This window comes from Curtobacterium sp. YR515 (assembly GCF_900113095.1).
In the GTDB taxonomy this organism is placed as follows: domain Bacteria; phylum Actinomycetota; class Actinomycetes; order Actinomycetales; family Microbacteriaceae; genus Curtobacterium.
This window is the reverse complement of sequence record NZ_FOOD01000003.1, coordinates 231766-288041: the sequence shown is the minus strand read 5'-3', so window position 1 is coordinate 288041 and position 56276 is coordinate 231766. Positions and strand designations below refer to the sequence as shown.

Annotated in this window: 54 protein-coding genes (2 of these 54 only partly in view); 37 read left to right on the top strand and 17 right to left on the bottom strand. The window is 71.7% G+C overall.

Annotation, left to right across the window (positions count from 1 at the left end):
- Nucleotides 1-418: the 5' portion of an MFS transporter gene (locus BM028_RS09490; protein WP_092386187.1), read on the bottom strand. It extends 1103 nt beyond the left edge of the window; the window shows 418 of its 1521 coding nt (coding positions 1-418); it begins with the start codon at nucleotides 416-418; the stop codon falls past the left edge of the window.
- A 189-nt stretch (nucleotides 419-607) separates the two neighbouring features.
- Between BM028_RS09490 and BM028_RS09485 the strand changes: the two genes are divergently transcribed.
- The gene (locus BM028_RS09485; RefSeq protein ID WP_092386185.1) at nucleotides 608-1132 is read left to right on the top strand and encodes a DinB family protein; all 525 of its coding nucleotides are present in this window, start codon (nucleotides 608-610) and stop codon (nucleotides 1130-1132) included.
- Between the two features lie 72 nt (nucleotides 1133-1204).
- On the opposite strand, the gene BM028_RS09480 is transcribed toward BM028_RS09485, so the two are convergent.
- Complete coding sequence (locus BM028_RS09480; RefSeq protein WP_070418254.1) at nucleotides 1205-2167, bottom strand: sugar-binding transcriptional regulator; 963 nt, start codon at nucleotides 2165-2167, stop codon at nucleotides 1205-1207.
- 25 nt (nucleotides 2168-2192) lie between these two features.
- Nucleotides 2193-2999: a GolD/DthD family dehydrogenase gene (locus tag BM028_RS09475; protein ID WP_071295624.1), complete on the bottom strand. Its 807-nt coding sequence runs from the start codon at nucleotides 2997-2999 to the stop codon at nucleotides 2193-2195.
- Between the two features lie 105 nt (nucleotides 3000-3104).
- Between BM028_RS09475 and BM028_RS09470 the strand changes: the two genes are divergently transcribed.
- The 4 genes from BM028_RS09470 (at nucleotide 3105) to BM028_RS09455 (ending at nucleotide 7876) form a co-directional block, all read left to right on the top strand.
- Entirely contained in the window at nucleotides 3105-4241 is a 1137-nt protein-coding gene (locus BM028_RS09470) for a zinc-binding dehydrogenase (RefSeq protein WP_071295623.1), read from the top strand.
- A 28-nt stretch (nucleotides 4242-4269) separates the two neighbouring features.
- Nucleotides 4270-5583 carry an MFS transporter gene (locus BM028_RS09465; RefSeq protein ID WP_217647243.1) on the top strand — a complete coding sequence of 438 codons (1314 nt, stop codon included), beginning with the start codon at nucleotides 4270-4272 and terminating at the stop codon, nucleotides 5581-5583.
- Nucleotides 5584-5654: 71 nt separating this feature from the next.
- A complete protein-coding gene (locus BM028_RS09460; protein WP_092386183.1) occupies nucleotides 5655-7397 on the top strand; it encodes a dihydroxyacetone kinase family protein in 1743 nt (580 codons plus the stop codon).
- The gene (locus BM028_RS09455; protein WP_092386181.1) at nucleotides 7394-7876 is read left to right on the top strand and encodes a ribose-5-phosphate isomerase; all 483 of its coding nucleotides are present in this window, start codon (nucleotides 7394-7396) and stop codon (nucleotides 7874-7876) included. The genes BM028_RS09460 and BM028_RS09455 overlap by 4 nt, the downstream gene beginning before the upstream one ends.
- Before the next feature lie 131 nt (nucleotides 7877-8007).
- On the opposite strand, the gene BM028_RS09450 is transcribed toward BM028_RS09455, so the two are convergent.
- Nucleotides 8008-9477 carry an FGGY-family carbohydrate kinase gene (locus BM028_RS09450; protein WP_092386179.1) on the bottom strand — a complete coding sequence of 490 codons (1470 nt, stop codon included), beginning with the start codon at nucleotides 9475-9477 and terminating at the stop codon, nucleotides 8008-8010.
- 122 nt (nucleotides 9478-9599) lie between these two features.
- Between BM028_RS09450 and BM028_RS09445 the strand changes: the two genes are divergently transcribed.
- Genes BM028_RS09445 through BM028_RS09435 form a run of 3 tightly spaced genes read left to right on the top strand, consistent with a single transcriptional unit; the run spans nucleotide 9600 to nucleotide 12494 of the window.
- Nucleotides 9600-10670: a LolA family protein gene (locus BM028_RS09445; protein ID WP_070418247.1), complete on the top strand. Its 1071-nt coding sequence runs from the start codon at nucleotides 9600-9602 to the stop codon at nucleotides 10668-10670.
- On the top strand, nucleotides 10667-11617 hold the full coding sequence (locus BM028_RS09440; protein WP_092386177.1) for an ABC transporter ATP-binding protein: 951 nt from the start codon (nucleotides 10667-10669) through the stop codon (nucleotides 11615-11617). Before BM028_RS09445 ends, BM028_RS09440 begins: the two co-directional genes overlap by 4 nt.
- The gene (locus BM028_RS09435) at nucleotides 11604-12494 is read left to right on the top strand and encodes an ABC transporter permease (protein ID WP_302847581.1); all 891 of its coding nucleotides are present in this window, start codon (nucleotides 11604-11606) and stop codon (nucleotides 12492-12494) included. Before BM028_RS09440 ends, BM028_RS09435 begins: the two co-directional genes overlap by 14 nt.
- Here BM028_RS09435 and BM028_RS09430 read toward each other — a convergent pair.
- The 4 genes from BM028_RS09430 to BM028_RS09415 all read right to left on the bottom strand — a co-directional run bounded on the left by BM028_RS09430 (nucleotide 12491) and on the right by BM028_RS09415 (nucleotide 16477).
- On the bottom strand, nucleotides 12491-13552 hold the full coding sequence (locus BM028_RS09430; protein ID WP_092386175.1) for an NADP-dependent oxidoreductase: 1062 nt from the start codon (nucleotides 13550-13552) through the stop codon (nucleotides 12491-12493). The two genes, BM028_RS09435 and BM028_RS09430, sit on opposite strands and share 4 nt — an antisense overlap.
- Nucleotides 13553-13699: 147 nt before the next feature.
- Nucleotides 13700-14614, bottom strand: coding sequence for a metallophosphoesterase (locus BM028_RS09425; RefSeq protein ID WP_071295615.1), 915 nt, complete (start codon nucleotides 14612-14614; stop codon nucleotides 13700-13702).
- 103 nt (nucleotides 14615-14717) lie between these two features.
- The gene (locus BM028_RS09420; protein WP_092386173.1) at nucleotides 14718-15059 is read right to left on the bottom strand and encodes an L-rhamnose mutarotase; all 342 of its coding nucleotides are present in this window, start codon (nucleotides 15057-15059) and stop codon (nucleotides 14718-14720) included.
- Between the two features lie 56 nt (nucleotides 15060-15115).
- The gene (locus BM028_RS09415) at nucleotides 15116-16477 is read right to left on the bottom strand and encodes an MFS transporter (RefSeq protein ID WP_217647242.1); all 1362 of its coding nucleotides are present in this window, start codon (nucleotides 16475-16477) and stop codon (nucleotides 15116-15118) included.
- A gap of 123 nt (nucleotides 16478-16600) precedes the next feature.
- On the opposite strand from BM028_RS09415, the gene BM028_RS09410 reads away from it, so the two are divergent.
- The 10 genes from BM028_RS09410 to BM028_RS09365 all read left to right on the top strand — a co-directional run bounded on the left by BM028_RS09410 (nucleotide 16601) and on the right by BM028_RS09365 (nucleotide 31569).
- Nucleotides 16601-17611 carry a LacI family DNA-binding transcriptional regulator gene (locus BM028_RS09410; RefSeq protein ID WP_071295613.1) on the top strand — a complete coding sequence of 337 codons (1011 nt, stop codon included), beginning with the start codon at nucleotides 16601-16603 and terminating at the stop codon, nucleotides 17609-17611.
- Between the two features lie 429 nt (nucleotides 17612-18040).
- Nucleotides 18041-19135 carry a LacI family DNA-binding transcriptional regulator gene (locus BM028_RS09405; RefSeq protein ID WP_175496039.1) on the top strand — a complete coding sequence of 365 codons (1095 nt, stop codon included), beginning with the start codon at nucleotides 18041-18043 and terminating at the stop codon, nucleotides 19133-19135.
- 518 nt (nucleotides 19136-19653) lie between these two features.
- Entirely contained in the window at nucleotides 19654-20976 is a 1323-nt protein-coding gene (locus BM028_RS09400) for an ABC transporter substrate-binding protein (protein ID WP_071295611.1), read from the top strand.
- Nucleotides 20977-21055: 79 nt separating this feature from the next.
- On the top strand, nucleotides 21056-21910 hold the full coding sequence (locus tag BM028_RS09395; RefSeq protein ID WP_083295454.1) for a carbohydrate ABC transporter permease: 855 nt from the start codon (nucleotides 21056-21058) through the stop codon (nucleotides 21908-21910).
- Nucleotides 21911-21915: 5 nt separating this feature from the next.
- Complete coding sequence (locus BM028_RS09390; RefSeq protein WP_254789534.1) at nucleotides 21916-22782, top strand: carbohydrate ABC transporter permease; 867 nt, start codon at nucleotides 21916-21918, stop codon at nucleotides 22780-22782.
- 121 nt (nucleotides 22783-22903) lie between these two features.
- On the top strand, nucleotides 22904-25219 hold the full coding sequence (locus BM028_RS09385) for a family 78 glycoside hydrolase catalytic domain (RefSeq protein ID WP_092386169.1): 2316 nt from the start codon (nucleotides 22904-22906) through the stop codon (nucleotides 25217-25219).
- 267 nt (nucleotides 25220-25486) lie between these two features.
- Nucleotides 25487-26656 carry an L-rhamnose isomerase gene (gene rhaI, locus BM028_RS09380; protein ID WP_092386167.1) on the top strand — a complete coding sequence of 390 codons (1170 nt, stop codon included), beginning with the start codon at nucleotides 25487-25489 and terminating at the stop codon, nucleotides 26654-26656.
- Nucleotides 26657-26661: 5 nt separating this feature from the next.
- Entirely contained in the window at nucleotides 26662-28749 is a 2088-nt protein-coding gene (locus BM028_RS09375; RefSeq protein WP_092386165.1) for a bifunctional aldolase/short-chain dehydrogenase, read from the top strand.
- A 22-nt stretch (nucleotides 28750-28771) separates the two neighbouring features.
- Complete coding sequence (locus BM028_RS09370; protein ID WP_092386163.1) at nucleotides 28772-30247, top strand: rhamnulokinase; 1476 nt, start codon at nucleotides 28772-28774, stop codon at nucleotides 30245-30247.
- Between the two features lie 128 nt (nucleotides 30248-30375).
- Entirely contained in the window at nucleotides 30376-31569 is a 1194-nt protein-coding gene (locus BM028_RS09365; protein WP_092386615.1) for an alpha-hydroxy acid oxidase, read from the top strand.
- 152 nt (nucleotides 31570-31721) lie between these two features.
- Here the strand turns inward: BM028_RS09365 and BM028_RS09360 are convergent, their stop codons facing one another.
- Nucleotides 31722-32255, bottom strand: a complete 534-nt coding sequence (locus BM028_RS09360) for a hypothetical protein (RefSeq protein WP_092386161.1) — start codon at nucleotides 32253-32255, stop codon at nucleotides 31722-31724.
- A gap of 51 nt (nucleotides 32256-32306) precedes the next feature.
- Here BM028_RS09360 and BM028_RS09355 point away from each other — a divergent pair, with 51 nt between their 5' ends.
- Nucleotides 32307-32510 (top strand): hypothetical protein, encoded by a 204-nt coding sequence (locus tag BM028_RS09355; protein WP_092386159.1) that lies wholly within the window; start codon nucleotides 32307-32309, stop codon nucleotides 32508-32510.
- A 56-nt stretch (nucleotides 32511-32566) separates the two neighbouring features.
- Here the strand turns inward: BM028_RS09355 and BM028_RS09350 are convergent, their stop codons facing one another.
- The 3 genes from BM028_RS09350 to BM028_RS09340 are packed head-to-tail and all read right to left on the bottom strand — an operon-like array spanning nucleotide 32567 to nucleotide 35103.
- Nucleotides 32567-33355, bottom strand: coding sequence for a hypothetical protein (locus BM028_RS09350; protein ID WP_139219794.1), 789 nt, complete (start codon nucleotides 33353-33355; stop codon nucleotides 32567-32569).
- Entirely contained in the window at nucleotides 33345-33884 is a 540-nt protein-coding gene (locus BM028_RS09345) for an RNA polymerase sigma factor (RefSeq protein WP_092386613.1), read from the bottom strand. Before BM028_RS09345 ends, BM028_RS09350 begins: the two co-directional genes overlap by 11 nt.
- A 43-nt stretch (nucleotides 33885-33927) precedes the next feature.
- Entirely contained in the window at nucleotides 33928-35103 is a 1176-nt protein-coding gene (locus BM028_RS09340) for an ROK family protein (RefSeq protein WP_070418230.1), read from the bottom strand.
- Between the two features lie 133 nt (nucleotides 35104-35236).
- Between BM028_RS09340 and BM028_RS09335 the strand changes: the two genes are divergently transcribed.
- The 6 genes from BM028_RS09335 to BM028_RS09310 all read left to right on the top strand — a co-directional run bounded on the left by BM028_RS09335 (nucleotide 35237) and on the right by BM028_RS09310 (nucleotide 42417).
- Complete coding sequence (locus BM028_RS09335) at nucleotides 35237-36535, top strand: ABC transporter substrate-binding protein (RefSeq protein ID WP_092386611.1); 1299 nt, start codon at nucleotides 35237-35239, stop codon at nucleotides 36533-36535.
- A 10-nt stretch (nucleotides 36536-36545) separates the two neighbouring features.
- Entirely contained in the window at nucleotides 36546-37514 is a 969-nt protein-coding gene (locus tag BM028_RS09330; RefSeq protein WP_071295602.1) for a carbohydrate ABC transporter permease, read from the top strand.
- Nucleotides 37514-38419, top strand: coding sequence for a carbohydrate ABC transporter permease (locus BM028_RS09325; protein ID WP_070418228.1), 906 nt, complete (start codon nucleotides 37514-37516; stop codon nucleotides 38417-38419). Before BM028_RS09330 ends, BM028_RS09325 begins: the two co-directional genes overlap by 1 nt.
- 35 nt (nucleotides 38420-38454) lie before the next feature.
- On the top strand, nucleotides 38455-40125 hold the full coding sequence (locus BM028_RS09320) for a glycoside hydrolase family 13 protein (RefSeq protein WP_092386155.1): 1671 nt from the start codon (nucleotides 38455-38457) through the stop codon (nucleotides 40123-40125).
- 127 nt (nucleotides 40126-40252) lie between these two features.
- Nucleotides 40253-41200 (top strand): ABC transporter ATP-binding protein, encoded by a 948-nt coding sequence (locus BM028_RS09315; protein WP_070418226.1) that lies wholly within the window; start codon nucleotides 40253-40255, stop codon nucleotides 41198-41200.
- Nucleotides 41197-42417 (top strand): ABC transporter permease, encoded by a 1221-nt coding sequence (locus BM028_RS09310; protein ID WP_070418225.1) that lies wholly within the window; start codon nucleotides 41197-41199, stop codon nucleotides 42415-42417. Before BM028_RS09315 ends, BM028_RS09310 begins: the two co-directional genes overlap by 4 nt.
- 13 nt (nucleotides 42418-42430) lie before the next feature.
- Here the strand turns inward: BM028_RS09310 and BM028_RS09305 are convergent, their stop codons facing one another.
- On the bottom strand, nucleotides 42431-43063 hold the full coding sequence (locus BM028_RS09305) for a TetR/AcrR family transcriptional regulator (RefSeq protein ID WP_092386153.1): 633 nt from the start codon (nucleotides 43061-43063) through the stop codon (nucleotides 42431-42433).
- 56 nt (nucleotides 43064-43119) lie between these two features.
- Nucleotides 43120-43785, bottom strand: coding sequence for a nicotinamide riboside transporter PnuC (gene pnuC / locus BM028_RS09300; RefSeq protein ID WP_070418223.1), 666 nt, complete (start codon nucleotides 43783-43785; stop codon nucleotides 43120-43122).
- A gap of 345 nt (nucleotides 43786-44130) precedes the next feature.
- On the opposite strand from pnuC, the gene BM028_RS09295 reads away from it, so the two are divergent.
- The 5 genes from BM028_RS09295 (at nucleotide 44131) to BM028_RS09275 (ending at nucleotide 47477) form a co-directional block, all read left to right on the top strand.
- On the top strand, nucleotides 44131-44685 hold the full coding sequence (locus tag BM028_RS09295) for an alternate-type signal peptide domain-containing protein (RefSeq protein ID WP_070419449.1): 555 nt from the start codon (nucleotides 44131-44133) through the stop codon (nucleotides 44683-44685).
- Between the two features lie 135 nt (nucleotides 44686-44820).
- Nucleotides 44821-45417 (top strand): TasA family protein, encoded by a 597-nt coding sequence (locus BM028_RS09290; RefSeq protein ID WP_092386151.1) that lies wholly within the window; start codon nucleotides 44821-44823, stop codon nucleotides 45415-45417.
- On the top strand, nucleotides 45414-46307 hold the full coding sequence (locus BM028_RS09285) for a hypothetical protein (RefSeq protein ID WP_092386149.1): 894 nt from the start codon (nucleotides 45414-45416) through the stop codon (nucleotides 46305-46307). Before BM028_RS09290 ends, BM028_RS09285 begins: the two co-directional genes overlap by 4 nt.
- The gene (locus tag BM028_RS09280) at nucleotides 46304-46948 is read left to right on the top strand and encodes a signal peptidase I (RefSeq protein WP_092386607.1); all 645 of its coding nucleotides are present in this window, start codon (nucleotides 46304-46306) and stop codon (nucleotides 46946-46948) included. The genes BM028_RS09285 and BM028_RS09280 overlap by 4 nt, the downstream gene beginning before the upstream one ends.
- Nucleotide 46949: 1 nt before the next feature.
- Complete coding sequence (locus BM028_RS09275; RefSeq protein ID WP_092386147.1) at nucleotides 46950-47477, top strand: hypothetical protein; 528 nt, start codon at nucleotides 46950-46952, stop codon at nucleotides 47475-47477.
- A gap of 159 nt (nucleotides 47478-47636) precedes the next feature.
- Here BM028_RS09275 and BM028_RS09270 read toward each other — a convergent pair whose 3' ends face one another.
- Nucleotides 47637-48506 (bottom strand): SDR family oxidoreductase, encoded by an 870-nt coding sequence (locus BM028_RS09270; RefSeq protein ID WP_092386145.1) that lies wholly within the window; start codon nucleotides 48504-48506, stop codon nucleotides 47637-47639.
- Nucleotides 48507-48670: 164 nt separating this feature from the next.
- Here BM028_RS09270 and BM028_RS09265 point away from each other — a divergent pair, with 164 nt between their 5' ends.
- Entirely contained in the window at nucleotides 48671-50194 is a 1524-nt protein-coding gene (locus BM028_RS09265) for a cryptochrome/photolyase family protein (RefSeq protein ID WP_092386143.1), read from the top strand.
- A 51-nt stretch (nucleotides 50195-50245) separates the two neighbouring features.
- On the opposite strand, the gene BM028_RS09260 is transcribed toward BM028_RS09265, so the two are convergent.
- On the bottom strand, nucleotides 50246-51175 hold the full coding sequence (locus tag BM028_RS09260; protein ID WP_092386141.1) for an NADP-dependent oxidoreductase: 930 nt from the start codon (nucleotides 51173-51175) through the stop codon (nucleotides 50246-50248).
- A 90-nt stretch (nucleotides 51176-51265) separates the two neighbouring features.
- Here BM028_RS09260 and BM028_RS09255 point away from each other — a divergent pair, with 90 nt between their 5' ends.
- The 6 genes from BM028_RS09255 (at nucleotide 51266) to BM028_RS09230 (ending at nucleotide 55672) form a co-directional block, all read left to right on the top strand.
- A complete protein-coding gene (locus BM028_RS09255; protein WP_092386139.1) occupies nucleotides 51266-51760 on the top strand; it encodes a MarR family winged helix-turn-helix transcriptional regulator in 495 nt (164 codons plus the stop codon).
- A gap of 119 nt (nucleotides 51761-51879) precedes the next feature.
- A complete protein-coding gene (locus tag BM028_RS09250) occupies nucleotides 51880-53199 on the top strand; it encodes a GNAT family N-acetyltransferase (RefSeq protein ID WP_071302740.1) in 1320 nt (439 codons plus the stop codon).
- The gene (locus BM028_RS09245; RefSeq protein ID WP_092386137.1) at nucleotides 53199-53654 is read left to right on the top strand and encodes a DUF2087 domain-containing protein; all 456 of its coding nucleotides are present in this window, start codon (nucleotides 53199-53201) and stop codon (nucleotides 53652-53654) included. The genes BM028_RS09250 and BM028_RS09245 overlap by 1 nt, the downstream gene beginning before the upstream one ends.
- Nucleotides 53655-53825: 171 nt before the next feature.
- Nucleotides 53826-54785, top strand: coding sequence for a prenyltransferase/squalene oxidase repeat-containing protein (locus tag BM028_RS09240; RefSeq protein WP_092386135.1), 960 nt, complete (start codon nucleotides 53826-53828; stop codon nucleotides 54783-54785).
- Between the two features lie 59 nt (nucleotides 54786-54844).
- Nucleotides 54845-55324 carry a hypothetical protein gene (locus tag BM028_RS09235; protein WP_092386133.1) on the top strand — a complete coding sequence of 160 codons (480 nt, stop codon included), beginning with the start codon at nucleotides 54845-54847 and terminating at the stop codon, nucleotides 55322-55324.
- Between the two features lie 99 nt (nucleotides 55325-55423).
- On the top strand, nucleotides 55424-55672 hold the full coding sequence (locus tag BM028_RS09230) for a hypothetical protein (RefSeq protein WP_139219793.1): 249 nt from the start codon (nucleotides 55424-55426) through the stop codon (nucleotides 55670-55672).
- Nucleotides 55673-55744: 72 nt separating this feature from the next.
- Here BM028_RS09230 and BM028_RS09225 read toward each other — a convergent pair whose 3' ends face one another.
- On the bottom strand, nucleotides 55745-56276 hold the 3' portion of the coding sequence (locus BM028_RS09225) for an ABC transporter permease (protein WP_071295586.1). The gene runs 467 nt beyond the window's last position; only the last 532 of its 999 coding nucleotides appear in the window; its start codon lies beyond the right edge, outside the window — the gene reads right to left on this strand; its stop codon occupies nucleotides 55745-55747.

Sequence of the window (56276 nt, the reverse complement as noted above, 5' to 3'; positions counted from 1 at the left end):
TGAGCACGACGAGGACGATCGGCGCGAACACGCCGATCGTGGCGTAGGCGGGCAGCGCCCCGATGAGGAACGTGGACGCCGCCATCATGATGAGCGTCGTCGCGAGGACCTTCTGCCGCCCGATGCGGTCACCGAGACGACCGAACACGATGCCGCCGAGCGGCCGGGCGATGTACGTCGCCGCGAAGACACCGAGGCTGAACAGGATCTGGACCGAGGGTTCGGCCGTGGGGAGGAAGACCTTCCCCATCGTGACGGCCAGGTAGCCGTAGACGCCGACGTCGTACCACTCCATGGTGTTGCCGACGACCATGCCGCTCACGGCACGGCGCATCATGCTCTTGTCGACCACGGTGACGTCGCTCTCGCGCAGGCGTCGGTGCGGTCGGGTGGGGGTACTGCTGGGATCGGAGCCCATGCATCTCTCCTCGAGGATCGGCGGGCCGACGGGTACCGGCCCGGGAACAGCGGACGACGTTACCGAGCAACCGAAATGTCATTGGCCGGTGATTCACAGGAACCGGCGTGTCACCCGAACGGGGGTCAGCGCCGATCGCCTCGGGCACGCGGATCGGGGCGGACGGTAACGAGGCCATAACATCCAGTCATGGCGATCGAACCCGAGACGAAGAACTGGACGTGGGTCATCGAGTCCGCGTGCCCCGAGTGCGGCTACGACGGCAGTGCGGTCACGATCCGCGACGTCCCGGGGATCATCGACGCGAACACCTCGGCGTGGCCGGCGGTCCTCGACCGTGCGGACGTGCGCGACCGCCCCGACGACCACACCTGGTCACCGCTCGAGTACGCCGCGCACGTGCGTGACGTCCACCGGAAGATGGCGGAGCGGTTGACGCTCATGCTCACCGAGGACGCCCCGACCTTCCCGAACTGGGACCAGGACGCCACGGCCGTCGAGGACCGCTACGGCGAGCAGGACCCCGCCGCCGTCGTGCGGGAGCTCGGCGAGGCGGCGCACCGTGCTGCCCGGGCCTTCGACGACGTCCGGGAGGACCAGCTGGGACGCACCGGCCTCCGGTCCGACGGCAGCGCGTTCACCGTCGCCACGCTCGCCACCTACTACGCGCACGACCCGGTGCACCACCTGTGGGACGTGCGGCGCACGCAGTAGACGCACCATCTGTGGGCCTGGAGGCGCGGTGCGGGCCCGCACCGCGCCTCCGGGCCCACAGGTGGGGACCGCTCAGGCGAGCGCGTCCAGCAGGGCGCGCGCCGTGGCCGCGTCGGTGACCAGCTCGTTGACGAGACGCCCGCGGACGGCGCCGACGATGCTCGACACCTTCGCGGCACCGACCGCGACGCCGATCGCGTGCGGGACGGCGGAGAGGACCTCGCGGGAGGTGCGCACCATCCGGTCGCTGCCCGGGAACTCGATCGCCGAGCCGTCCGCGGCGTAGAAGTTGAGGCAGACGTCACCCGCCGCCTGGTCGAAGACGGCGTCCTCGACCGGGACGCCCCGCGCGAGTGCGTCGCGGGTCGGGGTCGGCGCGCCGATGCCGAGGATGGCGCCCTTCGCCCGACCCCACAGGCCGACGACGTGCTGGAACGCGGGGTCCTCGTCGAGCGAGGACCGCATCGCCGGTGACGGCAGGGCTTGTGCGAACAGGAACGCCGGGATCGCGCCGGAGTGCTCGGCGGCGGCGCGGGTGATCTCGTTCGTCTGGAACCACGGCATCGGGTCGGCCTGCCCGCCGACCGTCGGGACGAGCTGCACGCCCGGCAGCTGCGGCATGCCCGCGTGCGCGACGTCGTACACCGTCCGACCCGACGACATGAGCACGGCGTCGCCCGGCACGAGCCCCATCCCCTCGACCGCGGCGGCGAGCGGGGCGGCGAGGTCGGCGCCGAGCGTGGCGGTGTGCGTCACGGCGGCGAGGTGCACGGCACGGAGTCCGAGCACCACCTGCAGCCGTTCGGCGAGCGCGACGGTCTCGTCCTGGAACGGGTCGACGACCTCGATCCGGACCAGGCCGGCCTTCCGTGCCTCGGCGACGAGCCGGCTGACCGTCGGACGGGACACTCCGAGGCGCGAGGCGATCTCGACCTGGGTGGCGTCCTCGAGGTAGTACATCCGCGCGGCCTGGTAGACGGTGTCGAGCGGGAAGCGGGTCCGGGCACCCTCGGCGGCGGGGTTCTCGGCGGACATGGGGCGATCGTAGCCCTGGCACACGTCAGCGGATCGTGAACCCGCCGTCCACGCGGAGGTCGGCGCCGTTCACCATGGCGCTCGACTCCCCGGCGAGGAACAGGACGGCGGCGGCGATCTCGTCGGGTGTCGCGAACCGTCCGGTGGGGATCTCGTCCTGGTGGCGCAGGCCCTTCTCGTTCGCCCACGCCCCGCGGCCGAGGTCGGTCAGCACGACCGTCGGCGACACGGTGTTGACGGTGACGCCCCGTCCGCCCCACTCGAGCGCGAGCACGCGGGTGAGCCCGATGACACCGGCCTTCGACGCGCAGTACGCCGCGTGGCCGTCGATGCCGACGTGCGCTGCCTGCGAGGCGATGTTCACGATCCGGCCGTACCCGGCGGCGAGCATGTGGCGCCCGACGGCCTGGGCGACCCGGTAGGTGCCGGTGAGGTTGACGTCGATGGTCGTGGCCCAGGCACCGGGGTCGAGGTCCTCGGCGGGGGCGAGCAGCGCGACGCCGGCGCAGTTCACGAGGACGTCGATCCGGCCGGCGGCACCGGTGACGGCGGCGACCGCGCGGGCCACCGACGTCTCGTCCGTGACGTCGCAGCCGAGGCCGAGGTGGGCCGGTTCGCCGGGGGTCGGCAGCGCTGCCGCGGCGGCTGCTGCGCCGTCCGCCCGCACGTCGACGACGGCGACCCGGGCACCGCGGGCCGCGAGGGCCACGGCGATCGCGTTGCCGATGCCGGACGCCCCACCCGTGACCACCGCCGTGCGGCCGCTGAAGTCGTTCGTCAGGTCGATCGTGTCCGGGCCCGGTCGGAGGGCTGCGGCGAAGTCGGTGGTCATGTTCGCTCCCTTGCGTTGCGCCGACCGTACCAGAAATTGTGTTCTGGACAAACGTTCCGCGAGGTGTACAGTCGTCGCCGAAGCACCCCGACGAAGGAGCAGCTCATGTCGACGACGACCGAGAACGCGACCACCACGGCCGCGACGCCCACCGAGATCCCGACCACGATGCGCGCCGTCGTGGTCCACGGTCCCGAGGACTACCGCCTCGAGACCCGCCCCGTCCCGACCCCCGGACCCGGCGAACTCCTGCTCCGCACCGACGCCGTCGGCATCTGCGCGAGTGACCTGAAGTGCTACCACGGCGCCGCGAAGTTCTGGGGCGACGAGAACCGTCCGGCCTGGGCTGAGAAGGACCGGATCCCCGGCCACGAGTTCGTCGGCACGATCGTCGCCGGTGACGACGCCGCCCTCACCAAGCGCGGGGTGTCCGTGGGCGACCGGATCGCCTGCGAGCAGATCGTGCCGTGCTGGGAGTGCCGCTACTGCCTCGAGGGCGCGTACTGGATGTGCAACGTGCACGACATGTTCGGCTTCAAGGGCTACGACGGCGCGATGGCCGAGTACGTCCTGGTGCCGGCGAAGGCCCTGACCCACCCGGTGTCGAGCGCCCTCCCCGGGCAGGTCGCCGCCTTCGCCGAGCCGCTCTCGTGCGCGTTCCACGCCGTCGAGCGGGGCGACATCAAGTTCGGCGACACCGTCGTCATCGCGGGCGCCGGGCCGATCGGGCTCTCCGCGATCGCCGGTGCCCGCCAGAAGAACCCGCTGCGGATCATCGCGCTCGACGTCGTCGAGGACAAGCTCGAACTCGCCCGCAAGGTCGGTGCCGACATCACGATCAACATCGCCCAGGACGACGCGGTCGCCCGGGTCAAGGAACTCACCGACGGGTACGGCGCCGACGTCTACATCGAGGCGACCGGGCACCCGTCCGCGGTCCCGCAGGGCCTCAACCTGCTCCGCAAGCTCGGCACGTTCGTCGAGTACTCGGTCTTCAAGGACAACGTGTCCGTCGACTGGTCGATCATCTCGGACGACAAGGAGCTCGACGTCCGCGGTGCCCACCTCGGCCCGCACACCTGGCCGGCGGCGATCAAGCTGCTCGAGGCCGAGACCCTGCCGATGTCGGAGATCTGCACGCACCAGTTCCCGCTCGAGCGCTTCCAGGAGGCCCTCGACCTCGTCGGCGACTCCGCGGGCGCGAGCGTCAAGGTCTCGATCATCCCGTCCCTGCAGGCCTGAGCCGCAGCCACAACAGGAGTCAGCAAGCATGTCAACGACGACACAGCGCGCCACCGGTGCGCCGACGATGCCCCGCACCGAGGGCCGGCTCGACAAGATGGGCATCCCCCGCCCGCTCGCCCTCGGCTTCCTCGCCGTCCTGGTCTTCATGACCGGCAACGGCGTCGAGTCGAACTTCATCACGCCGCACATGGTCGCGGTCCTCGGCTCCCCCGAGGCCACGGTCGCGACGATCGTCACGTTCTACAGCCTCGCCGCCCTGGTGGGGAGCTACGTCTCCGGCGCCCTCGCCGACCTGGTCGGTCCGCGACGGGTGATGATCCTCGGGTTCGCCGTCTGGGTCGTGTTCGAGGTCCTGTTCCTCATCGCCCTCGGGCTCGGCAGCGTGCCGTTCGCCGCCGTCGCCTACGCCATCCGCGGCTTCGGGTACCCGCTGTTCGCCTTCGCGTTCCTGGTCTGGGTGAACATCACGACGCCCGTGGAGCGCAACGGCTCGGCCGTCGGCTGGTTCTACGTCGCCTTCACCGGCGGTCTGCCCACGCTCGGCTCGCTCTTCGCGATCGGCGCCATCCCGGTGTTCGGCGGCGGCACGGTCGGTGAGACCGGCGCGATGATCGCCTCGATCGGCCTCGTCGTGATCGGGTTCCTCATCCTGCTGTTCGGGGTGCGCCTGCCGAACGGGTTCTCCCGCATCGCACCGGAGGGCGAGAGCGCCTGGCGCGTGCTGACGAGCGGCATCCGCCTGACGGCCACGCGACCGAAGATCCTGATGGGCTTCCTCGTCCGTCTGATCAACACCGCGCCGGAGTTCGGCATGTTCGTCATCCTCCCGGCCGTGATCGCGAACGAGCGCGGCTGGGGCCAGAGCCGGTGGCTGCTCATGACGGTGTGCGTCTACGCGACGAACATCCTCGTGAACGCCCTGTTCGGCTGGGTCGGCGACAAGATCGGCTGGCAGCGCACCGTCAAGTGGTTCGGCATCGTCGGGTCCGCCCTCGGGCTCATCGCCTGGTGGTACGTCCCGCAGCTCGTCCCCGCCGGGTCCGACTGGGGCTACGTGCTCTCCGTCGTCGCCGGTTGCGTGTTCGGCTGCCTGCTCGCGGGCTTCGTCCCGATGGGCGCGATCATGCCGGCGCTCGCCCCCGAGCACAAGGGCGCCGCGATGGCGATGTACACCACCGCCGCCGGCGGAGCCGCGTTCCTCGGTACGGGCGTCGTCGCCGCGGTGCTCGCCCTGGGCGGTGGCGGCCAGGCCGTGACCTGGACGTTCGTCGGCCTGTACGCCTGCGCGTTCGTGATGATCCACTTCCTCAAGGTCCCGCAGGGAGACCGAGGACACTGAACCCCGGGCGACGGCGGCCGTCCCGCCGTCGCCCGGTGCACCACCCCCACTCGATGCGAAGGACAAGCACCATGACCACGATCCACGACGACCCGGAGGAGTTCGCCGAGGACCAGCTCGCGGGCTGGCTCGCCCTCTACGCGGACCGGGTCCGCGGTGTCCACGGCGGCGTCGTCGCCCTGCCGACGGAGGGCGCCGAGCCGCAGGTCGCGGTCGTCGTCGGCGGCGGTTCCGGCCACTACCCCGCGTTCTGCGGCGTGGTCGGGCCGGGGTTCGCCACCGGGGCCGTCGTCGGCAACATCTTCACCTCGCCGTCCACGGCGCAGGTCTACTCGGTCGCCAAGGCGGCGGACCAGGGGAAGGGCGTCGTGCTGTCGTTCGGCAACTACGCCGGCGACACGATGAACTTCGGGCTCGCGGCCGAGCGGCTGAACGCCGAGGGCATCGACACCCGCATCGTGGTCGTCACCGACGACATCGCCAGCGCCGACGAGGAGTCGAAGCGCCGCGGCATCGCCGGTGACTTCTCGGTCTTCAAGGCCATGGGTGCCGCGGCGGCCGCCGGAGCCGACCTCGACGAGGTCGAGCGCATCGGCACCGCATCCAACCGGGCGACCCGCACCATCGGCGTCGCGTTCTCCGGCTGCACGATGCCCGGCGCGACCGAGCCGCTCTTCACCGTCCCCGAGGGCCACCTCGGCCTCGGGCTCGGCATCCACGGCGAGCCGGGCATCGAGGACGTCCCGCTCCTCCGTGCGACCGAACTCGCGTCGCTCCTCGTCGAGCGGCTGCTCGCGGACCGCCCGGAGGCCGCCGGCACCCGGGTCGCGCCGATCCTGAACGGTCTCGGCGACACCAAGTACGAGGAGCTCTTCCTGCTCTGGGGCCGTGTGCTCCCGCTCCTGCAGGACGCCGGGATCGAGGTCGTCGAGCCCGAGGTGGGTGAACTCGTCACGAGCCTCGACATGGGCGGCTGCTCGCTCACCCTGCAGTGGCTCGACGACGAGCTCGAGACGCTGTGGAGGGCCGACGCGTACACGCCCGCGTACCGCAAGGTGGCGGCGCCGGTCGCGGCGCTCGTGCCGGCCGACGCCGTGGACGCCGCCGAGGACGAGGCGACGGTCGTGCCGGACGCGAGTGGCGCCTCCAGGCAGGCCGCGCAGACGGCGCGCGCCGCGATCGAGGCGATCGACGCGCTCCTGCGGGAGCACGAGGAGGAGCTCGGCCGCATCGACGCGGTCGCCGGGGACGGCGACCACGGACGCGGCATGGTGAAGGGGATCGGTGCGGCCCGCAAGGCGGTCGACCGGGCGGGCCAGGAGGCAGGCGTCGCCTTCGTCCTCGGACGCGCCGGTGACGCGTGGGCCGAGTTCGCGGGCGGCACCTCCGGGGTCCTGTGGGGTGCGGCGCTCGAGGCGTTCGGCCGGTCGCTCCGCGACGACCGCTCCGCTTACGAGGCGTCCGACGTCGTCGAGGCGGCGCAGGCGTTCGCGGACTCGATCGTGCACCTCGGCGGGGCGTCCCGCGGGGACAAGACGCTGCTCGACGCGCTGCTCCCGTTCGTCGACGAGCTGCGGGGCGGCGTCGAGGCTGGCACGCCGCTCACCGAGGCGTGGCAGGCTGCCGCGCAGGTCGCGGTCACGGAAGCCGCTGCGACCGCAGACCTCAAGCCGAAGGTCGGGCGTGCCCGGCCGCTGGCGGAGAAGAGCCTGGGGACACCCGATGCGGGTGCCACCTCGATGGGGATGATCCTCACGCGGGTCGGCGAGGTCCTCGCCACCCGTGCAGCAGACAAGGAAGGGACACACGCATGACGTACCGTCTCGTGGTCGGTTCGGACGACGCAGGGTTCGACTACAAGGAGATCATCAAGGCCGACCTGCTCGCCGATCCGCGGGTGGAGTCCGTGGTGGACGTGGGGGTCGACGCGGGCGGCCACACCGCCTACCCGCACGTCGCCGTCGACGCCGCACGGCTCGTCGCGAACGGCGAGGCGGACCGGGCGATCCTGATCTGCGGCACCGGACTCGGCGTCGCGATCGCCGCGAACAAGGTCCCCGGCATCCGGGCCGTCACCGCGCACGACTCGTTCAGCGTCGAGCGCTCGATCCTGTCGAACGACGCCCAGGTCCTCTGCATGGGCCAGCGCGTCGTCGGCGTCGAGGTCGCCCGGCGCATGGCGCGCGAGTGGCTCGGCTACGAGTTCGACCGCTCGTCCGCGAGCGCTTCGAAGGTCGCGGCGATCTGCGAGTACGACGGCAGCGCGCCGGCGGGCGTGGACGCGTCCGCGTAGGGCCGCCGCGCTCCGCGTGTGCCGCCGCGCTCCGCGTGGGCCGGCGCGAGCCGCACAACCAAAGTGGGCCCGAACCGCGTCTTTCCGCGGTTCGGGCCCACTTGCGTTGTGCCGCAGCGACCGGCACCACGTCAGCCGCGCGCGGCCAACCGATGCACGACGGCCTTCGTCGCCTCGTACAGCTCGCGGTAGTCGCGGTAGCCCGGCTCGTACGCCGCCGTCGCCGCGGGATCGGGCTCGATGCGCGCGGCCGGTGGGTTCCACGCGGTGACGTCCACGTCCTCGACGAGCCCGGCCGCGAGGAACGCCGACCCGTAGCACGCACCGATCGTCACGCTCGGAACCGTCTGCGGCAACCCGGTGACGTCCGAGACGATCGTCGGCCAGAGCCGTCCGAGCAGCCCGCCGCCGGCGCCGACGAGCTCATGGACCTCGACCCCGGCCTCGCGCAGCACCTCGACGTTGTGCCGCACCGCGTAGGCCGTCGCCTCGAGCGTCGCCCGGTACAGGTCACCGCGGGTGTGCCGCACCGTGAGGCCCGCGATCACCCCGCGTGCGTCCGGGTCCGCGATCGGGGTCCGCTCCCCCGCGAAGTACGGCAGCATCAGCAGGCCGTTCGCCCCGATGCCGGCGCAGCGGGCCTCCTCGAGCATCGTCGACCACTCGCCGTCGACGAGCCGCCGGAGCCAGTCGGTGATCGCTCCGGAGGTCGCCATCCCACCGGCGACGCTCGGCTGCCCCGGACGGGTCCCGACGGTGGTCCACATCCCCGGCACCGAGACCGGCTCGTCGGTCGGCGCGATCATGAACATCGTCGTCCCGTACTGCAGGAACATCCGACCGGGTGCCGCGGCTCCGACGCTCACGCCCTCGGCCCAGGCGTCGATGGTCCCGGCCGTCACGGGGATGCCGACCGGGAGGCCCGTGGCCGCAGCCGCCGCGGCCGTCACGGTGCCGGCCCGGTCACCCGACCAGACCAGTCGCGGCATGGCGAGCCCCGGCGCGAGCCGTTCGCACCACGCGTCGATCCACGTGTCCTCGCGCACGTCGTAGAGCGGTGTGCACTGGCTCGCCGAGTGGTGGTCGAGGACGTACTCCCCCGTCAGCAGCTCCACCACGCGTGACGACGGCATCGTGAACCGCGCCGCACGCGCCCACACGTCGGGTTCGTGCCGGGCGACCCAGGCGAGCTTGACCCCGGCCGCCTGCGTGCTGAGGGCGGAGCCGCACCGGGAACGGACCGCGTCCTCGCCGCCGAGCTCGGCCGTCACGGCGGGGAGCATCTCGGCCGTCCGGGTGTCCACGCCGTACAGGATCGCGGGCCGCAGCGGTTCCCCGGCGTCGTCGGTGAGGAGCACGCACGGGCCGATGCCGCTCACGCCGACGGCCTCGACCTCGGCGTCCGGCACCCGCTCGAGCAGCTCACGGGTCAGGGCGGTGAACTCGTCCCACCACACCGCGGCGTCCATCTCGACGAGCCCCTGCTCCGGCCGGTCGACCTCGTGCCGTCGTCCGACCTCGGCGATCACCGTGCCGTCGAACCGCGTGAGCAGCGCCTTCGTGCTCGACGTCCCGATGTCCAGACCGAGCACCGCCCGCATGCCGCCTCCTTCGCCGCCACCGACCCGCGTCGGTCGCCCCCGAGTCTACGAACGCCCAGCCCACTGTCGGCGGGCCGACGTACCGTACTGCCGACTCCGAATGCTCCACCGAGGGGAAACCGATGAAGAAGTCAGCCTGGCTGCCCGCCGTCATCGCACCGGTCGTCGTCGCCGGCGCCGTCGCTGCGCCGATGATCGCGAACGCGTCGAGCGACCCGGTCGCGGGGACGAACCCGAGCGCGGCGGACGTCATCGCCAGCATCGCGGGGTCGTCCGACGCGAAGTACTCCGGCAAGCTCGTGCAGACGAGCGACCTCGGCCTGCCGGAGCTCCCGACCGGGTCCGGCGGCTCCTCGCTCGAGGGCGACGCCTCGGACGCGCTCGGCCTCCTGACCTCGTCGCACACCGCCCGCGTCTACGTCGACGGCCCCGACAAGCAGCGCGTCCAGCTGACGCAGCAGCTCGCCGAGCAGGACCTCGTCCGGAACGGGTCCGACGTCTGGACCTGGGACTCGAAGGAGCGCACGGCGACGCACGTCACCCTCCCGAAGGACGCCCGGACACCGGAGTCCGGCGCCGCGACGCCGTCCGACATCGCCAAGCAGGCGATCGACGCGATCACGCCGAGCACCACGGTGTCGAAGCCGAAGGACGTCCGGGTCGCCGGCCACGACGCCTGGCAGATCACCCTCACGCCGAAGTCGACGGGCACGCTCGTCGGGTCCGTGCGCCTGGCGGTCGACCAGCAGACCGGCCTCCCGCTGCGCGCCACGATCGAGGCGAAGGGCCAGTCCGACCCCGCCGTCGAGGTCGGCTTCACGAGCCTGCAGTACGGCGCGCCGGCCGCACGCCTGTTCGACTTCACGCCGCCCACGGGCGCCACGGTCGAGACGAAGGACCTCTCCGACGCGGCAGCCCACGGCACGGGCGACGCGCAACACCGACACGGACGCACCGGCGACGAGCCGACGGTCACGGGGACGGGCTGGAGCACCATCGCCGAACTGCCGAAGGGCTCGGTCGACCAGACGGCGCTCGGCGACGACGCCAGTGGACTGCTCGACCAGCTGACCCGTTCGGTCGACGGCGGTCGCGCGGTGCAGACCTCGCTCGTCTCGGTCTACCTCACCGACGACGGCCGGGTCCTCGCGGGCGCGGTCCCGGTGTCGGCGCTGGTCGCCGCAGCCGAGTGAGCACGCCCGACACAGCCCTCGCGATCCGCACCACCGGCTTGGCGAAGGTCTTCCGCAAGCAGCGCGCGGTCGACGGGATCGACCTGGCCGTCCCGCGCGGTGCGGTGTTCGGCTTCCTCGGTCCGAACGGCTCCGGCAAGACGACGACGATCCGCATGCTCCTCGGGCTCTCCAGCGCGACGGGCGGCACGATCGAGGTGCTCGGCGAACCGATGCCGAAGGCCCTCCACGACGTGCTGCCGCGCGTCGGTGCCCTCGTCGAGGGTCCGGCGTTCTACCCGTACCTCTCCGGCCGCGCGAACCTGTTCCGGTTCGACGCCGCCGACCCCACCTCCGACCCACGGACCCGCAAGACCCGGGTGGCGAGCGCCCTCGATCGCGTCGGGCTCTCGCACGCGGCCGACAAGAAGGCGCACGCGTACTCGCTCGGCATGAAGCAGCGGCTCGGGCTCGCGAACGCCCTGCTCGCCCCGCGGGACCTCCTCGTGCTCGACGAACCGACGAACGGCCTCGACCCCCAGGGCACGCGCGAGGTCCGCAACCTCATCCGCTCCCTCGCCGACGACGGCACGACCGTGTTCGTCTCGAGCCACCTGCTCGCCGAGATCGAGCAGGTGTGCACGCACGCCGCCGTGATGCGGACCGGCAAGCTCGTCGCGCAGGGGCCGCTCGACGAGCTCCGCGCCGCCGGTGCCCGGACGGTCACGGTCCGGACGCCCGACCTCGGGCAGGCCGGCACCGTGCTGAGCCGTCTCGGCCTGACCCCGCGGCACGAGGGCGGTGCCGACGTCCTCGTGGCCGACCTGCCACCAGAGGTCCTGCCCGAGACCATCACGACCGAGCTCGTCCGCGCCGACGTCCGGGTGCGCGGGCTCACCGTCGGCGGCGGCACCCTCGAAGACCTCTTCGTCGCCCTCACCGGAGAGGGCTTCGATGTCGCAGCCTGACGCCGCCACCGTGCCGACGGACGACCCGCAGTCGCACGACGTCCGCGCCTCCCCGCGTCCCCGCCAGCGCCCCTTCGCACTCCTCGGCTCCGAGCTCGCCCTCGTCTTCCGGCGCCGCCGCACGTGGGCGATGCTCGGGGCGCTCGCCCTCGTGCCGATCCTCATCGCCGTCGCCGTCCGGCTCACGACCGGTGACGACTCCGGCGGTCCTGCGTTCCTCGGCGACATCACGAACAACGGGTTGTTCGTGGCGTTCACGGCGCTGACCGTGTCGATCCCGCTGTTCCTGCCGCTCACCGTGGGCGTGGTCGCGGGTGACACCGTCGCGGGCGAGGCCAGCCAAGGCACCATCCGCTACCTGCTCGTCGCCCCGACCGGCCGCGTGCGGTTCATCCTCGTCAAGTACGCCGGGGCGGTGGCGTTCTGCCTCGCCGCGACGCTCCTCATCGTCCTGGTCGGGGCCGCGATCGGCGCCGTGCTGTTCCCGATCGGCCCGGTGACCCTGCTCTCGGGCACGCAGGTCGACGGCTGGTCCTACGCCGGCCGGGCCGTGCTGCTCGCGCTCTACGTGACGCTGTCGATGCTCGGGCTGTCGGCGATCGGGCTGTTCGCCTCGACCCTGACGAGCGTGCCGGTCGGTGCGATGGCCGCGACGGTGGTGCTCGCCGGGGCGTCCCAGGTGCTCGACCAGCTGCCGCAGCTCGACTGGTTGCACCCGTACCTGTTCTCGCACCAGTGGCTCGGGTTCGGCGACCTGCTCCGCGACCCGATCGCGTTCGACTCGTTCGGGTCGAACGCCGTGCTCCAGCTCGGCTACGTCGTCGTCTTCGGCGCGCTGGCGTACAGCCGGTTCACCACGAAGGACGTCCTGAGCTAGGCGCTCGGGCTCGCCGACCCGCCCGCCATCGTCTCGGAGTCGCTCCCCCGCGCGTCGGCGTACCGGTCGCGCAGGTCCCGGGCCTTCTCCGAGCGGTACCAGTCCATCCGTGCACCGGTCTCGACGGTCTGCATGCCGATCACGACCTTGCCGCGGGACTTCATCTCGGCGAGGTCCTCGTACGCCTCGACGATGTACTCGAACGGGTAGAACCCGGAGATGAGCACCTGCACGCGACGGTCCTGCACGGCCTTCGCCAGGAGGGTCAGGAGTTCCCGGGTCTCCTCGTCCTCGGCCGGCGCCCGCAGGAACCGGATCTCGATGTCGCGTCGTGCCTCGGACGACACGAACCGCCCCGGTGCGACGCCGAGGCGTTCCGCGAGTTCCTCGGCCCGGCTCTCACCGTGGTTGTCGATGAACGCGGTGACCGGGCGGCCGTCCGCGATCGCTCGGATGCGTTCCTCCTCGCCCTCGCCGTACACGACGGGCAGGGTGCCGATCTGGCGGAGGTAGTCGTGGTTGCGCGCACTGCCGAGCGCGATGACGGTCGCCCCGGCGTCGTGCGCGAGCTGGCACTCGATGTGCCCGACGCCGCCGGCCGCGGCGGTGATGACGACGGTGTCCTCCGGTCCGAGCTTGAGGCTCCGGACGACCGACACCGCGGTGCACCCGGCCAGGTAGAGGCCGCCGGCGACCTCCCAGCCGACGTGCTCCGGCTTCTTGATGACGGCAGCGCGCGGCACGACGAGCCAGGTGGCGTGCGACCCGCCGGTCGGTGCGTGCCCCATCACCTCGTCGCCGACGCGCAGGTCCCTGACCCCGTCGCCGCGCGCCCGGACGATGCCGGCGAAGTCGACGCCCTGACGAGCCGGGAACGTGAGCTCGATGTGGTCCTGGAGCTTGCCCTCCCGCAGGAACCGTTCGATGTGGTTGAGCCCCGCCGCGACGATCTCGACGACGATCTCGCCGGGACCCGCCTCCGGGCGTTCCTGCGGGACGAGCTCGACGACGTCGAAGTCGCCGTACCGGTCGTACTGCACTGCACTGCCGATCCGCATGGGGTGCTCCTTCGCTCCAGGTGTGCCACCGGCCTACTCGGAGTTCCCGACTGCAACCCGAACGCGCGGGGTACCGGCGTCCGCACACGACGGACGGGAGGGACGGTGCGGGCCCGCACCGTCCCTCCCGTCCGACGAACGGTGCGTCTACTGCCCGGTGGACGCCTCGATGACGCGCGCCACGGTGTCCGCGTCGAGCGCGAACGCGAGCGGGTCCGCGTCCGGCCGCGGCACGCGGACCGGTGTCGACCAGACCGAGCCGTCCTCGGCGACGTCGACGACGAGCGCTCCGGAGTCGACGTACGCGGACTCCTCGTCGTAGGCGCCGGTGACGTCGGTGTCGTTCGCGACACCGGGCGCGACGAGCACGGGCACGCCCGCGAGGGTCCCGGCGAAGTGGTGGTGGTAGTGGCCGGCGAGCACGACCCGGACGTCGGAGCCGCGGATCGCGTCGGCGAGCGCCTCCGGGTTGCGGAGCCGCAGGGCCTCGTGCAGCGCGGTCGGTGCCGGCAGCGGCGGGTGGTGCAGCACGACGACGGTGCCGTGCGGCGCGTGGTCGCCGGCGAGCGCGGCGCGGAGTCGTTCGAGCGACGCCTCGGCGATCTCGCCGTAGCCGACCCCGGGGACGCTCGTGTCGACCGTGACGATCCGCCGTCCCGCGACGAGGGACTGCCCCCAGACCGGCACGGTCGGCGGGTGGTACTCCATGGTGTGCATGAGCGGCCGGCCGCCCTCGCCGAGGACGTGGCCGTTCGCGAGGACCTGTCGGAACCCCTCGCGGAGGTCGTGGTTGCCCGGGACGGTGACGAGCGCCGCACCGTGGCGTTCCGCCCAGCCACCGACGCGCTCGAGCACTGCGGCGTACGACTCCGGAGTGCCGTCCTCGGAGACGTCGCCGGACACCACCACGAGCCCGATCCCCGGGACGCCGTCGACCCGGGCGAGCACACCCTCGAGTGCGGCGGTCGTGTCGACGGACCCCTGGTGCAGGGCACCGTCGCCCGTGAGGTGGGTGTCGGACAGGTGGAGGACGCGGAGGGTCCCGGCTGCGGGCTGCTGCATGGCCCCACGGTAGCGAGGGTGCCTTGCAGTCCCCGGTGCCCCGCGGGCGTCGTTCAGTGAGCAGGAATGGTCGGGTCCGGCGACGGGACCCGACCATTCCTGCTCACGATGCGCCCGACGCGAGCTGGTCCTCGAGGTTGAAGACCTCCGGCAGCACGCGCGCCGCCTGGTCCGCCCGCCCGGTCGCGCCGTCGAACAGGTCCTGCATGTGCGCCTCCCACGCGGCGGCCGCCTCGGACGCGGCGAGCGACGCGTCGGCATCCGCCACCGAGTCCGTCTCGTAGTACCCGATGAGCAGGCCGTCGTCGTCGAGGAACAGCGAGTAGTTCCGACGTCCCGCGGCCGCGATCGCCCGCAGCATCGCCGGCCATACCGCGGCGTGCCGCTCGCGGTAGGCGTCGAGGTGCTCGGTCCCCACCTGCAGGCGGAAGCAGACGCGGGTCACGTGATCCGCGCCTCCAGGGCCGTCCGGGAGGCGCGCATCACGCTGGTCCGCGTCGCTCACCGTGGCGTCCGCTCGTCTCGCGCACCCCGCAGCGCCTGCTGGCGCGCGGCGTGCTCCTCGGGCGTGCGGACCGTGCCGGTCGCGCTGGTGACGGTGCCGTAGCGTTCGGCCTCGATCTCCTCGAGGGTCTTGCCCTGCGTCCGCGGCGCCCAGATCGTCCCGACCAGGAACGACAGCGCGAGCAGGCCGAGGATGAGCCCGCCGAGTGCACGGAGCCCGATGTCGGAGAGCAGGAGCGGGAACCAGATGCTCAGCAGCCCGACCATGACCCGCGCGGCGAGGAACAGGACGCCCTGCGCGCTCGCCCGGTACCGGGTGGCGAACAGCTCGCTCGTCCAGAGCCCGTAGAACGCCTGCGCGCCGATGCCCGACGAGATGCCCCACGCGATCGCGAAGAACAGCAGCGTGCCGAGGTTCGCGGGCGCGTAGATGAGGACGGCCCAGGCGACGACCGCGAGCGCGGCGCCGATCGCGTAGAGCACCCTCCGGCTCATGCGGTCGGCGAAGCGCATGAACCCGAAGTACGTCGCGGCGACGGTGCAGCCCCACACGAGGATCTGCAGCCCGTACTGCTCGGTGACGCTCGTCACGCCGGTGGCGGAGTAGACGCGGGGCTGGAAGATGCCGGCCTGCCCGGCCACGGTGTTCCAGAGCGCGTAGACGCCGAACAGGAACAGCATCGCGGTGAGGTTCTTGCGGCGGCTGAACAGCTGGGTGAAGCCGTGGAAGAAGTTCGCGGAGCCGGTGGCCGCGCGCTCGTCCTTCCAGATCGTGGACTCGGGCAGACCGCGTCGCAGCCACCACACGATCGCGGCGACGACGAACAGGTGCGCGAAGATCAGGCGGCTGCCGAGGAGCCCGAGCGGCGCGGCGGCGATGGCCAGGGCGAAGCCGACCATGGGGCCGATCGACCAGGCGAGCTGCGCGGTGCCGACGTGGGCAGCGCGCTTGTCGGCCGGGGCCTGCTCGGCGATGTAGGTCCAGCTCGCGGGGACGCCCGCGCCGACCGCGATGCCGGTGAGGATGAACCCGACGAGGAGCATGCCGTAGCTGCCGGCGAACACCGCGAGCAGGATCCCGAGCATGTAGAGCAGCAGGTCGTAGGTGTAGATGAACTTCCGGCCGTAGCGGTCGCACAGGGGTCCGCCGATGATGGCTCCGGCCGCTGCGCCGAACGCGTTCGCGGACAGGCTGGCGAGGAGCCCGACCTGCAGGTCCCCGACGTGGAACTGCGCCTGCCAGAGGCTGAGGCTCGTGGCGATCGCGATGATCGACCCCGACTCGATGTAGTTCGACATGGCGACCGAGATCGTCGCCTTCCAGCCCGTGGTGTTGCGGGCTCCGATACGGACCGCCATTGGTCCTCCGTTCGCGTGTTCGTCAGTGAATCGTTTCAACGGTGCTGCGGAGACGGTACTCGTCGTTCGGCCGGAGGGCAAGTCGCTCCACCGGAACGCCCGCCCCGATGCCAGGATGACCCCATGGCAGTGAGCGTTCGGGACGTCGCAGCGCTCGCCGGCGTGTCACTCGGCACCGTCTCGAACGTGCTGAACCGTCCCGACAAGGTGGCACCGGGGACCGTCGAACGCGTGCAGTCCGCGATCGCCGAACTCGGGTTCGTCCGCAACGACTCCGCCCGCCAGCTCCGCGCCGGCCGCAGCTCGACCGTCGGGCTCATCGTGCTCGACGGCGGCAACCCGTTCTTCACCGACGTCGCGCGCGGCGCCGAGGACGCGGCCATGCAGAAGGGCCTGGCCGTCCTCGTCGGGAACTCCGACGAGTCGGTCGACCGCGAGCACACCTACGTCGACCTCTTCGAGGAGCGACGCGTCGCCGGACTCCTCATCTCCCCCGCCGGGGACGACCTCGGCCGCCTCGAGCGCCTGCGCGACCAGGGCACCGCCGTGGTCCTCGTGGACCGCCGTGCCGACGACGAGCACTTCGCGTCCGTCTCCGTCGACGACGTCGCCGGAGGCCGCATCGCCGTCGCACACCTCACCGCGATCGGACGCCGGCGGATCGCCTTCGTCGGCGGCCCGTTCGGCATCCGGCAGGTCACCGACCGCCACTCCGGCGCGGTCGCCGCGGCCGAGGCGGCGGGTGCGGCGCTCGAGGTGATCCCGACCACGTCGCTCTCCGTCCTCGAGGGTCGGCGCGTCGGCGAGGAGATCCAGGCCCGCCCGGCCGCCGACCGCCCGGACGCGGTGTTCGCGGCGAACGACCTGCTCGCCGTCGGCCTCGAACAGGCGTTCATCATGCGCGGGTCGATCCGGGTTCCGGAGGAGATCGCGATCGTCGGGTACGACGACATCGCGTTCGCCGAGGCCGCGGTCGTCCCGCTCACCTCGGTGCGGCAGCCGGCGCAGGACCTCGGGCGGCGGGCGATCGAACTGCTGCTCGCCCAGGTGGACCAGGGGCAGGGCACGGACCAGCTGCACGTGGAGTTCACGCCCGAGCTCGTCGTGCGGCAGTCCACCGTCGCCGAGCGCTGAGGCGCGCTGGGCGCTGCGCGCTTCGCCGCGCACCCGTGATCGTGCCGCCGGAGCGACAGGACACAGGCATGCCGTGGCGTCCGTGCCGGCAGAGCGACAGACCCCAGGCAACCGTTCGCGGCACACCGTCGCGTTCGCGGACCGGGCGGCGAGCCGCGTCGGACGGGAGGCGCGGGTCGGCGCCGCACCGCGCCTCCCGTCACGGCCGTCGCCCCGCTGGCGCGGTGCGCCGGAACCGGGTGGTGGGGCCCACCTCCCGTCCGACGGATGGCCGGGACGGTGCGTCGGTGCGCCGTCCTGTCCGGCGGATGGCCGGGAGGGCGCGCCGGTCCGCCGTTCTGTCCGGCGGATGGCCGGGTGGGCGCGTCGGTCGGCCGTCCTGTCCGGCGGATGGCCGGGAGGACGCGCCGGTCCGCCTACGATCGGAGCATGGTGCATGTCCCCCGGCGCGACGGACCGCCGAGCGTGCACCACGTCGCCGCTCGGGCGGGCGTCTCGCTCGCGACGGTCTCGAACGTGCTGAACCACCCGGAACGCGTGGCCGACGCGACGGCGGCGCGGGTCCGTGCCGCGATCACCGACCTCGGGTACACGCCGAACCGCAACGCGCGGGCACTCGCCTCGGGGAGTACGCGGGCGATCGGGCTCGTCGTGATGTCCCTCCGCAACTCCCTGTTCAGCGACATGGTGAACGGTGCGCAGCTCGCCGCGCGTGAGCGTGGGCTGACCCTGCTCATCACGAGCAGCGAGGACGACCTGCAGGCGCAGGGTGAGCACCTCGCGTTCCTCGAGAGTGCACGCGTGTCGGGGATCCTGCTCGCCCCGATGACCCAGTCCCGCGAGCAGGTCGAGACCACGCGGCGGCACGGGCGACCGGTGGTCTACGTGAACTTCGAGCCGACCGAGGTCGATGCGTGCTCGGTGGTGGTGGACAACGAGCAAGCGGCGTTCCTCGCGACGGAGCACCTCATCGAACGCGGCTGCCGACGCATCGGGTTCGTCAGCGCCCGCGCGGAGCTGCAGCCCGTCGAACGTCGGCGGGCTGGGGTGCTCCGTGCGGTCGCCGCCCACCCCGAGGTCACGCTCGTCGACATCGACGCCGGAGACATCGACCCTCCCGGCGGGACCGACGCCGGTGCACGCATCGCCGCGATGCCGGCGGACGAGCGTCCGGACGGCATCCTCGGCGTGACGGACCTGCTGGCGATGGCGGTCGTGTCCGAACTGCGCGCGGCGGGGAACCGGGTGCCGGAGGACATCCCGGTGTCGGGCTGCGACCACAACTCGGTCGCGTGGGGCGGTGCCGTGCCGCTGACGTCGGTGACGATGCACGGGTCGGAGATGGGCGCGGCGGCGGTCGAGCTCATGCTGGCCGAACTCGACGAGGACCCCGCGGAGCACGTGCACCGGACGGTCGTGCTCGGGAGCGAGCTCGTGCCGCGCGAGAGCACCCTCGGGCGGGCGGGGGCGGCCGAGGCGGCTGCCCGGACGGCGCCGAGCGACCCGAGGCGTACCGAGGCCTGAGCGGCCGCGCGCGGCGCTCGGCGCTCGGCGTTCGGCGTTCCCGAGTCTCACCTCGGCGGACACTTTCGCGGGCGCGGAGCCGCGAAAGTGTCCGCCCAGGCGAGTCTCGCGCGGTGGCCCGCGCGCGCGAAACCTCGGGACCGCCCGCCCGCCGCGCCCCGACCGCTCCGCCAAAGCGACAGTTCACAGGACGGCTCCGCGCTTGACACCGCCGAAGCGACACATTCCCACGCGGGTTCGGCGGCACGGTGTCGCTTTGCCGCCAGCGCAGCCGCACCCGCCCCGCCCGCCCAGCGCACCCCGCCCGCCGGGGCCGACCCGCGCCTCCCGGCTCCCGCGGCCGGCGGGACCGCGCACTTGCGTAACGAATCAGGATCGGTGATTGACACGCTTCAATCCGCATGGTTCCATTCCGATTGAAACGTTCTAAACAGCACCACCGGGAACCGCATCGGCGCGGTGACCGGGTCCGTTTCACCCGGGTTCCCCCAGTCCCGGGCCTTACGAGGAGGTAAGGAATGTCAGCTCGTCCCCTGACCACCAGGTTGCTCGCCATCGGCGGCGCCGCGGTCCTCATCGGCAGCCTGGCCGCGTGCTCGTCGGGCGGCTCCGCCGACACCGGCAGCGGCGGCGGCAAGGTCACGATCACGTACCTCGCCGACAACGCCGAGGCCACCGCCGCCACCGCGAAGCCGCTCATCGCCGCGTTCGAGAAGGCGAACCCCGACATCACCGTCAAGTTCGACACGAAGCCGCAGGGCACCGACGGCGACAACCTGGTGAAGACCCGGCTGTCGACCGGCGAGATGGCCGACGTCTTCAACTACAACTCCGGCTCGCTCATGCAGGCGCTCAACCCGGACAACACGCTCGTCGACCTCTCGAAGGAGAGCTGGGCGAAGGACGTCGACCCGCAGTTCACCAAGGTCGTCAGCACCGACAAGGGCATGTACGGCGCACCGTTCGGCACCAGCTTCGGCGGCGCCGTCCTCTACAACAAGAAGGTCTACGCGGACCTCGGCCTGAGCGTCCCGACCACGTGGTCGGACTTCATCAGCAACAGCGAGAAGATCAAGGACGCCGGCATCGCGCCGATCATCCAGACCTACGGCGACACCTGGACCAGCCAGCTGTTCGTCCTCGGCGACTTCGCGAACATCACCGCGCAGCAGAAGAACTGGGCGACGCAGTACACGAAGCACAAGGAGTCCTACGCGGAGCAGCCGGCACTGGCCGGGTTCCAGCACCTCCAGGAGGGCAAGGACAAGGACCTCTACAACGAGGACTACGCGTCCGCCACGCAGGCGAACGGCCTGAAGATGCTCGCCGAGGGGAAGGGCGCCCAGTACCCGATGCTGACCAACGCGATCTCGGCGATCCAGCAGGACTCGCCCGACGCGGTGAACGACATCGGTGCCTTCGCCCTCCCGGCGGAGAACGCGGACGACACGAACCTCACCATCTGGGAGCCGAACGGCCTCTACATCCCGAAGACGACCACGGGTGACAAGCTCGCGGCCGCCAAGAAGTTCGTCGCCTTCGCGAACTCGTCCGAGGGCTGCAAGGTGCAGAACGACACCGGCACCCCCGGTGGCCCGTACGTCATCTCGACCTGCACCCTGCCCGACTCCGTCCCGCCGATGATCGGCGACCTGCAGAAGTACCTCGACGACGGCAAGGCGAGCCCGGCACTCGAGTTCCTCTCCCCGATCAAGGGCCCGAACCTCGAGAAGATCTGCGTGCAGGTCGGCTCGGGCATCACGAACGCGGCGAAGGGCGCTGACCAGTACGACGACGACGTCGTCCAGCAGGCCCAGCAGCTCGGCATCAAGGGCTGGTGATCCGGTGACCGCGACCCTCACGACGGCGGTGGCCCCGCCGCAGACCACGAAGGCGGGCCCCGGGCCGGCACGGCGCCGCATGCGCTCGTTCTACCCGGCCTGGTTCTTCATCCCGGCGATCGCGCTCTACGTCGTGTTCTTCGCGGTCCCGACCTTCGCGGGGTTCTACTTCTCGCTCACCCGCTGGACGCTGTTCGACCAGACCTTCATCGGCTTCGACAACTTCGTCCGGTTCTTCCAGGACCCGCAGCTCGTCTCCGGGTTCGTGCACACGTTCGAGTACGGGTTCGTGACGAGCGCGGCGAAGGTGGTCCTCGGACTCGCCCTCGCCCTGCTCCTCACGAGCCCCGTGCTCGGGCGCGGGTACCTCCGAGCGGTGGTGTTCTTCCCCGTGCTGGTGTCGACCATCGGCATCGGCATCACGTTCAAGGCGCTGATGGACCCCTTCCACGGGATCATCAACGGCGCCCTCGGGGCGGTCGGCCTCCCCACACCGGGGTGGCTGACCGACCCGGCCCTCGCCCTCTGGAGCGTCGCCGCGGTGGACGTCTGGAAGGGCGTCGGCATCGCGACGCTCATCTTCATCGCCGGCATCGTGGCGATCCCGCAGGAGTACTTCGAGGCCGCCCGGGTCGACGGCGCCAGCGCGTGGACGATCTTCAAGAACATCACGCTGCCGCTGTCCCGCCCGGCGATGGGGACGGTCATCATCCTGTCGCTCATCGGCGGCCTGCGGTCGTTCGACCTCATCTGGGCGATGACCGGCGGCGGCCCCGGCTTCACGAGCGACGTCATCGCGAGCGTGATCTACAAGCAGTACCAGGCCGGGTTCTACGGGCTGTCGACCGCCGGCAACGTCGTGTTGTTCATCGTGGTCACGGCGATCATGGTCCCGATCTCCTGGCTCATCAACCGCAAGGAGGCGGACCTGTGACCGCGATCACCAGCCAGCGGCTGACCCCCACACGAGCCCGGAGCCGCAACACCGCACGCAAGTGGGTCATCGGCATCGTCGCGATCGTCGTCAGCTTCGTGGTCTTCCTCGTGCCGTTCGTCTTCGTCCTGCTGCAGGCCGCGAAGAGCCCGGCCGAGGCCAACCAGCTCGGCTTCAGCCTGCCGACCCAGTGGCAGCTGTGGCAGAACCTCGTGGCGGTCATGCAGACGGGCGACGGCGGGATCCTGCGCTCGTTCCTGAACAGTGCCGTGCTCACCGTGGGGAGCGTCATCATCATGGTGGTGTTCTCCGCGATGGTCGGCTACGTCCTGCAACGGCGGCCGAGCAGGTGGAACGGCCTGATCAACTTCTTCGTCCTGGCCGGCCTCATCGTCCCGCCCGCGATCGTCCCGACGATCTGGGTGCTGCAGGGGCTCAACCTGTTCAAGACCATGGGCGGGATGATCCTCATCGAGGCGACCTTCGGCCTCTCGTTCTGCATCCTGCTCTTCCGGGCGTTCGTCGCGACGATCCCCAAGGAGCTCGACGAGGCAGCCGTGCTCGACGGCGCCGGTCCGATCCGCCTGTTCTTCGGGGTCGTCCTGCCGCTGCTCAAGCCGGTCATCATCACGGTCGTGCTCGTGCAGTCCGTGACCGTGTTCAACGACTTCACGAACCCGCTGTACTTCCTGCCGGGTTCCGAGAACGCGACGGTGCAGCAGACGCTGTACACGTTCCAGAGCCAGTCGGTCAGCCAGCTGAACCTGCTGTTCACGGACGTGCTGCTCATCACGATCCCGCCGCTGATCCTCTACATCTTCTTCAACCGTCAGATCGTCGCCGGCATGACGAGCGGCGCCGTCAAGGGCTGACGCCCGATCCACGGCCTGGAGGCGCGACCTGCCTCCACCACCCCGCTCCCGCGGGCGGGTGGCCGGGCCCACGACCCCCGCACCGGTCGACGACGACCGGTCGCGCGAAAGGACACACCACATGACCGCCTGGACAGCACCGTTCATCGCGAGCGACGCCGACCTCGGGAGCGCACCGATCCTGCGCCGGGAGTTCACCCTCGACGACGGCCACGGCGCCGTGACGAGCGCGACCCTCGACGTCAGCGCCCTCGGCGTCGTCGAGGCCTGGCTCGGCGGGCAGCGCGTCTCCGACCACCTGCTCGAGCCGGGGTGGACGAGCTACGAGTGGCGCGTCCGCGTCGTCTCGCACGACGTCACGGCACACCTCACCGATGCCGAGCCGGGTGGCGCCGCCGTCCTCGCGCTCGTCCTCGGCAAGGGCTGGGCCGCCGGACGCCTCGCCTGGGGCGGCGGTGGCGGCTGGTACGCCGACGAGGTCGCCGGGTTCGCCGAACTCCGCGTCACCTTCGCCGACGGCCACGAGCAGCTCGTCGCGACCGACACCGACTGGCAGGCGCTGTCGAGTGCGATCACGGCCGACCAGCTGTACGACGGCGAGGACGTCGACGCCCGCCTGCGCGACGGCTCCTTCCTCACGCCCGGCGACGTGACGGTGCCGAGCGTGGACGGACACGAGGGCCGCACGAGCACGGTGCACACGGTGGACCTCGGGGAGCGCGAGCTCGTCGCCGACACCGTGCCGCCCGTCCGACCGCTCGCCGAGATCGCCCCGGTCGAGGTCTGGACGAGCCCCGCCGGCGCCACGCTGGTCGACTTCGGCGTGAACCTCGTCGGCTGGATCCGGGTGACCGCGTCCGGCCCGGCGGGGACGGTCCTGACCCTGCAGCACGCCGAGGTCCTCGAGCACGACGAGCTCGGCACGCGCCCCCTGCGCACCGCGAAGGCCACCGACCACTTCACCCTCAGCGGGGACGGCCAGGACGTCTTCGAGCCGCGCTTCACGTTCCACGGCTTCCGGTACGCCCAGGTCGACGGGTGGCCCGGCACGCTCGACGAGCTCCGCACCGCCCTCACCGCGGTGCAGGTCGGGTCGGACCTCCCCCGCACCGGCACGTTCGAGTCGAGCCACGAGCTGTTGAACACCTTCCACGACAACGTGGTGCGGGGCATGCAGGGGAACTTCCTCAGCGTGCCGACGGACTGCCCGCAGCGCGACGAACGACTCGGGTGGACCGGCGACATCGCGGCGTTCGCACCGACGGCGTCGTACCTCTTCGACACGCGGGCGTTCCTCGGCGACTGGCTCCGCGACGTGTGGCTCGAGCAGCAGCACGCCGACGGCATCATCCCCTTCGTCGTGCCGGACGTGCTGAAGTACTCCCCCGCCGAGGACTTCGGCAAGCCCGACGCCACCGCAGTCTGGTCGGACGCCGGGGTGTGGGTGCCCTGGACGCTCTACCAGGCGTACGGCGACACCGCGGTGCTCGAGGAGCAGTTCCCGTCCATGGCCGCGCACCTCCGGCGGGTCCGCGACCACCTCTCCCCCGAGGACCTGTGGGACACCGTGTTCCAGTTCGGCGACTGGCTGGACCCGGACGCCCCGCCGGAGGACCCCGCGGCGGCGAAGGCCGACAAGGGCGTCGTCGCGACGATCTGCGCGTACCGGTCCGCCACCATCGCGGCGGACGCGGCCGAGCTGTTGGGCGGCCACGAGGCGGAAGCCAGCGAGTTCCGGGAACTCGCGTCGCGCCTCCAGGCCGGCTTCCGGACCCACTACCTGCAGGACGACGGTCGGATCCTGTCCGACTGCACGACCGTGTACACGCTCGCGATCGTGTTCGGGATCCTGTCCGAGGCGGAGCAGGCCACGGCCGGCGACCGTCTGGCGGAGCTCGTCGAGCAGTCCGGGTACCGGATCTCGACGGGCTTCGCCGGGACGCCGTTCATCACGGATGCGCTGACGCAGACCGGACACCTCGAGGACGCGTACCGGCTGCTGCTGCAGACCGAGTGCCCGTCGTGGCTGTACCCGGTGACGATGGGCGCGACGACGGTGTGGGAGCGGTGGGACTCGATGCTGCCGGACGGCACGATCAACCCGGGCCAGATGACGTCGTTCAACCACTACGCGCTCGGTGCCGTGGCGGACTGGATGCACCGCGTGGTCGGTGGTCTCGCGCCGTTGACGCCCGGGTACGAGTCGGTGCTCGTGGCACCGCAGCCCGGAGGCGGCCTCACGTGGGCGTCGACCTCGCTCGACACCGTGCACGGGCACGTCGCCGTGCGGTGGGAGCTCGTCGACGGGGAGCTGCTCGTGCGGGTGACCGTGCCCGAGGGCGTCACCGCGGTGGTGCGGCTGCCCGGTGCTGCGGAGCAGCGCGTGTCGGGAGGCACGCACGAGCTGCGCGCGCCGGCCGCGGTCCCCGCGGGGTAGCGGCGGCCGCGGCGCGGCGGCGCGGCCCGGCCCGGCCCGCCGGCCCGCCGCGCCGCCCGGCCCCGCCGCGCCCCCGCCGCGGCGGCCGCGGGCGGCGCACAACCAAAGTCACGTTGCGCCGCGCGATCGCGCGGTTCGAACGCACTGTGGTTGTGCAGCACCGCCCCGAACCGCCACCACGGAGCGCGCGACCAGACCCCGGCTTGCGCGAACCCCGCGCAGCACGTACCGTATGAAACGATTCAATCGACACGAGGAAGTGACACGATGACATCAGCGAGCTTCAGCTCCGTCGCCGACCAGCTGGCCCGGCAGGCGATCGAGCTCCCGAGCTGGGCGTTCGGCAACTCCGGCACCCGCTTCAAGGTGTTCGGGACCCCCGGCACCCCGCGCGACCCCTACGAGAAGATCGCCGACGCCGCCCAGGTCCACCGGTACACCGGGCTCGCACCGACCGTCGCGCTCCACATCCCGTGGGACCTCGTCGACGACTTCGCCGACCTGAAGCGCCACGCGGAGGAGCACGGCGTCTCCCTCGGCACCGTCAACTCGAACACCTTCCAGGACGACGACTACAAGTTCGGCGCCCTGACCCACGTCGACGAGTCGATCCGGCAGAAGGCGATCGACCACCACCTGCGCTGCATCGACGTGATGGACGCCACGGGTTCCCGCGACCTGAAGATCTGGCTCGCCGAGGGTTCGAACTACCCCGGGCAGGAGGACATGCGCTCCCGCCAGGACCGCCTCCACGACTCGCTGACCACGATCTACGACCGCCTCGGCCCGGACCAGCGCCTCGTGCTCGAGTACAAGTTCTTCGAGCCGTCGTTCTACCACACGGACGTCCCGGACTGGGGCACGAGCTACGTGCAGACGGCGGCGCTCGGCGACAAGGCGATGGTCTGCCTCGACACCGGCCACCACGCCCCCGGCACGAACATCGAGTTCATCGTCATGCAGCTCCTCCGCCTCGGCAAGCTCGGCAGCTTCGACTTCAACTCGCGCTTCTACGCCGACGACGACCTGATCGTGGGCGCCGCTGACCCGTTCCAGCTGTTCCGCATCCTCGTCGAGGTCATCCGCGGCGGCGGCTACGACAACCCCGACGTCGCGTTCATGCTCGACCAGTGCCACAACATCGAGGACAAGATCCCCGGGCAGATCCGCTCGGTGCTCAACGTCCAGGAGATGACGGCCCGAGCACTGCTGCTCGACCGCGTCGCACTGACCGCCGCACAGGAGGCGCACGACGTCCTCGGCGCGAACGAGATCTTCATGGACGCGTACCAGACCGACGTCCGGGCCGACCTCGCCGCATGGCGCGAGTCCCGCGGGCTCCCCGCGAACCCGATGCGCGCCTACCTCGACTCCGGTTACCAGCGGCAGATCGCCGAGGACCGGGTCGGCGGCGTCCAGGCCGGCTGGGGCGCGTAGACATCATGACAAGCACAGGACTGGAGGCACGGGTGGACCCCGCAACGCACGGCACCGACGCAGACACGACGATCAGTGCGCTCGTCGCACGTTCGAACGCGCTCGGCTCGGATCCGCGGATCACGAACTACGCGGGCGGCAACACCTCCGCCAAGGGCACCGACACCGACCCGGTCACGGGCGAACCGGTGGAGCTGCTCTGGGTGAAGGGCTCCGGGGGCGACCTCGGCACCCTCACCCCGGCGGGCCTCGCAGTCCTGCGCGTCGACCGCGTCCGCGCACTGCAGGACGTCTACCCCGGCGTCGAGCGCGAGGACGAGATGGTCGCCGCGTTCGACCACACCCTGTTCGGTCGCGGTGGGGCAGCACCCTCCATCGACACCGCGATGCACGCCCTCGTCGACGCCGCGCACGTCGACCACCTGCACCCCGACGCCGGCATCGCCATCGCGACCGCCGCCGACGGCCCGGCCCTGACCGAGCAGGTCTTCGGCGACAAGGTGGTCTGGGTGCCGTGGCGCCGACCGGGGTTCCAACTCGGGCTCGACATCGCAGCGGTCAAGCGGGACCACCCCGCGGCGATCGGCACGATCCTCGGCGGCCACGGCATCACCGCCTGGGGCGACACGAGCGATGAGGCCGAGGCGAACTCCCGCTGGATCATCGACACGGCAGAGGCCTTCATCGCCGAACACGGGAAGGACCAGCCGTTCGGCCCCGTCCGCCGCGGCTTCGAGGCGCTGCCGACGGACGAACGCCGCGCGCGCGCCGCCGCCCTCGCCCCGACGATCCGGGGCATCGCCGGCCACGACAAGCCCGTCGTCGGCAGCTTCACCGACAGCCCGGTGGTGCTCGACTTCCTCGCGTCGTCACGGGCAGAGGAGCTCGCGGCCCTCGGGACGAGCTGCCCGGACCACTTCCTCCGCACCAAGGTGAAGCCGCTCATCCTCGACCTGCCCGCCACGGCGACGGTCGAGGAGCAGACCGCCCGCCTGCACGAGCTCCACGAGCAGTACCGCGTCGACTACCAGGCGTACTACGACCGGCACGCCGACGAGACGAGCCCGGCGATCCGCGGCGCCGACCCGCTCATCGTGCTCGTCCCGGGCATCGGCATGTTCTCCTACGGCAAGGACGCCCAGACCGCCCGCGTCGCCGGCGAGTTCTACGTGAACGCCATCAACGTCATGCGCGGCGCGGAGTCTCTCAGCACCTACGCCCCCATCGACGAGGCCGAGAAGTTCCGCATCGAGTACTGGGCCCTCGAGGAGGCGAAGCTCCAGCGGATGCCCGCACCGAAGAAGCTCGCCACGCGCATCGCCCTCGTCACCGGAGCCGCGAGCGGCATCGGCAAGGCCATCGCGAAGCGCCTGGCGGCCGAGGGCGCCGCGGTCGTCATCGCGGACCTCGACCTCGCCAAGGCGCAGGAGGCCGCCGCCGAGATCGGGAACACCGACACGGCGATCGGCGTCGCCGCGAACGTGACGGACGCCGGCGCGATCGACCACGCGGTCCAGCAGACGCTCCTGCACTTCGGCGGCCTCGACCTCGTCGTGAACAACGCCGGGCTCAGCCTCAGCAAGAGCCTGCTGGAGACCACCGAGCAGGACTGGGACCTGCAGCACGACGTCATGGCGAAGGGCTCCTTCCTGGTGTCGAAGGCGGCCGCGAAGGTCCTCATCGAGCAGGGCCTCGGCGGCGACATCGTGTACATCTCGTCGAAGAACTCGGTGTTCGCCGGCCCGAACAACATCGCCTACTCGGCGACCAAGGCCGACCAGGCGCACCAGGTCCGGCTGCTGGCGGCCGAACTCGGTGAGCACGGGGTGCGCGTCAACGGCATCAACCCCGACGGTGTCGTCCGTGGCTCGGGCATCTTCGCGTCCGGCTGGGGTGCGAACCGGGCGAAGACGTACGGCATCGAGGAGCAGGACCTCGGCAAGTTCTACGCCCAGCGCACGATCCTCAAGCGCGAGGTCGTGCCCGAGAACGTCGCCAACGCCGTCTACGCCATCTGCACCGACGACTTCTCGCACACGACCGGCCTGCACGTCCCCGTGGACGCCGGGGTCGCGGCAGCGTTCCTGCGCTGATGTCCGGGACAGAGGGAGCAGCATGACGAACAGCGGCAGCGTCGCCGCGGTCGACCTCGGCGCCACGAGCGGGCGGGTGATCGTCGGCCACGTCGACACCGACGGCGTCCGGATGGAGCACGTCGCCCGGTTCCCCAACGGCCCGGTCGCGCTCCACGAGGGCGATCGCGACGCCCTGCACTGGGACGTCGTCGAGCTGTACCGGCAGGTCACCGCGGGCCTCGGCGACGCCTTCGCCCGGGATCCGGACATCGCCAGCATCGGCATCGACTCGTGGGCGGTCGACTACGGGCTGCTCCGTGGCGGGCGGCTGCTCGGGCTGCCGTCCCACTACCGCGACGCACGACACGAAGGCGGCGTCGCGACCGTGCACGAGCGGCTCTCCGCCGCCGAGCTGTACGCCCGGAACGGCCTGCAGCATCTGCCGTTCAACACCCTGTTCCAGTTCGCCGCCGATCCGTCCCTGCAGCTCGCGCAACGGGCGCTCCTCGTGCCCGACCTGCTCGGCTACTGGCTGACCGGCGTCGAGGCGGCCGAGCGCACGAACGCCTCGACGACCGGGGTCCTGAACGCGACCACCCGCGGGTGGGACCCGGCGTTGCGGGCTGCTGCGCGCCTCCCGAGCGGACTCCTGCCCACCCTGCGCGACCCGGGCGACCGACTCGGTCCCCTGCTGCCCGCCGTCGCCGAGGCGGTCGGCGGCACCGCGCCGGTCACGCTCGTCGGCTCCCACGACACGGCCTCGGCCGTGGTGGCGGTACCGGCCACCGACCCGGACTTCGCGTACATCTCGTCCGGCACCTGGTCGCTCGTCGGCGTCGAGCTCGACGCACCCGTCCTGTCGGACGCGGCTCGCGAGGCCAACTGCACCAACGAGGGCGGCGTCGACGGACGCGTCCGGTTCCTGAAGAACGTGTCCGGACTGTGGCTGCTCTCCGAGAGCGTCCGCACCTGGGAGCGCGGTGGCGAGCGCGTCGACCTGGAGGCGCTGCTCGCCTCCGCAGCGGACGTCACCGCCCCGGTCCCCGTCTTCGACGTCGCGGACGACACGTTCACCGCGCCGGGTGACATGCCGGCACGGATCGCCGCCTGGTGCGGTGCACACGGACTCGCCGCCCCGGCATCGCGGGCCGAGACCGTGCGGTCGATCCTCGAGTCGCTCGCCTCGGCGTACGCCTCGACCCTCGAGACGATCGTCGCAGTCACGGGCCGAGACGTCCGACAGGTGCACGTCGTCGGCGGAGGATCGCAGAATGGGCTCCTCTGCCAGCTCACCGCCGACCGCATCGGGCTCCCCGTGCTCGCCGGGCCGGTCGAGGCGACCGCGCTCGGCAACGTCCTCGTGCAGGCGCGGGCCGTCGGGCTCGGCGGCCTCGGTGGCGCCTCACTCGAGGCCCTGCGCTCGACGATCGCCCGTTCCGTCGAACCCGTGCGCTACACCCCGCGAGCCGATCACTCCACCCACCGATCCACCCCGAGACGTAGGATGTCTGTATGACCTCGACCGACGACCAGCACCGCGTCGACCCCGCGACGGGCGCTCCGGCAGCGACCCCCGGGGCGCCGTCGGCCCGGCGGACACCGATCAAGCGGCAGCTGCCGACCGTGCGCGACCTCGCGCCGCTCATGCAGTTCAAGAAGCCGTCGCTGCCGGGTCGGCGACAGCGCCTCGAGTCGGCGCTGACGATCTGGGACCTGCGCGACATCGCCGCCCGTCGCACGCCGAAGGCCGCGTTCGACTACACCGAGGGCGCCGCCGAGGCCGAGATCTCCCTCGCCCGTGCCCGCCAGGCGTTCGAGGACATCGAGTTCACGCCCGCGATCCTGCGCGACGTCTCGAAGGTCGACACGTCGCGCGACGTGCTCGGTGCGCCCGTCGCCCGCCCGTTCGGCATCGCCCCGACCGGTTTCACGCGCATGATGCAGACCGAGGGCGAGCGCGCCGGAGCCCGGGCCGCGGGCCGCGCCGGCATCCCGTTCTCGCTCTCCACGATGGGGACCACCGCGATCGAGGACGTCCGCGACGCCAACCCGTCGGGCCGCAACTGGTTCCAGCTCTACATGTGGAAGGACCGCGAGAAGTCGATGGCGCTCGTCTCCCGCGCCGAGAAGGCCGGGTTCGACACGCTGCTCGTCACCGTGGACGTGCCCGTCGCCGGTGCCCGGCTGCGGGACAAGCGCAACGGGTTCTCCATCCCGCCGCAGCTGAGCGCCCGCACCGTGCTGAACGCGATCCCGCGGCCCTGGTGGTGGTTCGACTTCCTCACCACCGAGCCGTTGGCGTTCGCGTCGCTCGACCGCTGGTCCGGCACCGTCGGCGAGCTCCTCGACCACATGTTCGACCCGACCGTCACCTACGAGGACCTCGAGTGGATCCGGTCGCAGTGGAAGGGCAAGGTCGTCGTCAAGGGCGTGCAGTCACTGGCGGACGCGAAGCGTCTGGCGGACATGGGCGTCGACGGGATCACGCTGTCGAACCACGGCGGCCGGCAGCTCGACCGCGCCCCCGTCCCGTTCCACCTGCTCCCCTCCGTCGTCCGCGAGGTCGGCAAGGACACCGAGGTGCACCTCGACACGGGGATCATGTCCGGCGCCGACATCGTCGCCGCGGTGGCCCTCGGTGCGAAGTTCACGATGGTCGGTCGGGCGTACCTGTACGGCCTGATGGCGGGTGGCGAGGCCGGGGTCGACCGGATGATCCAGATCCTGTCCGAGCAGATCGAGCGGACGATGCGGCTGCTCGGGGTGGCCTCGCTCGACGAGCTCGAGCCGGGGCACGTGACGCAGTTGCAGCGGTTGACGCCGGTCCCGCGGGGCTGACCGGCGCGGCGGTCACGCCGGCGGTCCGACGTGGCCGACGTGGCCGACCTGGCCGACGCGGGTGTTGAACCACGAATCCGACGTCGAACCAGGCAGCGCCGCTGGTTCGACGTCGGATTCCTGGTTCGGCGCGGACGAGGCGGCGGCGGGGGTCAGCGGGGGTCGGGCGGGCGGCGGCGCACGACGAGGGTCCCGATGCCTTGGACGACGAAGTACGCGCCACCGCCGACCAGGACGATCGTCCGGATCACGGTGAGGACCGACATGCTCCCGAGCCCGAGCGTGCCGACGGCGAGCGCGATGAAGATCCCGCCCATCACGATCAGGATGACCGGGTTCGGGGCGACGAAGAAGCGTCGGCCGCCGTTCGCGTCGGCGATGGCACGGTCGCGGGCACGGGCGACCGCGCCGGGCGCGCGGCCTTCACTTCGGTCGCGGCGACGTTGTCGAGCGCGCAGCAGCAGCCACGTCGTCACACCGACGGCGATGGCCCCCGCCCACACGACCCATTCGGGCGCTTGGAAGAAGCCGAGCACCCAGGACGTGACGAGGCCGACACCCGCGCCGACCGCCGCCGCAGTCGTGACCCGGTCGGTCCGGCCGTCGATGGCGGTGACGTAGCCCGGGCGCCGGGCGTACGGGTCGTGCTCCGGCTCGGTCTGGTCAGCTGATCGTTCGTTCCCCACGCTCCGACCGTACCGAGATCGTGACCCGATGGACCGCTCGGAGGTGGGGCGGTGACCATCACGCCCGCGTCGACCGGCGACCCGGTGCTGCTCGGGCGGCCGACCCCGCAGGGCGAGCAGTTCACGGTCGCCGGGCGCTTCGACCTGCCCGACGACCTGCCGGTGGGCGACGCCGTCCTCGACGTGAGCAGCCACGACGGCGACGGGTCCGGCGCGAGCCTGCCGGTGACGATCAGCGCGGACGGCGCCAGGTGACCGAGGAGCGCCGGTGGACGTGCGTGTCGTGGTTCCAGTGCCCGGTCACCTCCGTCTCACCGCCACGTCTGCCGGACCAGCACCTCGAGCAGCCCGTCCGTGGGCGTGTTGGTCTGCGTGACCGAGATCCACGTGTCCCCCCGGACGAAGAACGTGTGGGTGGTCTCCAACGGGTCGCCGTAGTAGTCCGACGATTCGCTGTGCTGACAGGCCCGCCCACCGAGCCGATCGGTGCACGACCAACCCGCCTGCTCGTGTGCGCTGAGTCGCTCGTCGAGGGTCCCTTCCGCGGTCGACCCCATCGCGAGGAAGAGGTTGTCCGATTCTTCCGGGCTCCCGGTCTGGGACCACCGGCAGACGAGGGCCGCGTCGGCGACGAACGGCTCGTCCGGATCGACCCAGTAGTCCGATCCGACTCCGCCGGGTGCGACGGGTCGGATCTGCTCGACCTTCCGCTCGCCGAACAGCCGCGCGGAATCGGCTGACGGCACTGCCGCGGCGCACGAGTCCGGGATCGATGCCGCGACACCACCGGACGTCGGCGAGGACGGCCGGGTGGTCGGGCGGATGGGAGCCGACGAGGCCGTCCGGTCCGGCCGGGGCACGGCCGCGGGACTCGAGGCGCTCGGAGCCGGCGGCGCGGCGATCGGACTCGGGATCATCCCGAGCGCGACCGCTCCACTCGCGGTGCCGACACCGAGCAGCGCCACGATCGCGACGGCGATCCCGACACGCTTGCGGACGGAGACCCGACGGGGTTCGGCGTCGAGGTGTGCGACGAAGCGCTGGCGCATGCCGACGATCATCTGCTGCAGGTCGTCTCCGACGGGAGGTTCAGAGCTCATCGTGCGTCACCGCCTTCTTGATCCGGGCCCGCGATCGCGCGACCCGCTGTCTGACCGCTCCGACGCTCAACCCGAGCGCGGTCGCGGCTTCGGCGTACGAACGGCCGTCGATGAGGCACAGCTCGCACACCTGCCGGTCGATCGGCGAGAGCGCGTCGATCTCGGCTCTGACCCAGCGCAGCCGGTCGCGGGCGTCGTCGTCCTCGACCGGTGCCGGCAGGTCGTCCGGAAGTTCGTCGCCCCGGTGCCGCTGGTGCGTGCGCCGGAGGTTGGCCGCGTGGTTGCGGCTGACCACCAGCAGCCACGGCAGGATCGACTCGTCGGGGAGCTCGATGGAAGCCGCCCGTCGCCAGAGCGTCACGAACGTGTCCTGGACGACCTCCTCGACGTCCTGGCGCGACGGGACGAGCGCCCAGGCGTACCGGGTCACCGTCGCCACGTAGCGGTCGAAGAGCGCGACGCCCGCTGCCCGGTCGCCGTTCCCCGCCGCCCGGACCAGTGCTGTGTCCGGTTCTCGTGATCGATCCATGACCACCCCCTTCACCCCAGCAGTGTCCGGACCGGTCCGATCGTCACAGCGCGGGGACAGCCGGGCGTGTCGTGAGGGCGAAGGACAACGGCGCCGCCCGGACCGCGTCGACCGCGTGCGCGACCGCACCGAGCACCACGACGTCGGCACCCAGCGTCGACGCGACGATCTCGGGGACCGGGTCGAACCCCGCGCCGTCGAGCCAGGCCCGCGCCCGGTCGATCACGGCACCGGCGGGCTCGGCGATGGCCCCCGCGACGACCACGCGGTCGATGTCGAGCAGGCTGACGAGGAGGACGCAGACGCGGGCCAACCGGTCCCCCAGGCGGTCGACGATACCGAGGGCGACCGGGTCCCCGTCGTGCGCCGCGCGGAACAGGACGGAGGCGTCGGCGTCCGCGGCGAGGGGGCTGTCCGGCGGGACGTCGCCCGCGGCGAGCGCTTCGGCGACGAGCCGGCGGGCGGTGGCACCGATGCCGTCGGACGACCCGACGCCCTCGACGAGGTCGAGCACGCGCATCTCCCCCGCGCCGCCGTGGGCACCCCGGAGCAGGACCCCGTCGACGACGAGTCCGCTGCCGAACCGCTCGCCGGAGAGCAGTGCTGCGAACGAGGCGTCGCCCGAGGACGGCCGTTCGGCGAGCGCGGCGAGGTTGGCGTCGTTCTCGACCACGACCCGGTGCCCCGGGACGGCATCGGCGAAGCCCGGGTTCATCCGGTCCCAGAACCCGCCGTCGCCGGGTGACGCGCCGCCGGCGTCCACGGGGGCGGGGATGCCGACGACGGACACGAGCACCCGCAGCGGGTCGACCCCGGCGTCCAGCAGTGCGGCGGCGACGGTCTCGCCGACGACCCCGAGCCGGACCGGGACGTCGAGACCGGAGTCGCCGAGGGCCCCTTCGGCGCGGCCGAGCACGGTGCCGCGCAGATCGGCGACGAGCACGGTCACCCGGTGCTGCCCGGCGTCGATGCCGACGACCACGCCGCCGGCGGTGTCGAGCTCGTACCGGCGCGCCGGTCGGCCGATGCGGTACTCCCCCGCGGCCCGGGCGTCGTCGAGTTCGCGGACCCAACCGAGGCGGACGAGCTCCTCGCACGCGGCGAGGACGGTCGAACGGGTCAGGCCGGTCGTGTCGATCGCCTCGGTCGCGGTGAACGCGCGCACGGAGAAGGCGTACGCGAGCAGCGTCTCTGCGCTCGTTCCACGGGGCGGCGGCATGCCCGCACACTACCGCGGAAACAGTTCCTTGCAGAATTAGATTTTGTCGCTAGATTTAGTTCTGCGGGCGGCAGTGGAGCCGGACCGCGAACCGGAACGGCAGGGACGCCGGGTCCGGACGGACGGAGACGACGTGCAGACACACGCCACCACCAGGAACGCCGCCGCGCTCAGCCGCCGCGGGTTCCTGCTCGGGGCGGGCGGCATCGGAGCGGGCCTGGCCCTCGCCGGGTGCGCCCCGCTCGGTTCCTCGAGCAGCCGCCCCGAGACGATCACGTTCTACGTGTCGAAGCCCGAGGTCATCGGCTACTTCGACGAGGTCATCGCGAAGTTCCACGACAGCCAGTCGAGGATCCGCGTCATCCGCGACTCGACGTCCAACATGTCCGCCAACTTCGTCCGGAACCGACCGCCGGACCTCGGCTGCCTGAACTACAACTACGCGATGGTCTCGTTCGTCGAGCACGGCGCCCTCTCCGACCTGTCGGACCTGCCGGAGAGGGACACGATCAACCCCGACCTGTGGCCGCTCATGAAGCAGACCGCGGACTACCCGGGTCGGACGAGCGTGCTGCCGTACTCGGTGACCGCAGCGTCGGTGATCTACAACAAGCAGATCTTCGCCGACCAGGGCATCGACGTGCCGACCACGTGGAGCGAGTTCCGAGACGTCTGCGAACGACTCACCAAGGCCGGCATCACGCCGATGTACGGCACCTACAAGGACAACTGGACGATCGCCCAGGGCATGTTCGACTACTCGGTGGGCGGGATGCTCGACCTGCAGCAGACGTTCGCGGCACTCGACCGTGAGGGCACGAAGGTGGGCACGAGCTCGAGCGTCTCGTTCGAGAAGGACTTCGCCGCCCCCGTCGACCGCATGGTGGACCTCCTGCAGTGGCACCAGAAGGGCGCGGCGAGCCGCGGGTACGGCGACGGCAACCTCGCGTTCGCGCAGGGGAAGGCCGCGATGTACCTGCAGGGGCCGTGGGCGCTCGGTGAGATCGCGAAGTCGAACAAGGACATCGACCTCGGCACGTTCCCGTTCCCGGCGACCGACGACGCCGCCGACAACAAGGTGCGCGTGAACGTCGACCTCGGCCTCTGGATCCCGGAGGCGTCCCGCAAGAAGGAGGCGGCGCGCGAATTCCTGTCGTTCCTGATGAGCCCCGCCGTGAACGACAAGTACAACGCCGACAACAACGGTTTCGGCGTCCGGAAGGACTCGCCACCCGCATCGAACCCCGCGCTCCGCGGCATGCAGGACTCCTACGACCAGGCGAACTTCTTCCTGGGCGCCTCGCAGCTCATCCCCGCCGAGATCCCGGTGGCGAACTACCTGCAGTCCATCGCCTTCGGCGGTGCCCCCGCTCCCCAACTCCGCACCCTCGACGGCGACTGGGCGCGTCTCGCGCTCCGTACGGCCGCGTAAGGAGACGACCTTGGCCACCACGACCACAGAATCCGTCACGACGGCGGGCAGCCGCCGACGGGGCGGAGCCGCACCGCGCCTCCAGTCCGGACGACGGGGCGGAGCCGGACTGCGCACGAAGCGCAGCCGGACCGACCCGCTCTTCCTGGTCTTCCTGATCCCCACCCTCCTGCTCTTCACCCTGGCGATCACGCTCCCCGCCGTGATGGGCATCGTGCTGAGCTTCACCGACTCCGTCGGCTTCGGTGACTTCCGGTTCATCGGCCTGACGAACTACGTCGCCGTGTTCAGCGACCCGGCGATCCTGCAGGCGTACCTGTTCACGATCGGGTTCTCGCTCGTCACGGTCCTCGTCGTGAACGCGGTCGCGTTCCTGCTCGCCATCGCCCTGACCTCGAAGGTCCGCGGCAAGATCACCCTCCGCGCCGTGTTCGTGCTGCCCATGGTGATCTCGGGCATCGTCATCGCCTACGTGTTCTCGTTCCTGTTCGCGAACAGCCTGCCGGCGCTCGCGACCACGCTCGGCTTCGCGCCGCTCGAGCAGAGCATCCTCGCGAACCCGGACCTGGCGTGGATCGCGATCGTGGTCGTGACCGCGTGGCAGGCGATCCCGTCGACACTGCTCATCTACATCGCCGGCGTGCTCTCGATCCCGGCCGAGGTGTACGAGGCGTCGGCGCTCGACGGCGCGAGCGCCTGGCGGCAGCTCGTGTCGATCACGGCACCGCTCACGGCGGGCTACATCCTCATCAACCTCGTGATCGGGTTCAAGAACTTCCTGAACTCGTACGACATCATCGTCGGCCTCACCGACGGCGGCCCCGGCACCTCGACCACCAGCGTGGCGATGTCGATCTTCAAGGGCTTCAACGGCGGCGACTACGCCTACCAGATGGCGAACGCCACGATCTTCTTCGTCATCGCGGTCGTCATCGCCGTGATCCAGCTGCGGGCGACCCGCGGGAAGGCAGCGCTCTGATGACCATCCAGGCACCCCTCCAGCCGGGGACCACCGCGACCGGCACCATCCGCTCCGTCGACGCCGATCGGAACGCCGGCCGTCGTGGCGAGCGCTTCAACTGGCCGGTCACGGTCGTCCTCGTCCTCTGCACCCTGTCCGTCCTCGTCCCGCTGTACGTGACGATCACGATGGCGTTCAAGACGACGAGCCAGGCGGTCGACGGCAACGCGTTCTCCCTCCCGGCGCCGTTCAGCGTCGACGGCTTCGTGCAGGCCTGGCAGCTGACGGACTTCCCGCGCGCGTTCGGCGTCTCGGTGCTCGTCGCCGCGATCACCGTCGTCGGCACGATCCTGCTCGCCTCGTTCACGGCGTACGCGATCGCCCGGAACTGGGACCGCAGGCTCTTCCGCTGGTCGTTCTTCTACCTGCTCGCCGCGATGTTCCTGCCGTTCCCGGTGCTCGCCCTGTCGCAGGTGAAGCTCACCGGCCTGGCGCACCTCGACAACCCGTTCGGCGTCGCGATCCTGCACGTCATGTTCCAGCTGTCGTTCAGTGTGCTGCTCTTCACCGCGTTCCTGCGGTCGATCCCGGCCGAACTGGAGGAGAGTGCCCGCATCGACGGTGCGAGCACGGGGCAGGTGTTCTGGCGACTCGTGTTCCCGCTGCTGGCACCGATGAGCGCCACCGTCGGCATCTTCGCGTTCCTCGCGTCCTGGAACGACTTCGTGATGCCTTCGCTGATCACCTCGAACCCGGCGCTGCAGACCCTGCCGGTGCTGCAGCAGATGTTCCAGACGCAGTTCAGCAACAACTACAACGTGTCGTTCGCCTCGTACCTGATGGCGATGGCGCCGGCGATCATCGTCTACCTGTTCACGCAGCGCTGGGTGATGGCCGGGGTCACGCAGGGCGCGATCAAGTGACGACCACCGACTCCGCAACCGAGAGGACCCCCACCATGACCGACGTCGTCGAGACCGCCGCCGCACCCGCGACCGAGGACGGGAGCAGCACCTGGTGGCGCCAGGCCAGCGTCTACCAGATCTACCCGCGGTCCTTCGCCGACGCGAACGGCGACGGCATCGGCGACCTGCCCGGTGTCACCGCGAAGGTGCCGTACCTGGCGTCCCTCGGGATCGAGGCCGTCTGGCTCAGCCCGTTCTACCCGTCCGCCCTCGCCGACGGCGGCTACGACGTGGACGACTACCGGGACGTCGACCCGCGCCTCGGCACGCTCGAGGACTTCGACGAGATGGTCGCGGCGCTGCACGGTGCCGGGATCCGCGTGATCGTCGACGTCGTCCCGAACCACACGAGCGACCGGCACGAGTGGTTCCGCGAGGCGCTCGCAGCGGAGAAGGGCTCCCCCGCCCGCGACCGGTACGTCTTCCGTGACGGGTCCGGTCCCGACGGGGCGGAAGCGCCCGCCGACTGGGTGTCGATCTTCGGCGGCCCGGCCTGGACCGCGGTCGGCGACGGCCAGTGGTACCTACACAACTTCGCCAAGGAACAGCCCGACCTCAACTGGGCGAACCGCGAGGTCCGCGACGACTTCCTGCACACCCTCCGCTTCTGGTCCGACCGCGGTGTGGACGGGTTCCGCATCGACGTCGCGCACGGCCTGGCGAAGGACCTGCCGTCGGGCCCGCTCCCGACGTGGGCCGAGGTCCTCGCGTCGCCGAAGGACGGCTCGCACATCCTCTGGGACCGCGACGACGTCCACGAGATCTACGCCGAGTGGCGGAAGGTCTTCGACGAGTACACACCCGCACGCACGGCCGTCGCCGAGGCGTGGGTCGCCGCCGACCGCCGCGCCCGGTACGCCAGCGCCGAGGGGCTCGGGCAGGCGTTCAACTTCGACCTGCTCGAGGCCGACTTCGACGCCGGGCAGTTCCGGAGCATCATCGAGTTCAACCTCGGGCTCGCCGAGGAGTCCGGCTCGTCGACCACGTGGGTCTTCTCGAACCACGACGTCGTCCGGCACGCCACCCGCTACGCACTGCCGGCACGCAACGGCGCCGAGGAGAAGCAGGGCAGCGCGTGGCTGCTCGCCGGCGGCTCGCAGGACGCGCTCGACCGCTCGCTCGGACTGCGCCGTGCCACCGCGGCCACGCTGCTCGAACTCGCGCTGCCCGGCTCGGCCTACCTCTACCAGGGCGAGGAGCTCGGCCTGCAGGAGGTCGGCGACATCCCCGAAGCCGACCGCCAGGACCCGGCGTTCTTCCGGAACCCGGGCGTCGACGTCGGCCGTGACGGCTGCCGCGTGCCGCTCCCCTGGACCCGGAACGGCAGGAGCTTCGGGTTCGGCGACGGCGGTGCGCACCTGCCGCAGCCGGCGTGGTTCGCCGATGTGTCGGTCGAGGCCGAGGACGCCGACCCCGACTCGACGCTGAACCTGTACCGGAAGGCGCTCGGCCTGCGCGGCCAGCTGCAGTCCGAGGAACACCTCGAGTGGCTCGAGACCGGCCGCGACGACGTGCTCGCGTTCCGTCGGCCGAACGGCTGGACGAGCGTGACGGTGTTCGGCGACGAGCCGTACGACCTCCCTGCGGGCGAGCTGCTGCTCGCCTCCGCGCCGGTGGCAGACGGCGCACTGTCGGGTGTGGGGACGGCCTGGTTGCGTTCCTGACGGAAGGTGCGCGTCGTGGACGCGACCAGGTGACGGACGGGAGGCGCGGTGCGGGCAGGCACCGCGCCTCCCGTCCGTCAGGCGGTCACGCCCGAGCGCCGTCAGGCGCTGCCGGTAGGGTCGCGGCATGAGCGGGGCGACCATCAGCGTGCAGGACTTCGTGATGCGGTTCGGGGACCGGAACGTGGTCGACGGGCTGTCGTTCGACATCGCCCCCGGCGAGACCTTCGGCCTGCTCGGCAGCAACGGCTCGGGCAAGACCACGACCATCCGTGCGCTGCTCGGCATCACCACCCCGACCGCCGGCACCCTCACGATCGACGGGCAGCCCTACCGACCGGCCACCGGCGGGATCGGCTACCTGCCCGAGGAACGCGGCCTGTACCGCAAGGAGTCGGTCATCGACGTGATGACGTACTTCGGGCGGCTCCGCGGCCTGCGCGGGCCCGAGGCGACGGCGTGGAGCATGGACTACCTCGCCCGCGTCGGCCTGGCGGACCGGGCGAAGCTCCGGGTGGACAAGCTCTCCGGCGGGCAGCAGCAGAAGGTCCAGCTCGGCATCACGATCATGGACCGGCCCCGCCTGCTCATCCTCGACGAGCCGACGAAGGGCCTCGACCCGGTCAACCGTCGGTTGCTGCTGGACCTCGTCGACGAGCGGAAGGCCGACGGTGCCACGGTCGTCCTCGTCACTCACCACATGGACGAGGTCGAGCGGCTCTGCGACCGCATCCTGCTCCTGAAGGACGGCACCGCGGCCGCGTACGGCACCATCCCCGACGTGCAGGACGCCTTCGGGGGCGCGGTCGCCCGGGTCGGCCTCGACGGGCCGGTGCCGCCGTCGCCGCTCTACCGCCTCGCCCGGCACGAGGGGCACGTCGCCTACCTCGTGCCGATGCCCGCGGCCGCGGCCGACGGGTCGGACATCCTCGCGTCGCTCGTCTCGGCCGGCGTGCACGTCACCGGGTTCGAGATGCGGCGCATCCCGCTCGACGAGATCTTCGTCCAGGTGTACGGCCACGACGCCGGAGCCGACGCGGCCGCCGACACCGCTCGGGCCGGAGCCGCCGCGTGAGCCGCCTCGGGACCGTCATCCGGTTCGAGTTCGTGCGTGCGGTGAAGAAGCCCGCGTTCTGGATCGGCACGCTGGCGCTGCCGGTCGTCATCGTGGTGGTGTCGCTCCTCGTCGGGGTCGGGCAGTCCGCCGGGACCGACTCGGTGGTGTCCAGCTCGTCCGCGACGAAGACGCCCTTCCGGTACGTGGACGACTCCGGCCTGGTGTCCGAGAGCGTCGCCGCGAAGTGGGGCGGGTCGCCGTCGACCGACCCCGCGGCGGACCGGGCCGCGGTGCGCTCCGGGACCCTCGACGCGTTCATCACCTTCCCCGAGTCGCCGTCGACGTCGCCGATCCGGGTCGAGGCAGCCGACCGCGGGCTCTTCGGAAACGGCGGGTACTCCTCGCTGGCGGAGCGGGTCCTCGAGCAGAGCGTCGCCGCGACCGTCGACGACCCGGAGTCCGTCGAACTCCTCCGGAACCCGCCGGACACCGACCTGACGACCTACGCGGACGGCCGGGTGGCGCCGGGCTGGTTGTCGATCGTGCCGCCGTTCCTCTACGTCGCCGCGTTCTTCGGGCTCGTCATCCTGCTCGCCACCCGCATGGTCACGGTGGTGGTCGAGGAGAAGGAGAACCGCATCTCCGAGATGATCCTCACGACCGTCACGGCCGGCGACCTCATCCGCGGCAAGGTCATCGCGATGCTGCTCGTCGGGTTCGTCCAGGTCGGGGTGTTCGTCGTCCCGGGGCTGATCGGGCTGCTCGCCGCGCTCCCCCTCGTGGCGTCACGACTGGGCGGGCTGACCATCGACCCCTGGCGGATGGTGGTCGGTGCGCTGCTCCTCGTCGGCGGGGTCCTGCTGGCGTCGGCGCTGTTCGTCGCGGTCGGGGCTGCCGTGCCCTCGATCAAGGACGCCTCGGCGCTGCAGTCGGTGGCGATCTTCTCGCTGATCATCCCGCTCTACGCGGCGTTCTTCGTGATGACGACGCCGACCTCGCCGGTGGCGTCGTTCTTCACGTACTTCCCGACGTTCACACCGATCACCGCGATGGTCCGGAACGCGGTCGGGTCGCTCACCGTCACCGAGTCGGTGGTCTGCATCGTCGAGGTGTTCGTGGTCGCGGCCGTGCTGCTGTGGTTCGCCGAGTACCTGTTCCGGCACTCCGTCGCGCAGTACGGCTCGAAGGTGACGCTCCGGCAGATCGTGTCGTGGCGGCGTCGGTCGCGGGCCTGACCGGCCCGACCGGCTAGCTGGTGAGGACGACCTCGTCGAGGTCCCACGCCCGCACCTCGCGCTCGCGCCACCCCTGACGGAGGGTGCGGACCGCACGGTCGAACTCCACGAGGACGTCGATGTGCGGGCGCACGAGCATCTGGATCTGCATTCCCTCGTACACCGCGAGCAGCTGCGTCGCGGCCTGGTACGCGGGGATCGCCAGGCGCTCGGACCCGGACTCGACGTCGCGCTCGAGCCCGGACGAGAGCTGCTCGGCGTACTCCTCGAAGCGCTTGCGGAAGAGTTCGGCGAAGCCGGTGTCGGCCGCCGCGATCGTGATGGCACCGGCGAGCACCCGTACGAGGCCGGGGTCGGCGACGTCCTCGGCGAGGGTCATCCGGACGTGCTCGATCGTGCACGTCGGCGGGTTCCTCCGACGCGTCCCGCGCAGCTGCGTCCACCGGTCGTAGGTCACGAGCAGCAGCGCGTCCCACGTCGGGAAGAGCCGCTCCACCGTGGTCACCTCGATACCGGCGACCTCGGCGACCACCTCGGCGTCGACGCTGTCGAACGGGTGCAGTCGGTAGGCGCGGATCGCGGCGCGGACGATCCGTTCGGCCAGGGACTGTTCGTCCTCGAAGGCCGCGTCGTGGTGGTGTGCCATCCGACCATCACACACTGTTCCCGAGGGTTTGTCTCGTCCCAGAGCGGGGGCCTCGGTCAGCCGACCGTGACCGGGGCCGCCGAGGGCTTCGTCCGCTGGCGCATCCAGACGAAGAACCCGGTCAGGGTGAAGACGCCGTAGAACACGTACATGAGCCCGGAGGCGTAGTACCCGGCCGAGAACAGCAGCGGCACACCGACCAGGTCGACCGCGACCCAGATCAGCCAGAACTCCACCCAGCCCTTGGCCATGCCGTAGGTCGCGAGCAGCGAGCCGACGAAGATCCAGGCGTCGCTCCACACCGGCTCGTACGAGCCGAGGGCGCGGAACACCGGGGTCAGGACGGCGGTGCCGCCCACCATGACGAGGACCATCAGTCCACGAGCCTTCCAGGAGGCCCAGCGCGGCTCGATCACGGTCGTCGCGTCGTCGGGACGGTGCGTCCAGCGGTACCAGCCGTAGACGCTCACGATGATGAACATCACCTGGCGTCCGGCCTGACCGAGCAGGTTCACCGGGTTGGGGGTGTCGAAGAGCGCTCCCATGAAGACCGTGAAGAGCAGGGCGTTGCCGACGATGCCGACCGGCCAGGCCCACACCTTGCGGCGCATCCCACCGAGGGCGCTGAGCAGGCCGAACACGTTGCCGATCACCTCGCGCCAGAGCACGGTCTGGTCGCCGATGACGAGCTGCGCGTCGAACAGCCACCGCACGATGCCCATGGGCCCTCCTCGTTTCCGGACGGTGCAACGGTACGGGGGCGGTCGGCATTCCTTGCACGACCGAGACCGATCGGGGTACAAACCGTGTCGGCACTCTCGGGGACGAAAATGACCCCTGTACTGGGTCCATTCAGACGCATGTTCCCACTTGTCCGCACTTTGGGGGACCGGTAGCGTCGACACCAGAGCGAGTCCAGCCCGCCCGAGACGTGTCACGTCGCGGAGCCCGGCGACAGCTCTCCGGCACAGGTCAGCCGCGACCCGCACGAACCACGGGTCGATGACATCGTCCCGTCGGCACTGCCGATGGTCGCAGCGCGCCCGAACGCGCAGAACGGACCCCTCATGCACAAGATCGTGACCGGTGCCATCGCCGGCGCCGCCGGTGTCGCCCTCCTCCTCGGCGGCGCGGGCACCTTCGCCCTGTGGAACGCCAGCGCCAGCACGGCGGCCTCCTCGGTGAGCTCGGGATCGCTGACCCTCAGCGCGAACAACGACGGCGTCTGGACGGACATCACGAACGGCCGCTCCGCGACGATCAACCCGGCGAGCGCCCTCATGGTGCCGGGCAACTCGTACCAGTTCACGCAGACCCTGACGATCGGTGCGACCGGCCAGGACCTCAAGGCGAACCTCACCTACGCCAGCCAGAGCATCACCGGTGACAGCGCCCTGCTCGCCGCGACGACGAAGACCCTCGCGGTGACCTCGTCGAGCGCCTCGGTCGTGCAGTCGACCGCGAACGCGAACACCTTCGTGGTCTCCCCCTCCGCCGCGACCTCGACCGTCAAGGTCGTCTTCACGATCACCCTGCCGTCGTCGGCCACCACGGGCCAGGGCGGCACGCTCAACGTCGGCGCGCTCGCGTTCACGCTGACCCAGACCGCGATCGGTTCCTGACCCGCGGAAGCAACCCGGGCCGTGGAGTCCGTGGTCTCGATGGGTCCCTGATCCGCCGATCGCGACCACGCGCCTCCTGGCCCACCCGCACCGCCGGACGGCGGTGCACACCACCACGACGACCAGGGGACGGACATGACCAGCACACCGAGGACGAGCGGACGCCACGCGGCGCCGCGTCGTCACCGGTGGATCTGGCCCACTGCCCTCGCCCTGGTCGTCGCGGTCGTGACGGCGCTGCTCGGCACGGGCGGCACCTACGCGCTCTGGAACGGCACCGCCAGCACCTCGGCCTCGACGGTGCGGTCCGCGACCGCCACCATCACCACCGGCCCGCTCTCCGCGATGAACACGTCCGTCCTCGGTCCTGGTGGCGGCGTCACCGGCACGTTCACGGTCCGCAACACCGGCTCGATCCCGCTCACCATGCGGGTCGCCACCACCTCGACGAACGTCGCCTACGCCACGAACGCGACCCCGGCTGCGGTGCTCGGTGAGCTGAGCCTGCGCCTCGCGGTGGTCGGCAGCACCGCCGACTGCCGCACCGGCCTGTCCGGCGCGAGCGGACGGCTCGCCGCCTTCGACACCGGCAGCGGCTCGTTCACCCTCGCGGCCGGCGCGAGCGCCGTCGGGTGCGTCGAGATGGACCTCGACGCCGACGCACCGCAGACCGTCGCCGGGGCCGTCACCGACTTCACCCTGACCGTGACCGGGACGCAGGTCAGCGCATGAGCCGCCGACTCCGCACCGTGCTCGCCGGACTGCTCGCGCTGGCGTTCGTCGTCGGCGGGTCGTCCGCCGCGTGGGCGCTCTGGAGCGCGACCGGCACGACCGCGTCGAGCGTGACCATCGGGAAGACCGGGGCGTCCCTGAACGGCACGAGCGACATGACGACCACGTTCTCCTCGAGCGTGACGAGCACGACGAAGCCGCTCACCCTGACCAACGCGGGGTCGCTCGCCGGCACCGCCACGACCACCGTCTCCGTCGTGTCCGGCAGCTCGACCGCCCTCGCACAGGCCGTGAGCGTCGTCGCCTGGCCCGTGACCGGGACCGCGGCCTGCACGGCGTCGACCTCGGTCGGCACCGGCTCCGTCTCCGGCACCTGGGCGTCGCTGCCGAGCCTCACCACGAAGCTCGCCGCCGGGGCGAGCGCCGTCTGGTGCACGCGGAGCACGCCGTCCTCGTCCGCGCCGGCGTCGAGCACCGCGAACGTGAACGTGAACCTCACGGTGACGGCCGGCACGTGGAGCTCGGGCGTCGTGTCCGGCGGCTTCTACCTCAACACCTCCGCCGCCGCGCCCGCCCTCACGTGCACGGACCACAGCGGCAACTACGTCGAGGTCGCCTGGGCCACCTCGTCCCGGCCGAAGGACACCTGGTACGGCGCCTACGCCGGGCGCGACGCGTCCACGATGGTCGCCCCGAAGCAGCAGGACTACTACGGCCGCTTCACCATCGCGCCGAGCCAGATCCCCGCGAGCGTCGCCACGAGCGGCCCGGTGCTGATCACCGTGAAGATCCTCGACAGTGCGGGCAACCCCACGAGCACCGTGGTCGGGACCGGGCAGATCACCCTCTTCACCCAGAACGACGGGGCAGCCGTCCGGTGCGGCGCATGAGCGCGGCCACCGACGGCGCTGCCCGGCGCGCCCGGCGCCCGCCGCGCACCGGCTGGCGTGCGGTCGTCCACGCCCTCGCGCTCGGACTGAGCACGGGGCTGCTCGTCATCGTCGCCGGGCTCGCCGTCGTGCTCATCGTCGTGCCGAAGGCGACCGGGTCCACGCCACTCACCGTGCTCACGCAGTCGATGGACCCGACGCTGCCGCCCGGCACGCTCCTCGTCGTCCGGCCCACGCCCGTCGAGGACATCCGCATCGGCGACGTCGTGACCTACCAGATCACCTCCGGGCAGCCGGCGGTCATCAGCCACCGGGTGGTCTCGGTCGCGTCGTCGTCGGACGGGTCCCGGACGTTCACGCTCAAGGGCGACAACAACGCGCTCGCCGATCCCGCACCGGTGACGGCTGCCCAGGTGCGCGGCGTCGTCTGGTACAGCCTGCCGGACATCGGCCTGGTGAACCAGCTCGTCAACGGGTCGCGCTCGTGGCTCGTGCCCGCGATCGCCGGGGTCCTGCTGGCGTACGGCGCGGTGATGGTCACGATCGGCACCGTGTCAGCCGTGCGTCGCCGACGCGCCGCGGGCGACGCCGACGGACGGGGGCCACGCGGTCGCGGCGCCCACCGGGCTACGCTCGGGTGACGTGACGGACGGCTTGGAACGGGCGAGGGCGCTGCTCGACGGCGCGGCGCGACGGCTCCGCGACGCCGACGTCCCGGACGAGGCCCTCGGCGAGTACGTCGAGCCGAAGGCCGTGCTCGGCATCCGACGCGAGCCCACCATCCGATCGCTCGGCCGCGTGTGGCGGGTCGGCGCGCTGCTGCTCGGGTCCTCCCCCGAGACCGACGGCCGGGTGTGGGCGACCGGACGGATCACGCGCGTCACCGAACCCGGGCGGTCGCAGTTCGTGTCCGTCTCCGCCGAGGTCCGTCGGGCCTACCGGGCAGCGGCGCAGAAGGGGCACTTCGAGCCCGGGGACACCGTGAACCACGGCGCGACGCCGATCCCGGTCGACGGGTCACTCGTCGGCTCGGACGGCGTGCTCTTCGTCGACGACGGGGGTCCGTTCGTCCGGTGGTCCCCCACCGCGGGCGCCGCCGTCCCGCTCGAGGCGTACCTGGCGGACCGCGTCGGGCTGCTAGTCGATCCCCCACGCGGCGCGACCGACTGACCACGGCGCGACCACGGGGCATCACCACGCGTCCGCCCGCGCCGTCGCGGTGGACGCGACCCGTCGCGGTGGACAGGACCCGCCGTCGGACGGGAGGCGCGGTGCCGGCCCGCACCGCGCCTCCCGTCCGACCGTGGCCGGGTCAGGACCGTGGCCACGTCACAGACTGAAGCCGCCGTCCGACGTGAGGACCTGCCCGACGACCCAACTGCCCGAGGACGTCGCGAGCCACCCGATGAGCTCGGCCGGGTCCTGCGGCGTCCCGACGCGACCGAACGGCGTGCTCGCCAGGTACTCGTCGAGGCCGTCGAGCGACCGGTCCGTGGTCTCCGGGTCCATGTAGCCCGTGTTCACCGGCCCGGGGTTGACGGTGTTCAGCACGATGCCGAGCTCGAGCAACTCCTTGGCGACCGTGGCGGTCACCCCGGCGAGCGCGGCCTTACTCGCGGCGTACGCGACCTCGCCGATCATCGCCCCGTGGATCTGCCCGGAGGTCATCCAGAACACGTGCCCCTGCGCCTCGGCGTACGGGCCGGTGCCCACGATCCGGTCCCCCGGCCGTCGTGGCTCGTCCGTCCGCGGTGCGCGGCGCCGGGCGAACTCGGCGGTCAGCAGCATCGTCGCGCGGGTGTTGACCTCCCAGAAGGCGGTGAGCCGCTCCGGCGTCATGTCGAGGATGCTGCCGTCGTCCCCGCTCTTGGCGTGGTTGCACACGAGGACGTCGAGGCGGCCGGTGAGTGCCGTCGCGGTGTCGATCAGCTCCGGGATCACGGAGGGATCGGACAGGTCGCCGGGGACGTCCGCGAACCGGGCGCCCTCGGTGAGGTGTGCGCGCAGTCCGTCGCGGACGGCGTCGAGGTCGTCCCCGCCCCACGGCAGGTCGAGGTCGTGCGGGCGGTGGTGGTGCACGACGATGCTCGCGCCGAGGTCGGCGAGCTTCGACGCGACGGCGAACCCGATGCCACGGCGTCGTGAGACACCGGTGACGAGGGCGGTCTTGCCGGCGAGGGGCAGGGTGGATGCGGGCATGCTGAACCTTTCGACGGCCCCGACGGGGCACTGGAGGGAGTCGGAAGCGGGTTCAGCGGCACTGCATGTCCGCCACCCTACACAGGAGGGCGCGCCCGCGGAACCGCCGTGGAGTCGGGGGACGTCCCGGGCCCGCACCCGCGTGCTCGCGTACCGTCCGCCGCATGACGGACGCGCGCACCGCCCCGGCCGACCGACGCTTCGAACGGCGCCGGCGTCTCATCCTGCCGGGACAGTACGGCCCGGACTTCGACGACGGCGGCCCGCTCCTCGTGGTCGAGGCCCGCGAGTTCTTCACCGCGCGGCCCGTGCACCGTGCGAAGGCGCACCTGTGGCTGAGTGCGCTCCGGCACCTGGTCCGCGACCTCCGCGACCGGGGCGAGGGCGACCGCGTCGAGCACGTGCAGGTCGACACGCTCCGGCAGGCGCTGGTCGGCCGGGACGACCTCGAGGTCGTCGACCCGCCGTCGCGGACGCTCCGCGCACAGGTGCGGCACTGGGGCAGGGGCACCGAGGTGCTGCCGAGCCGCGGCTTCGTGACCGACGAGGACGAGTTCGCCGAGTGGGCCGCGCAGGGCACCGGTCGCTTCCGGATGGAGACGTTCTACGAGCGGGTCCGCCGTCGCGAGGGCTGGCTGATGCGCTCGGACGCGCCCGTCGGCGGGAAGTTCAGCCTCGACGAGCAGAACCGGGAGTCGCCGCCGAAGGGTGCGACCACGCTCGGACTCCCGGAGCCGTGGTGGCCCGAGGAGGACGAGGTCGACGAGGAGGTCCGACGTGACCTGGACCGCTGGGAGCGGGACGGCATCGCCCGCTTCGTCGGTGCGGACGACCGTCGGCGCTTCGCGGTCACGCCCGACGAGGCCCGTCACGCACTCGACGATTTCGTGCGCACCCGGCTGAACGACTTCGGCCCGTTCGAGGACGCCACGCTCACGAACGACTGGACGATGGCGCACTCGTTGCTCAGCGTCCCGATGAACCTCGGTGTCCTCGACCCGCGCGATGCGATCGAGGCGGCACTCGTGGCCCACCGCGACGACGACGCCCCGCTCGCGAGCGTCGAGGGGTTCGTCCGGCAGATCGCCGGGTGGCGCGACTACGTCTGGCACCTCTACTGGTGGTTCGGCGACGACTACGGCGCGTCGGAGAACGCCCTCGGAGCGCACGAGCGGCTCCCCCGGTGGTGGCGGGAGCTCGACGCGTCCCGGGTCGAGGCCGCCTGCCTCCGCACCGCGATCGAGGGCCTGCACGACCACGGCTGGCTGCACCACATCCAGCGGCTCATGGTGCTGGGCAACTGGGCGCTGCAGCGCGGGTACGACCCCGTGCACCTCACCGAGTGGTTCACGGACGTGTTCGTCGACGGGACCGACTGGGTGATGCCCGCGAACATCATCGGGATGTCCCAGCACGCCGACGGCGGGATGGTCGCGACGAAGCCGTACGCGTCCGGTGGTCGGTACATCGACCGGATGTCGGACCACTGCGGCGGGTGCCGCTACGACCCGACGAAGCGGCTCGGCGAGGACGCCTGCCCCTTCACCGCCGGCTACTGGGCCTTCCTCGCGCGGACGGAGCCCGCCCTGCGGGACAACAACCGGATGGCCCGTCCGCTCCAGCAGATGCGGAAGCTGGCGGACCTCGACGAGGTGGTGGCCCAGGAGGCGCGGCGCGGCTCCCCCTGACGCGCCCGGCCCGGTGGTGGGTCACGATCCCCCCACCGGGTCGCTGGTCGCTCAGACGAGGACGACGACCTTGCCGGCGATCCGTCCGGCGGCGCCCTCGGTGTGCAGCGCCTGCAGCTCGGTCAGCGGGATGCGCCGCGTCACCTCGACCGTGAGCTCCCCGGCGTCGACGAGCCGGACGAGCTCGGCCAGCCGTTCGCGGTTCCGGAGCACGAACACCGTCGCAGCACGGACCCCGCGGGACTCGTCCCCCGGGGTCGCCATGAACGCCGTCGTGCTCACGACCGCGCCCCCGTCGCGGACGGCGGCCACGAACGAGGCGAACTGCTCCGGCTCGATCGGGGCGAGGTTGAGCAGGACGTCGACCTGCCCGTCGACCGCCTGCAGCACGTCGGTCGTGGTGTGGTCGACGACCTGGTCGGCACCGGCGACCCGGACGGCGTCGGCGCTGCGCGGGCTGGCCGTGGCGACGACCTCGACACCGGCGCGCTTCGCGAGCTGGATCGCGTACTTCCCGACCACACCGCCCGCGCCGACGACGAGCACGCGCTGCCCGGCCTCGAGCCGACCGTCGTCGAAGAGCGCCTGCCACGCCGTGAGCGCCACTGACGGCAGCGCAGCCGCGTCCGCCAGCGGGATGCTCGTCGGGGCGGCGACGAGCGCGTCCGCCGGAGCGACGACGTACTCGGCCGCTCCGCCGTCGCGTTCCATCGGCAGGAAGCCGATCACCGCGTCGCCGACCGCCAGGTCCGTGACGTCGTCCCCGAGGGACGCGACCGTTCCGGAGACGTCGTACCCGGGGACGTGGGGCAGGGCGACCGGGATGGGCAGGAAGCCGGCGCGCATGCCGTTGTCCGCCGCGTTGTACGCCGATGCCGCGACCCGGACGAGGACCTCGCCCGGGCCGGGGGTGGGCTGGTCGACGTCGCCGTAGGTGAGGACCTCGGGACCGCCGACCTCGTGGAACTGCACTGCCTTCATGATGACTCCTCCGTCATTTGCTTCGAATTCGAAGCGATTGATGGAACCGTAGCACTGCTTCGAACTCGAAGCAACAGGTAGGATCGGATCATGTCCGAAACCCCCTCGTCCCTGACGCCGACGCAGCTGCGCGCCTACCTGTCGTTCACCGAGGTCAGTGCGCTGCTGCGCCCCTCGGTCGAGCAGCAGCTCAAGGACGTGGGCGGGCTGTCGTACGTGCAGTTCCAGCTGCTGGCACGACTCGGAGACTCCCCCGACGGGCACCTGCGGATGACGGACCTCGCCGACGGGGTGGTCTACAGCCGCAGTGGGCTGACCTACCAGGCGCAGTTGCTCGAGCAGCGCGGACTCGTCACGCGCGGCCCCTCTCCGGACGACGAGCGCAGCACCGTGGTGTCGCTGACCGACGACGGGCGAGCCGTCCTCGCGGCGGTGTTCCCCGGGCACATCGGCACGGTGCACGGGCTGCTGTTCGCACCGATCACGGAGGAGGACGCCGCGGAGCTCGACCGGATCCTCGGCCGGATCAGCGAGCACCTCCGGAAGAACCCGCCCCGATCGGCGTCCCGCCGCGCCGCGAGGTGAGCCGACGCGCGACGGCGTGACCCGAGCCCGCGGGCGGCGCGTGCCGGGGACGACCCGCGCCTCCTGGCCCGCTCGTCGCGCCTGTCGTTCCGTCACCGGACCCCGATAGGGTCGGGAACGTGAGCAACGAGGCATTCGACGACCGCTACGAGCTGCGCGCCTTCGCGCCCGGGACGGACGAGCAGGGGGCACCGAACGCCGAGACCGAGGCCTGGATGCAGGCCGTCGGACTCGGGTTCCACGAACCGCACCCCGGCGACGAGGCGGCCGCGCGCATGGTCGCGCACTTCATCGAGGACGACGAGACCTGGCTCGGCGCGTACGTCCGCCGACCCGCACCGGGCTCCGTCGACGAGACCTGGCCGGCCGGCACCTTCGCCTGGTTCGGCAAGGAGCTGAGCTGGGGCGACGGTTCGTCGATCGACACCCAGGCGATCTCCGCCGTGACCGTCCGACCGACCGAGCGCCGCCGCGGGATCCTCCGCGCGATGATGACGCACGCCCTCGCGCGCGGTGTCGCCGAGGGCTACGCCGTGGCCTCGCTGACCGCGTCCGAGGGCACCATCTACCGCCGCTTCGGCTTCGGCAGCGCGATCCGCGAGCGGGCCGTCCGGGTCCGCCGCGAGCGTGCGCTCCCGCTCCTCGCGCCGACCACCGGTGTCGTCAGCGTCGTCACGCCCGAGTGGCTCGCCGGCGGCCCCGGCCGTGCCGTCTTCGACCGGTTCAACGCGCGGACGCCGGGCTCCATGGTGCGCAACGCCGGCACCTGGCCCGTCGTGTTCGGGCTGCGCAACGGCGACGGTGAGAAGGCGAAGGACGTCCGCGCAGCCGTGCACCGCCCGGACGGCTCCGACGAGCTCGACGGCTACGTGACCTGGCGCGTCAAGGAGAGCCGCGACGGCGACACCACGCTCGAGGTCGTCGACCTGGTCTACGCCACCGACGACGCCTACCTGTCGCTCTGGGAGTTCCTGCTCTCGATCGACCTCAACGACGTCGTCACGTACAACCGGTCGCGGCTCGACGACCCGATCGTCGCCGCGCTGGGCGACAACCGCGCGTACGACGTCGACCACGAGGAGGACCACGTCTGGCTGCGCGTCCTCGACGTCGAGCGGGTGCTCGCGTCGCGTCCGTACGCCGTCGACGGTTCGCTGACGCTCGCCGTGACGGATGCGCTCGGGTTCGCCTCCGGCACGTACCGGCTGGACGTCCAGGAGGCGCGGGGCACCGTGACGAAGACCGCCGACGACGCCGACGCGGCCGGGTCCGACCTCCAGCTCGACGTCGCGGACCTCGGTGCGTTGCTCATCGGGTCGGTGTCGCCGACGACGCTCGCGGCGGCCGGGCTCCTCCGCGCGGCGGACCCGGCGGCGCCAGCACTCCTGCGGGCGATGCTGACCCCGCCGCGGACGCCGCACGGCATCACGTACTTCTGATGCCCCTTCGCGAGTCGGTCGCACGGGCTCGCCAGGCCGTCGCGGTGCTGGCGAGCCCGTCGCTCCGGTCCGCGATCGTCGGCGGCGCAGCGCTCGACGACCGGACGAGTGCTGCCGTCGCGGCCTTCGACTGGGTCGGCGACGACGGACCCGACACGGCGCTCCTCGGGCGGACGGCGCAGGACCTCCAGCGGCTGCAGGGGCCGGCGGCGCTGCTCGAGTTCGACCGGATCGCCCGGATGCCGGTGCCGGACGACCAGCGCCATCCGCTGTCCGTGCGCATCGTCGAGCTCGTGTTCGAGCGGCTCGGCACGGGCAGGCCGGTCACCGAGTCGGTGCTCAACGCCGCGATCGCCATGTTCGCCGAGGACGTCGCGATCGTGCGGCGGGACGCGGTGGACCTCGGCGTGCTCGTGCGGACGGACGACGGGGCGTCGTACCGCTCCGTCGGCTGACGCGGGCGCGGCGGGCCTGGCGCCCGACGCGGCGCTGGCGCGGTTCGGCGCGGTGGCGCACAACCGAAGTGCGCGCGAACCACGGGAACGCACGGCTCCGATCGACTTCCGTTGTGCGGACCCGGCCGCGCGCAGGCGCCCGCGCGCCGTGGCCGGCGTAGTGTCCGCGCCATGAACGACACGGTGGTCGACTGGCTCCTCGACTCGGACCCGGCCCTGCGGTGGCAGGTGGAACGGGACATCGTCGGCGCGCCGGCACCGACCTGGCAGGCAACGCGTGCCCGGGTCGCGACCGAGGGCCTCGGCGCCGCACTCCTCGCTCGCCAGGACCCCGACGGACAGTGGGCAGGCGGCGCGTACTTCCCCGCCGAACCCGAGCCCGAGGGACCCGGGCAGCCGTACACCGCGACGACCTGGTCGCTCAACGCCCTGCGCGAGTGGGGCCTGGACGCCGCGGTCCTCGGTGACACCGCCGCACGACTCGACGCGAACAGCCGATGGGAGTACGACGACCTGCCGTACTGGGGCGGCGAGGTCGACTGCTGCATCAACGCCTTCACCCTCGCGAACGGCGCGTGGCTCGGCGCCGACGTCGACGGCATCGCCGACTGGGTGCTCGAACACCAGCAGCCCGACGGCGGGTGGAACTGCGAGTGGGTCGGGGGCTCGACGGTCTCGTCGTTCCACTCGACCCTCAACGTGCTCGAGGGGCTCCTGCAGCACGAGGTCCTGACCGACGGACGGCATCCCCGCGCGGCCGATCTCCGGGACGCCCGCCACCGAGGCGCCGACTACCTCCTCGACCGACGACTGCTCCACCGGAAGTCCGACGGAGCGCTCGTCGGTCCCTGGGCCACGGAGTTCGCGTACCCGTTCCGCTGGAGGTACAGCGTGCTCCGCGCGACCGACCGCCTCCGGGCCGCGGCGCTCCGGGACGAGGCGGCGCCGGACCCCCGCGCCGCTGAGGCGATCGAGGTGGTCCGCGCTGCCCGTGGTGCTGACGGACGCTGGCGCCAGGGCGTCCGCCCGCCGGGCCGGCAGTGGTTCGAGGTGGACGTGCCGGCCGGCGAGCCGTCCCGCTGGCTCACGCTCGTGGGCACGCGAGTGCTGCGGTGGTGGGACGGCGTCTGAGCCCTCGACCCTGCACAGCGGATCGGACCCGTCCAGCGATGCCCCCTAGGGTTGCGGTCGTGCCGGAGGACCAGACGAGCAGCGAGGACGATGCCACGCGCCGAACGCTCCTGTCCGTCCTGCCGCTGACGACGGCGTGGGCGGGCACCATCGCCGTCGTCGCCGTGCCGGTCGGCTGGACGATCGTGGGCATGATCGTCGAGCAGTCGCTCACCGGGGCGCCCTTCCTCGTCATGATGGTCCCGGTGCTCGTCGTCGGGGTCGCCGTCGCGTTCGTCTTCGGTCTCGCTGCCGGAGCCCTCGCCGGCCTGCCCGACTGGTGCTTGCGGCGTCGACCGCCGAGCGTCCTCGGGGCCGTCGCGGCGGTCGTCGTCCTGACCGCGATCGTCACCGGGGCGTTCGCCGCCGCACCGCTGGTCGGTCCGGTGTTCTCGGCGCTGCTGCCCTTGCCGGGCTGGGCCGGCCTCGCTACCGTCGCCGCGGCGACGGCCACCGGCACGATCGTCGTCGTCTCGAGGCACCGGAGGCGGACCGGCTGACGGCTCGACGGCCGCGTCCTGTTGCACGATCGAGACCGACGGGCCGCCCGGACCGTGCGAGCCTGGTCGTCACTGATGACGTCGGGGACGGAGCGGGTCGTGGAGCGAGTGGTGGGGTGGAGCACGGTCGCCGTCATCGTGGCCGTGACGGTGCTGTGGTTGGTCCTGGTCCAGGTGACCAGCTGCTCCGATGCCGCTCCCGGCCAGGGCACGAGCACCTGCGAGACCGAACCCGTGCTCGGGGTCGCCGGATCGTGGATCGCCGGGGCAGCTGGGGCCGCCTTCGTCGCCCTCGCGGTCTGGCAGGTCGTCCGGGCTGCACGGTCCGCGGAGCCGGTCGACGGCTGAGCCCGCTCGACCCACCGGGCCACCGGTGCTGCGCAGAACCTCGCACGCTGCGGCCCGGCCGCGCCGCGCCCCCTAGGCCCGGCGGCGCACCCGCGGGTCGACGAACGCGTACACGACGTCGACGATCACGTTCGCGGTCACGATCAGCAGCGCCGAGAACAGCGTGAACCCCACGACGACCTGCAGGTCGAGCGTGTGCACCGCGTCGATGAGCAGCGCACCGAGCCCCTGCATCGAGAACACCTTCTCGGTGATGACGGCACCGCCGAGCAGCGACCCGAGGTCGAGCCCGAACAGCGTCACCACCGGGAGGATCGCCGTCCGCAGCCCGTGGCGCACGACGACCTGGCGTTCGCGGAGGCCCTTCGCACGGGCGGTCCGGACGAAGTCCTGCGACATCGACTCGAGCATCTCGCCCCGGGTCAGCCGGGCGTAGATCGCCGCACTGATGAACGCGAGCACGCACCACGGCAGCACGAGGTGCGTGAACCACCCGACGGGATCGTCCCCGAACGCGACGTAGCCGCTGGTGGGCAGGACGCCGAGCACGAACCCGAACAGCAGGATCGCCAGCAGCCCGACGAGGTACGACGGCGCGGACACC

Bases quoted from the DNA above. Each gene is read 5' to 3' on its own strand.
- BM028_RS09485 (WP_092386185.1), top strand. From the start codon at position 608: ATGGCGATCGAACCCGAGACGAAGAACTGGACGTGGGTCATCGAGTCC.
- BM028_RS09480 (WP_070418254.1), bottom strand. From the start codon at position 2,167: ATGTCCGCCGAGAACCCCGCCGCCGAGGGTGCCCGGACCCGCTTCCCG.
- BM028_RS09475 (WP_071295624.1), bottom strand. From the start codon at position 2,999: ATGACCACCGACTTCGCCGCAGCCCTCCGACCGGGCCCGGACACGATC.
- BM028_RS09470 (WP_071295623.1), top strand. From the start codon at position 3,105: ATGTCGACGACGACCGAGAACGCGACCACCACGGCCGCGACGCCCACC.
- BM028_RS09465 (WP_217647243.1), top strand. From the start codon at position 4,270: ATGTCAACGACGACACAGCGCGCCACCGGTGCGCCGACGATGCCCCGC.
- BM028_RS09460 (WP_092386183.1), top strand. From the start codon at position 5,655: ATGACCACGATCCACGACGACCCGGAGGAGTTCGCCGAGGACCAGCTC.
- BM028_RS09455 (WP_092386181.1), top strand. From the start codon at position 7,394: ATGACGTACCGTCTCGTGGTCGGTTCGGACGACGCAGGGTTCGACTAC.
- BM028_RS09450 (WP_092386179.1), bottom strand. From the start codon at position 9,477: ATGCGGGCGGTGCTCGGTCTGGACATCGGGACGTCGAGCACGAAGGCG.
- BM028_RS09445 (WP_070418247.1), top strand. From the start codon at position 9,600: ATGAAGAAGTCAGCCTGGCTGCCCGCCGTCATCGCACCGGTCGTCGTC.
- BM028_RS09435 (WP_302847581.1), top strand. From the start codon at position 11,604: ATGTCGCAGCCTGACGCCGCCACCGTGCCGACGGACGACCCGCAGTCG.
- BM028_RS09430 (WP_092386175.1), bottom strand. From the start codon at position 13,552: ATGCGGATCGGCAGTGCAGTGCAGTACGACCGGTACGGCGACTTCGAC.
- BM028_RS09425 (WP_071295615.1), bottom strand. From the start codon at position 14,614: ATGCAGCAGCCCGCAGCCGGGACCCTCCGCGTCCTCCACCTGTCCGAC.
- BM028_RS09415 (WP_217647242.1), bottom strand. From the start codon at position 16,477: ATGGCGGTCCGTATCGGAGCCCGCAACACCACGGGCTGGAAGGCGACG.
- BM028_RS09410 (WP_071295613.1), top strand. From the start codon at position 16,601: ATGGCAGTGAGCGTTCGGGACGTCGCAGCGCTCGCCGGCGTGTCACTC.
- BM028_RS09405 (WP_175496039.1), top strand. From the start codon at position 18,041: ATGGTGCATGTCCCCCGGCGCGACGGACCGCCGAGCGTGCACCACGTC.
- BM028_RS09400 (WP_071295611.1), top strand. From the start codon at position 19,654: ATGTCAGCTCGTCCCCTGACCACCAGGTTGCTCGCCATCGGCGGCGCC.
- BM028_RS09395 (WP_083295454.1), top strand. From the start codon at position 21,056: ATGCGCTCGTTCTACCCGGCCTGGTTCTTCATCCCGGCGATCGCGCTC.
- BM028_RS09385 (WP_092386169.1), top strand. From the start codon at position 22,904: ATGACCGCCTGGACAGCACCGTTCATCGCGAGCGACGCCGACCTCGGG.
- rhaI (WP_092386167.1), top strand. From the start codon at position 25,487: ATGACATCAGCGAGCTTCAGCTCCGTCGCCGACCAGCTGGCCCGGCAG.
- BM028_RS09375 (WP_092386165.1), top strand. From the start codon at position 26,662: ATGACAAGCACAGGACTGGAGGCACGGGTGGACCCCGCAACGCACGGC.
- BM028_RS09370 (WP_092386163.1), top strand. From the start codon at position 28,772: ATGACGAACAGCGGCAGCGTCGCCGCGGTCGACCTCGGCGCCACGAGC.
- BM028_RS09365 (WP_092386615.1), top strand. From the start codon at position 30,376: ATGCAGTTCAAGAAGCCGTCGCTGCCGGGTCGGCGACAGCGCCTCGAG.
- BM028_RS09350 (WP_139219794.1), bottom strand. From the start codon at position 33,355: ATGAGCTCTGAACCTCCCGTCGGAGACGACCTGCAGCAGATGATCGTC.
- BM028_RS09345 (WP_092386613.1), bottom strand. From the start codon at position 33,884: ATGGATCGATCACGAGAACCGGACACAGCACTGGTCCGGGCGGCGGGG.
- BM028_RS09340 (WP_070418230.1), bottom strand. From the start codon at position 35,103: ATGCCGCCGCCCCGTGGAACGAGCGCAGAGACGCTGCTCGCGTACGCC.
- BM028_RS09325 (WP_070418228.1), top strand. From the start codon at position 37,514: ATGACCATCCAGGCACCCCTCCAGCCGGGGACCACCGCGACCGGCACC.
- BM028_RS09320 (WP_092386155.1), top strand. From the start codon at position 38,455: ATGACCGACGTCGTCGAGACCGCCGCCGCACCCGCGACCGAGGACGGG.
- BM028_RS09315 (WP_070418226.1), top strand. From the start codon at position 40,253: ATGAGCGGGGCGACCATCAGCGTGCAGGACTTCGTGATGCGGTTCGGG.
- BM028_RS09305 (WP_092386153.1), bottom strand. From the start codon at position 43,063: ATGGCACACCACCACGACGCGGCCTTCGAGGACGAACAGTCCCTGGCC.
- pnuC (WP_070418223.1), bottom strand. From the start codon at position 43,785: ATGGGCATCGTGCGGTGGCTGTTCGACGCGCAGCTCGTCATCGGCGAC.
- BM028_RS09295 (WP_070419449.1), top strand. From the start codon at position 44,131: ATGCACAAGATCGTGACCGGTGCCATCGCCGGCGCCGCCGGTGTCGCC.
- BM028_RS09290 (WP_092386151.1), top strand. From the start codon at position 44,821: ATGACCAGCACACCGAGGACGAGCGGACGCCACGCGGCGCCGCGTCGT.
- BM028_RS09285 (WP_092386149.1), top strand. From the start codon at position 45,414: ATGAGCCGCCGACTCCGCACCGTGCTCGCCGGACTGCTCGCGCTGGCG.
- BM028_RS09280 (WP_092386607.1), top strand. From the start codon at position 46,304: ATGAGCGCGGCCACCGACGGCGCTGCCCGGCGCGCCCGGCGCCCGCCG.
- BM028_RS09270 (WP_092386145.1), bottom strand. From the start codon at position 48,506: ATGCCCGCATCCACCCTGCCCCTCGCCGGCAAGACCGCCCTCGTCACC.
- BM028_RS09265 (WP_092386143.1), top strand. From the start codon at position 48,671: ATGACGGACGCGCGCACCGCCCCGGCCGACCGACGCTTCGAACGGCGC.
- BM028_RS09260 (WP_092386141.1), bottom strand. From the start codon at position 51,175: ATGAAGGCAGTGCAGTTCCACGAGGTCGGCGGTCCCGAGGTCCTCACC.
- BM028_RS09255 (WP_092386139.1), top strand. From the start codon at position 51,266: ATGTCCGAAACCCCCTCGTCCCTGACGCCGACGCAGCTGCGCGCCTAC.
- BM028_RS09245 (WP_092386137.1), top strand. From the start codon at position 53,199: ATGCCCCTTCGCGAGTCGGTCGCACGGGCTCGCCAGGCCGTCGCGGTG.
- BM028_RS09240 (WP_092386135.1), top strand. From the start codon at position 53,826: ATGAACGACACGGTGGTCGACTGGCTCCTCGACTCGGACCCGGCCCTG.